We start from the raw sequence: 57,671 nt of genomic DNA, 5'->3' as shown, positions 1-57,671 counted from the left end.
CCCACAGCTGATGGTGAAGCAGGCACTGGAAGGCTTGGGATTCAACGAAGAAGCCCAGAACCTTCGACATGTCAGTTACGGCGTGGTTTCACTTAGTCCTTCGGCAGCAGCGGATCTTGGAATCGACACTTCCGACGGAAAGGCGTCCTATGCCATGTCCGGACGTCAAGGGATCGGGATAAAAATTACCGAGCTTATCCAGCAAGTAGCCAAAGTCATCGAAGATACCCGTTCGGATAAAAACGGATTGTCCAGCCATGCGATAGCAGCAGCCTCCATCCGTTACTATCTGCTTCGCTTTGCACTGCAAACCGAGGTTGTGTTCGATCTGAAACAGGCCACGGAAATTTCGGGAAATACGGGAGTCTACCTGCTCTATTCCTACGCGCGTGCACTTAGTGTTCTCAATAAAGCGCAGGATGCCGGTGTCTTGCCCTCTATGCCTGCTCACTTCCCTGACATGGAAAAAGCAGAGCATGCGCTGCTGAGGCATATCAGCACCTGGCATGATACCCTTTATGCTGCCGGACGAGAGCTATCCCCAAGCGCCATCTGTAACTTCGCGTATGAGCTGTGCTCCTTGTTCAACAATTTTTATTCGGCATGTCCGATTCTGAAAGCCGAGGCAGACGTACAGCGTTTCCGGATATGGCTCACTTCGCTGTTTAAGGATACCCTTGGCGAAGCTTTGGAAGTGTTGGGATTGCCAACGCCGAGCCGGATGTAAAGGAAACTCTGTGGGAGGTTCCTGAATGCAGCTGTAGTTTCTTTAAAAAAGCCGCCCATTCTTATTCAACAAGAATAAGAATGGGCGGCTTTTTTCCTTTATTGCAGCCCTCTGACGGTCAGTCTGACCTGAACTCCATCCGTTGCTGGCTCTTCCTGAAGAGTCCAGTTGACAGCCAGTGCCTCCTTCAAGCGAGCCAACTGCTCCTTCTTGAGCTTTAACCCCTCAATGATTCCCTCACCCACACGGAAGTCGGATTCCGAGCTGAGGTGAAAGGTTTCCTCCAGCCATATTTTCAGACCGTTTCGGGTATTAAACGTAATTTTGTAGCCCTCGATAACGGCTTTTTCCAAATCTTCCCCATGCTCTCCCGCATAGGCGAACAGTTCCCCGTAATGAAAATGACCATTCTGAGCAATCTGAAATCTCTCATTCTCTCCCGAGCGTACTGCCTCCAGCAACTCGGAGGAGGTGAGTCCCGATTTTCTGGCGTGCTCCAATAAGATGGCGGTATTCTGTGATATTTTAGTAAGCTGCATGCTTGATGCCTCCTCAATATATATACGAAAATATTTTTTCTTCTATTATAAGATGAAATGATTATGAAGTCAGGTCTTCTCAAAACATAAACTAATCGTGTCATGGATATCTTTCATTTGCAAGAAAGGCGGCCCTTGATTGGACGCAAAAACACCGCCATAAATGGCGGTGCCTCTTTTACGTCCCAGAAGGGATTCGAACCCCTGACCGACGGCTTAGAAGGCCGTTGCTCTATCCAGCTGAGCTACTGGGACATATATGTATGAAATGCTTTAAAACAGTAACGAAGTATATTATATCGCATATTCGGCATTTTTTAAAGAACTTTTTTTGAATACCCTCATTACAGAATCAGGAACGCGCTTACTGGGTAATATGTATATCATCAGAATGACTTTAGGAGTGTGATACCATGAGACAGCTTCTGTCCTCTTTATCGTATTTCAGCATCTTTTTTGCGCCGTTTCTTCTCCCCCTCATCGTGTGGATTCTGTCTCCGGACGCCTACGTTGCCAAGCACGCCCGCCGTGCATTATTCTCGCACGTATTCCCGGTTATCGCAGCGATACCCATGATCTATATGGCCGTAACCTCGGGGTCCTTCGGCTCCATTATCGGGTATCTCATCCTGTTCGGGATCATCTACTTCGGAGCATTTGTATATAACATCATCATGGGCATTCAAGTATTGCGGGAAACGGCTTACTAAACACATCAGATGATTGAAGGGCCATGCAGCTATCATGCTGCATGGCCCTTCTTGTCTAGGCTTCCAAAGAACTTTGCCAATCTTTTTCCTAACCCCTAAAAATACTGAGGTCCTTCGCTGAGCCGCTGATTCAACTGCTCGTACAATTGACCGGTCGAGAGGAGCTGCTGTTTAAAGGTATCCCGATCCTCCTCGGCCGTGGAATGAACACTATTCTCGAACGCTTCGTCCGTAGCATCCACAAAAGCATCATGCATGCTGTTATCAAACCAGTCGAGCTCCATGCTGGCGTTGCTCCGGACGATTCTCACCAGTTCGTAGCCTCCCAGCGGAGACGATGGTGTCAGGTAAGCCAGCAATGCGCTTTCTCCCTCCGCTTCAGGATATACCTCCACCTCGGCGCATGGCGCACCGTTAACTTCGGTAATCCGTCGAATTTTTGCGTCTCTAATTGCGTACATCATGCATTCTCCTTCATGGGATGTGCAGGCTTCTGCACAATCCTTTTTTTATTTTCACGTCATATCGGAGAGCAATCGCAGCTCCTCCATCTGCTGACGCGTTGCCGGCGTACCCAACTGATATATCGTCCGGTACACATTATCCAGGGAAGATTGAAACAGGGCATTGGAGCTTTGTTGCGGCGTATCCGGCCAAGGAAACATGTATCCAAGGGCTTCTTCTTCCTTCTCCTGCATCATATCCAGCTCAATCCGGACTTGATCAGCCTCTTCCGGCGTAGCTTCGATCTCCCATTCATAAGGGCTTGCCCCCTGCTGAGTCAACACAGAACGGCTTTGCACGGAGACGTAATAGGTTGACTTATCCATGGACGCTTCTCTCCTTTGCTTTGAAATTCGTCCTCTTTCTTAGTTTTCGTAAAAGGACAGACATTTTATGCCTTCCTTCGGCATATATCTGTATCACTTTGGCGACGTAGGATTAAAAAGTTGGGACAGCGTATGACAAAGACAAAGAGAGGATGAACCGTCATGTGCGGAATAACCGGTTTTATACAATGGAGCGGCGATTTGACGCAGGATTCGCAGCTGCTGGTAAAAATGACAGAAAGTTTGGCTCACCGCGGACCTGACGGATCCGGCACCTGGATTTCCAACCCGTGCGCATTTGGACACCGAAGACTCAGCGTGATCGACCCCGAAAATGGAGCTCAGCCGATGATCATTCATCAGGAAGAGGAAGTCTACGCCATTGTATACAACGGGGAATTATATAATGCTGCTGAGCTTAAAGACGAATTGATACGACGCGGACATCGTTTCAATACCAAGTGTGATACGGAAGTGTTGTTAGTCTCCTATATCGAATGGGGCCCCGAGTGTTTGGAACGCCTCAATGGAATATTTGCCTTTGCCATTTGGGATAGTGCGCAGGAACAAGTGTTTCTGGCACGGGACCGGGTGGGAGTAAAACCCTTGTTCTACAGCTACATCGACGGAACCTTGGTTTTCGGCTCTGAACCCAAAGCACTGCTGCAGCATCCGAAGGTGGAGCCCGTGGTCGGTGCTGAAGGACTTGCCGAAGTGTTCATTATCGGTCCTGCACGGACCCCGGGGCATGGCGTCTATAAAGACATCTCCGAACTCCGCCCTGGCATGGCGATGATATTTAACCGGGAAGGGTTGCGCAAATACACCTATTGGAAGCTGGAAAGCAAACCGCATGAGGATGATGTAGACCAAACGGCAAGCTACTTGCGCGATCTCCTCCGGGATACGGTAGAGCGTCAGCTGGTATCTGACGTGCCGGTCTGCTCCCTTTTATCCGGGGGGCTTGATTCCAGTGCGCTTTCTTCCCTTGCCGTCGATTACTATAAGCGGACGGGCCAAGGACAAGTGCATACCTACTCTGTCGATTATGTGGACAACAACAAGCACTTTCAGTCCCATTCCTTCCAGCCTGGCGCAGATGCGCCATGGATTCAACGGATGCACGATGAGCTTGGGACGAACCATCACTGGATTGAATTCGATACTCCCGAATTGGTTGAGGCGCTGGATACCTCCACGCAAAAGCGCGACCTGCCCGGCATGGCCGACGTTGATGCATCGCTGCTCCTCTTCTGCCGAGAGATCAAAAAAGGCGCCACCGTTGCCATATCGGGCGAAGCTGCCGATGAAATATTTGGCGGATATCCTTGGTTTCACCGGGAAGACATGCTGAACTCCGGCACATTCCCATGGTCGGTCGCTCCGGACATGAGAGCCGGACTTCTGTCTGCCGAAATCCGGGACTGGATCAGACCCCTGGAATACCTGGGAGACCGCTATTCGGATGCGGTAGCTGAAGTCCCTAAGCTGGACGGCGAGACTGGCCAGCAAGCCAAAATGCGGGTTATGTCCTACCTCAACATCACCCGTTTTATGCCAACCCTGCTGGACCGCAAGGACCGGATGAGTATGGGCGTCGGACTGGAGGTCCGTGTGCCTTATACCGATCATCGTCTGATCGATTATGTGTGGAACATCCCATGGAGCATCAAAACAGCAGGCGACCGTGAAAAAGGCATTCTGCGCAAGGCGCTGGAGGGCGTGCTCCCGGATGATGTCCTGTACCGCAAAAAAAGTCCGTATCCCAAAACCCACAATCCGAACTACCTGACCGCCGTCAAAGCGCAGATACTGTCCATACTGGATGATGGCACATCTCCGCTGCTTCCGCTCATTGATACTGCGCGGATACGGGAGCTGGCCTCTTCGCCGGACGCGTCCTCCAATCTCCCTTGGTTCGGTCAATTGATGTCCGGCCCGCAGCTGTTTGCCTACCTGGCCCAGGTTCATTTCTGGCTTAAAGAATATAACGTATCCATACGTTAAACCTTATTCTACTGAAAAAACAAAGAAACCATACCCGCTCACGCCGGTATGGTTTCTTTTTGCAATCATCTCGATTCAGCTCAGCGCCTGCAGATACGCGACCAGCTTGCGAAGGGCTTCTCCGCGGTGACTGATTAACTGCTTCTCCTCCAGGGAAAGCTCTGCCATCGTTTTCTCATGGCTTGGCAAGTAGAACAGCGGGTCGTACCCGAAACCGCCGCTTCCGGATGGATCGGAAGTGATCCACCCTTCGACATGCCCTTCCGCCTCCAGCTTTTCTCCTGAAACCGGATCGTACAGCACCAGCACGCAGACGAATCGGGCCGGGCTTAACAAGGGCTGCTCGGTGTCCTCACCCAGTCTTAATTGCTCCAGCTCGCCGATCAGCTTCTCGTTATTATCCTCATCCGCGCCATGCTCACCTGCATACCTTGCGGAATATACACCCGGAGCGCCGTCCAGCGCATCCACGCATAATCCGGAATCATCTGCAAGCACAGGCAATCCCAGTGCATCACCGACCGCTTTGGCTTTCTTGAATGCATTGGCTGCGAAGGTAACTCCATCTTCAACGACATCAGGCAATTCAGGGTAATCGTACATACTCTTGACTTCCACGCCAAGCGCAGCAAAAGCATGTGCAAATTCCTTCACTTTCCCCTGATTGCGGGTAGCTACAATGAGAGTATCCCCAAGTATCAGCGTCATATCTTAGACTCCAGTTCCCGCATTCACGGAACCGATTTTGGCTGCAATGGGTCCGAGTGCTTCCTGTTGACGCTCGATCAGCTCGCGGATTCCTTTTTCCCCAAGCTCCAGAATCTGATCCAGCTCCTCGCGCGAGAATGGGCTTTCTTCGCCGGTTCCTTGAACCTCAACGAATTTACCCCCTCCGGTCATAACCAGATTCATATCCACCTTCGCTTTGGAATCCTCTTCATAGTTCAGGTCCAGCAGCGCCTGTCCTCCAGCGATACCCACACTAATCGATGCCAAGTAATCCGTGATCGGAAATACTGCGAGTTTATGTTGTTCTGCAATTTTATTTACCGCTATGGCCAGGGCTACAAATGCTCCTGTTATGGAGGTGGTCCGCGTTCCGCCATCCGCCTGGATCACATCGCAGTCCAGCGTAATTGTCCGCTCGCCAAGAGCATGCAGATTCACAACAGACCTGAGCGCTCTGCCGATCAGCCGCTGAATTTCCATCGTCCGGCCAGTGAGTTTACCGCGATTGGCTTCCCGTTGATTCCGAGATTGTGTTGCGCGCGGCAGCATTGAATATTCAGCCGTCACCCAGCCCTTTCCTTGTCCTTTCAGAAACGGGGGAACTTTCTCATCCACGGTTGCCGTAATCAGCACCTTGGTGTCTCCCATTTCGATGTACACGGAGCCTTCCGCATATTTATTCACATGGGTCGATAAATTCATCGGTCGAAGCTCATCGCTCTTACGTCCGTTAGATCTCATGTTTTCTGCCTCCTACTTCTTATCGCAATCCTGATTAGCATTCCCTATTCTACCAAAGTGCAGGCACAAAAGCACCTTTTTGGGGTGCATCTTGTCAAACAAAGCGATAAAATCGTCAGATCGAAATTTCGTTAATAAATTCCGGACGGCTTACTGGCTCACTGTAGTTGCGGCTGTCCGTTCCAACCACCTCAGCCAGATCGTTCATCCGGATTTTCACCTTCGCATTTTCCGAATTTTCGGAAACCGTAAGCACGACAGCCTGCAGCAGCTCGGTCGGAACCTGCTCTCCCTGTTCAAACATGCTGTCCTGGAGCGATACGGTTACGGCGCCGTCCTCCCCTGTTTCAATGGATGCAACGGTTGTGTCATCCGGAATGACTTCAACGAGTCCATCACCATACTGCGGTCCACGAATCAGCTCATTCAAGGCGGCCTGGACCGCATCTTGTCCGGTCGGAACAAGTCTTGTTACCGGTACATAGTACTGGATCCCGTCTGGCGTTAATGAGGAGAAATAAACGGTAACCGGTGAGGAAGCGGAGTATAACGCATCATCTGCCTTCTGCAAATTAATGCCCATCGCACGAGACAGCGGACGATCCAGCGGCGTGTGATTCACCGGCATCTCCGTCAGCTTGACTCCATCCACCCATACCTGCATCTGCTCAATGCCTTCATGTCCTGTCAGCGTCCACGTCAACGCCTCCAAAATTCTTCGTTCATCTGCCGCTTTATATTCCGTAAACGATTTATTGAATTCAACAACAGCCAGTTTGTTCTCCTGATCTACCGTCACATTATTGATTTGGGTACCGGCAGGCAGCACGGCCTGGAAGCCCTGTGGAACAAAGCCCGCGTAGCGCCCTCCATTCACAAGCACTTCAAGGGATTCGGCCACCTCATTGGCACCCTCGACCTTCGGAATCCCCAAGGTTACTGGTGCCAGCATTCCTCTCGTATCGGATAAATAAACCGTGGTTTGTGTGCCAATGTCGCCCTGCGCCGCTGTAGATCCGGCCGTGTTCAGCATCTGCTTCTCCACTTGTGCAGGCGGTGGGTCAATCGCTTCCGATTGTTTCCCGGAAAACACACCACAGCCGGACAATACGATCGGAACAGCAAGCAGCCCGGCGGCGGAAAGCCTGCGAAGATTGCGTTTGTTACTTTTCATGTATTGTTCCTCCCTAACATTTTTTTGTACAGGTTGTACTCCTATGTATACGAGCCCTTTCCAAAAAAATAACTCTCAGTTTTGCCCTTTCTGGACAAAGGGGTGCCGGAAAAAGTACAATCGTCGTAAGCATCTTCATCAACCCACAAAAATGAGGTGAGTTCCATCATGGCAGAAAACGATACAAATATCCCTTACAGTCTGAACAGCAAAAAGGTAGCAGAAGCAACACGGAGCCTGCTGCATGAGCGTGGAATCAAATTGGAGGAAATCGCAGAGCTGGTAATGATCCTTCAAAAGAAATACTATCCGAATTTGACGATGGAAGAATGCATCGAAAATGTGGATGCCGTGCTCAGCAAACGCGAGGTGCAAAATGCGGTATTGACCGGAATCCAACTGGATATTTTGGCGGAGGAGGGCAACCTCATCTCTCCGCTTCAGGAAATGCTGGCCAATGATGAAGGGCTATATGGCGTGGATGAGGTTCTGGCATTTTCCATCGTTAACGTGTACGGTAGCATCGGCTTCACCAATTACGGATATATCGACAAACTCAAGCCCGGCATTCTGGAGCAATTGAATGATAAATCAAGCGGCAGGGTCCATACCTTCCTGGACGATATCGTCGGTGCGGTTGCCGCAGCCGCCAGCAGCCGGATCGCCCATCGCAAGCAAGCGGACCGGGAGATCGAGTTGTACGGCACGACCGAAGAACTCCCCAAAGAATAAACCATTTCAAAAAGGAGATTCGCAGCTATCGCGAATCTCCTTTTTTATCGCCTATCAATTGGACTCCTCCACCTTGACCTAATCGAAGGAGCCCGGTAATTTCAAAGAATCATAGACGATAGCGCGCTTACCGAAATCTAAGCTTCTCCAGGCTTGGAGATGAGTTCCTTCTATAATAAAGAGGCTCATCTTCGGCTATGAAAAATCGGGCTGTCCAATTGCATAAAACGGTAAATCTATCTAGTCATTTTTGCAAACCTCAATCATATCCTATGATGAAGAACAATCCAATAGAGCACTTATGGATACCCCGCCAATCTCTATGACGGGGTTCTTTTTTTGTCAGAAAAATAGTAGACTACCTGTTCATACTGACCTTTACGGAAGCAATGTCCCAGATGTCGGATGCATAGCGGTGAATGGTATTGTCGCTGGAGAAATGACCCGAATGGGCAATATTGATAATTGACTTCTCGGTCCAGGCCCTGGCATTCAGATAGACGTCATCGATATCCGCCTGGGTCGCAACATAGCTGGAAAAGTCCTCCAATACAAAAAATTCATCATTGTGATCCAGCAGGGACTGCAGGATCTGACCGAATTCCAGCTCGTGACAGCAGAACGGGCCTGAGGATATTAATTGATCCAGCACACGGGCGATTCTCGAATCCTGCGCATACCTCTCTCTGGCTACATACGCCCCGGTCCGGTAATATTCCAGCACATCCGCAAGTTCCAGACCAAACAGGAACATATTATCTCTGCCCAGCAGCTCAAACATCTCCACATTCGCTCCATCCAGCGTACCGATGGTCAATGCGCCATTCATCATAAATTTCATATTACCCGTGCCGGATGCCTCCTTGCCGGCGGTTGATATCTGCTCGCTCACATCGGCAGCGGGAATAATCTTCTCGGCAAGCGAGACCGAATAATTCTCGAGAAACAGCACTTGAAGTTTGTCATTTACCTCCGAATCGTGATTAACGACATCCGCTACGACATTAATTAACTTGATGATGCTTTTGGCTAAATAGTAACCCGGCGCTGCCTTCGCCCCAAAAATGACGGTACGCGGTACACGATCTGCCCCCGGCTGATCCTTAATCTCGTTATAAGCATGGATGACACGCAAAATGTTCAGCAGCTGCCGCTTGTAGCCATGGAGCCGCTTAACATGGACATCAAATATCGAATCAGGATTAATCTGTATCCCTTGTTTATGGGCAATATAGTCCGCAAGCCGTTCTTTATTGCTCCGTTTGATTCGCTGAATTCCTTGCTGAAAGGCAGAATCCGTCTTTAATGACTGAAGCTGTATCAGTTGAACGGGATCCGTGATCCACGAGGTACCGATGCCTTCGCTGATGAGCTGGCTCAATCCCGGATTGCTGTGCATGAGCCAGCGGCGGTGGGTAATCCCGTTGGTCTTGTTGCTGAACCGCTCCGGATACAGCTCATATTGCGGTTTCATCACCTGCGTCTTAAGCAGTTCTGTATGCAGAGCTGCTACGCCGTTCACATGATAGCTTCCCACGATGGCCAGATTGGCCATTCGTATTTGATCGCTCTCCACAATCGCGAGCTGTGATATACGCTCTTGGTCGCCTGGATAACGATCCAGCAGCATGCTGCAGAAACGTTTGTTGATCTCTTCAATGATCATGTAAACGCGAGGTAGCAGCTCCCTGACCATACCAGCCGGCCATTTTTCCAATGCTTCGCTCAGCAGGGTATGATTGGTATAGGACACGGTCCGGCTCGTAATGTCCCAAGCCTCATCCCAACCCAAACCCTTGTCGTCAACAAGAATCCGCATCAGCTCGGGTATGACCAGTGTAGGGTGTGTATCATTAATATGAATTGCGACATATTCCGGCAGCTCACGATACATCAGCCCCAGCTTGTCAAACGTTCTGAGGATGCTCTGAACCCCCGCGGAACAGAGAAAGTACTGCTGCTTCAGCCGCAGAAGCTTGCCTTCGTAAGCCGAATCATCCGGGTACAAAAATTCCGATATGGATTCAACCGACCTGTTATATTCTAAAAATTTATAATAGCTGTTATGTTGATTGGCCGTACGGATTCTGGACAAATCCGTTGCCGATTCGGCGCTCCACAGGCGCAATGTATTCACCTGCCCCTCGCCATAACCGATCACAGGCACATCATAAGGGACGGCCAGAACACGTTCGTAGTCCACCGTGTGAAACACCGTTCGTTCTTCCTGCATACCGATTTCCACATGACCCCAGAAGCGTACTTCCACCGCTTTGTCCGCCCGCCGCTCTTCCCAGACGTTACCCCGCTGGAGCCAATTGTCAGGCAGCTCAACCTGATAACCATCAATAATCTTCTGTTCAAACAATCCATACTTATAACGAATCCCGCATCCATGGCCTGCATAACTCAGTGATGCCAGCGAATCCAGAAAGCATGCTGCAAGACGCCCAAGCCCCCCGTTGCCGAGACCTGCATCCGGCTCCTGCTCCTCAATCTCTTCCAAATTCCAGCCCAGCTCCAGCAGACCGCTCCGGACCATGTCCAGCACGCCGAGATTCAGCAGATTGTTTCCCATCAGCCGCCCGATCAAAAATTCCAGCGAGAAGTAATATACTTGTTTCTGCGCTGTATCCCGGTAGGTCCGATTGGCTGCCGCCCATTGCCGTCCGACATACTCCCGGATCATGCCCCCGAGTATTTTATAAACATCCTCAGGCGCTGCTTCCTCAAGCCCCTTCCCCAAACGACTCACCAATTGCTCCGTAAAGACCTGCTTGAATGTTTCCTTGTTGTTAAACAAAAGAAAGTTCCTCCTGACGGACTCGTTTTATTTTTGATATCAGATGGAGATGTCCTTGGCAATTACAAAGGGCTTGCGAAAATCGCCCTGAAGTTTATGATCCCGCGAGATGATCACGTCTTTATCGAGTATGACGTTCTCAAGCCTTACGTTTTCACCAATAACGCACTTTTGCATAATAATCGAATTGTGAATGCTCGCACCTCTTTTTACCTGTACCCCTCGAAACAGAATGCTGTTCTTGACTTCCCCATCGATCTGACAACCGTTGGCTACCAACGCATTGCTTACATCGGCGGAGTTCAAATATTTTGCCGGAACCTCGTACTTGATTTTGGTGTGAACAGACTGCTTGCGAAACAAGCTGTTGTATGCCGTGGGGTTGAGAAGATTCATGCTGGTGCGGTAATAGCTTTCAAGCGAGTTGATCACCGCATGATATCCGCGATATTCGTACCCTGCAATATTCAGCTTATGACGGTTGCGCATGATCGCATCCCGAAAGAAATTGCTGCCGCCATGGGCTATGCAATGATCCGCCATCTCAAGAAACAACGATTTCTCCATCACAAACAATTCCATGTAGACCCCATCGTGCTTGTGTTCGTAATGAATGTCCGTTACGATGCCATCCTCGTTGACATCCAGGTGTGTGCAGGAACGATGCTCATCTCTCGGCTTATCCACTCTTGTGTATACCAGTGTTACATCAGCGCCCTGCTCCAGATGGTATTCATACACCTCGTTCAAATCGACCGTACTGATATGCTGACTGCCGGAATGCACGATATATTTTGCAGCCCCCCGCTCAAAGAAATCCAGATTGTTATAAATATGTCGCAGCTCGCCGGCGGACACATCCGTCTCATCATTCCAATCCGGTGGAAGGATGAATAAGCCGCCCCGCTTACGATGCATATCCCACGGACGACCTTCACCGAGATGATCCATCAAGGATCGGTATTTCCGGCGAACGAAGAGCGCGATATCCTGGATGCCGGCATGCATCATGTTCGACATCACAAAGTCAATCAAGCGATACCTGCTCGCAAAAGGCACAGCCGCACCGCAGCGGTAATACGTCAATTCATTCAGCACATCCCGTTCATGCTCCAAATTAATAATCCCCATGAGTTCTCTCATCTGCGATCCCGTCCTAACCTTGATTAATGTGGGACGAAGACGATTGAAGCAGCTTCAGCACGTCTTCATCATTACCGCTTACAAGCACGATCTGGGATGGATCTTCCGGAGGCGGACCGATGGTTGTATGGTCTTCAATGACCATATCCTCGGTCACGATGGCACGGTGTATGCGAACATGGCTGCCAATACGCACCTTGGGCATGATAACCGAATCGGTGATGACACTGCCTTCCCCTATCTCAACGCCATAAAAGAGGACCGAGTGCTCCACCTCGCCGCATACGGTGCAGCCTTCATTAATCATGCTGTTCCGCACGACTGCGGTTGGCGAAATATACTCTGCCGGCTGATTCGGATTCCGGGTGTAAATCCGCCATAACGGATCGTTTAAGTCCAGCTTGGGCTTCTCGCTGAGCAGATCCATATTGGCTTCCCATAAGCTTTGGATCGTGCCGACATCCTTCCAATACCCGTCGAATGGATAGGCGTACAGCGTTTTCCCGTCATCCAGCATATTCGGCAGAATGTCTTTGCCAAAATCATGGCTCGTTCCCGGAAGCTCCGCATTCTGCAGTAAGTAGGATCGCAGCAGCTTCCAGCGGAACAGGTATACGCCCATGGAAGCTGTAGTGCTCTTGGGCTGTGCCGGCTTCTCCTCGAATTCATAAATCCGGTAATTCTCATCCGTATTCACCATGCCAAATCGCTTCGCTTCGTCCAGACTAACTTCAATGACCGAGATGGTGCAATCCGCATCCTTCTCCTTGTGGTAAGCCAGCATGCGGTCGTAATCCATCTTGTAGATGTGGTCTCCTGATAAAATAAGGACGTGCTCGGGATCATACTGATCAATAAACTTGAGGTTACGGAAGATTGCATCTGCCGTCCCGCGGTACCAGGTAGTCCCGTCTTCGCGTTCATGGGGCGGCAGCACGAATACGCCCCCATTCAGCCGGTCCATATCCCAGTCGCTGCCTACACCAATGTAGGAATGCAGCACCAGCGGCTCATACTGCGTGAGCACACCGACGGTGTCAATTCCAGAATGGGAGCAGTTGCTGAGGGGAAAATCAATAATCCGGTATGTACCCCCAAAATAAACAGCCGGCTTCGCCAGTGTCTTTGTCAGACCCTTCAGCCGTTTGCCTTGACCTCCTGCGAGCAGCATGGCAACCACATCTTTTTTCTTCATGGCAGATTCTCCTTTTCAGGGGCTTATGAGATACGAATCCTATAACATGAAAATTGCAGATTGAAACCCAAGTGATGGAGTGGATCATGGTGGTCAATGATTAAGACTAAAGATGATACAAGAGGGAATGCTTGCGCTTATACAGCACAGGTAACATTAAATATATGCGGGTTATTAGAAAACTCTGACTCCGGATAACGAAGGATCCCCCTAAGTTGAAGCGCTTTCCTATTCTAAGAATGTACTCTGCTGCAGTCTTACAGGGGATGTACCTACCAAGCATCCAGACGCAGCGGTTCGGACGCTTTTTCCCGGGGTATCCCATAGCGGATGCTCCACAACGTATCCCTTCTGATCTATTAAACAAAAAACCGCCCTTTCTACGCATGATGGAAGCAAACGTACAAGCAGACGGTTTATTCATGTCTTGATTATATCAGGAATGCCGCTATTTCCGCACAGAAAAATAGCACATTCCGTCCTCGTGTTCCACCATCTCGGCTTCCCCGCGATCGGTGAGCTCGGCAAGATGGGCAAGCGCTTCGCACATGGCAAAGCGCAGCTGGTGGATGCCGAGCTTATCGCCGAAGAGGGCGGTGCAGACCTCGAAGGCGGTTAGCCGTCCGGCTGCGCCCAGCATGCCGGCGATTGCCGTCAGGCGCTCCTCGTGATGAACGAGGAGCGCTTCGATCCGTTCACGGACATGCGTGAACGGGTGGCGGTGTCCGGGATACGCAGTCCGGACATGCAGTTCCCGCAGGCGGCGCAGCCCTGCGAGGAAGAGCGCCAGCGGCCCGGCGTCGCTGCCGGGCAGCAGGCTGACGTTGGGCGAGATTTGCGGCAGCACAGCATCGCCGCAGAGCAGAATGCCGCTGTCGGCATGGAAGAACGACAGATGCCCCGGAGCATGGCCGGCGGTTTGGACCGGTATCCATATCCTGTTCCCCATCCGGAAAGGCAGGTCCTCCCCGATGTACGAGACTTGCGGCTGCGGCGTAACTTGGGAGAAGAAGCTGTTCAGATGCTCCGGCAGCTGGTCAAGCCAGGATTCCGGCATGCCATGCAGCCCAAAGAACGACGGAAGCGCGCTGTCCATAGTAGAATCCGGGCCCCACATCAGCATCGCTTCCCGATGGGCACGCTCGGACATCCAGACCTTCGCACCGGTGCGCTCCTGAAACCATCCGGCCAGGCCATAGTGATCCGGATGATGGTGAGTCAGCACAACCGAGACGATGTCGCTGATTCCGATATCGAGCAGCTCCAGCGCAGCCTGCCATTCCTGCTCCGAGGAGTCCGTACGCGGGCCTGGGTCAAGGATGGTGACACCATCATCTCCCCGCAGCACATAACTGTTCACCCAGCGCAAAGGATTAGACAGCGTAATCTTCACCTGACTGAGCTGACGCTCTTCTATATGATTAATCCCGGGGATTTGTCCCTTCTCTTCCTGATTCATCGTAGATGCAACCTCCATCTGCATTGTGGCTTCAAAACCTGACCCTTTCATCATAAGCTTGTAATCGGGATATGTATACAAAAGGCTGAGCTCGTTTGGAGCGGTGTTCAAAGAAGAAGGCACCCCCGTATGGCCCATACCATCTTGGAGATGCCTTTTCTTTAGCGCCCTTCCAAGTCCCTCACAGGGACTTGCACCGCCGCCGACTTCCTTCCACACACCCTTTTTCCCCAGGCTCATCCTTCAACTCCACTCCAACTCAATGAACGCTCGACTTATACTGGGAAGGGGTAACGCCGGTCCACTTCTTAAAGGTGGAGCTGAAGTGCCGCTCCTCCTGATAGCCGACCAGGCGAGCGACGGCGTAGATTTTCAAATTCTGCTGAAGCAGCTCCTTGGCTTTCTCAATCCGGTATTGATGCAGGTAATCCAGAAAATTGACGCCGAGCTCCTGCTTGAACAGGGAGCTTAAATAAGTATTGGAGATATAAGCCTCGCGGGCGACCGCCTCCAGTGTAAGGTTGGTATTGTATTTCTCCTTGATCAGCTCCAGTACGGACTGCACCGTACGGTGCAGGGTACGGTTGGAGGAGCAGGCTTCCACAAGATGCTGCATGATTTTTTTCACGATGGTAGCCAGCTCTTCCAATGTCTCTACTTGCGGCAGCTGTTCCATCGAATTCACCAGTTGGTTCTTCCACTCAAACGCCCCGATCCGGTGCTCCTTGGCGATTCTTTGCAGACTGATCATAAACGTTGTCGCCCGCAGGTTCACCTCCTGCTTGCTGTAATGGGATTGTGTCTTAAACATCTCCAGCCATGCGTCCAGTTGATCAAGTGCCTGCTCGAAACTTCCATGCCGCAAGCAATCCAGCATCTCCATTTCACATAAGTCAAATCTCTCATTATCCAGAATGGATGTGGACTCCGTACTATTATCATATCCGCTATCTTCGCCCCGCAGCTTCTCGGAATAGAAGAACACGCCGCCTCTGCCTTGATAGAAACGGGACTCCATCGCCTGAACCGACTCCTGATAGGAATCGTGGGCCTGATTGATCGATGCCTTCCATGAACCTAATGCAATACTGACGGTCATCTTTAAATATTTCTCCAAATTTCCCTGCAGCACCCGGATTTGGGGCTCTAATCTTTCTTGGGACGGAGCCGTGATCAACGATGTGTTGGCCGAGCCTCTTCTGCCCCTCTCCGCCATGCTGGCGACCCACAACAGATCGTTGCCTTCCTGGAACACTTCGATCCGCCCGCCATATACATTGTCCAGTGTTTCCTTCACAATGTTAACTGCCGCGTAGCGAAGAAGAACGACATCCCGTTCATCCAATGGAATTTGAGACGTATCCACGCGAATTAGTCCTACCTGAACACCTGCATTCTGGATATCCATCTGCAGCTCCAGCATGAGTCGGCCCCTGTCCTCCAGCGGAACAGCGGGATACCGTGTCCATTGGGACAGGACCTGACTCTTCATTAATGGAATGTTGCGGTTCCAGGATTGGTCCCTTTCCTTAAGCCTGGATTCGCGCGCTTCCTGGAACTCTGCCGCCTTCTTAGCCTCCAGCACTGTCCTAAGAATCTCTTCCGGGCGGCAAGGCTTCAGTATAAAATCGGAAGCGCCAAGTCGAATGGCTTGTTTGGCATAACTGAATTCATTATATCCGCTAAGAATGATCGGCCTGAACTTAAACCCGCGAGACTGCGCCTGCTCGATCAGTTCCAGTCCATCCATATGGGGCATCCGAATATCCGTCAGCAAAATGTCCGGGCTGCAGCTTTCCATGATTGACAACGCCTCGCTGCCGTTTCCCGCTTCCCCGCAAATGACAATCCCGTGGGATTCCCAATCAATTAACCGCACCATTCCCTCTCTTACCGATATCTCATCTTCCGCTATGAGCAGTTTCATAAACAGATCAATCCCCTTTCCTCTCCAGATGGATGACGGCACAGGTTCCTTTGCCTTCCCTGCTATCCAGTTCAAGGTAGGCACCGGATTGGAACAATCTCAGCCGATCCTGAATATTCAAAAGCGCGAACCCGGTTCGCAGCTCATCTTCCTTAGCCTCCAAACTGCGGTTCTCCACCCGCTGCAAGCCGGAAAGCAGCTTATGCAGCTGCGACTCTGTCATCCCGATCCCGTTATCCAGCACCTCCAGCACCACCGAATTGTCAAACCCGTACGCCTTCAGGGTAATAAAACCGTTCCCGTTCAGCGGCTCAATCCCGTGTATGATCGCATTTTCGGCCAGAGGCTGCAGAATAAGCTTGGGTATCATAAAGGAGGAAACCTCCTCGGCAATCTCAATCGAAAAATCAAACCGGTCCATAAAGCGGCGCTTCTGTAAAAATAAATAATTCCGCACCAGCTCCATTTCCTGTTCAATTGTGAAGAAATCCTTGCCGTCGTTCAGACTGAGCCGGAATACCTGGGATAAGGAGTACACCATGTCCGCTATATCCTTCTCGCCCTTTCTCTCGGCCGTCCAGCTGATCGTATTCAGTGTGTTGTATAGAAAATGGGGGGATATTTGCGCTTGCAGCGTTTTCAGTTCCGCTTCCTTCTGCTTCAACTGCGTAGCATACACATCATCGATTAATACCTTGATCCGCTGAACCATCGCATTGTATCCGGTCCCGAGCTCCCCGATCTCATCCTGTCCGGTAAAATGCACCCGCTGCGTAAAATCCCCCGTCTGGAGCTTGCGCATGGAGCGCGAAAGCTTCATCAGCGGCTTCGTAATCATATTGGACAACAACCACGTGATGACAAGACTAATCAAGAAACAAAGAACCGCCACGGCGACCGTCAGCTGTCCGATCCGTCCCAGCTCACTCACCAGCTTCTCCCTTGTATTGACCACAACGACATGCCAGCCCGTACTCGGAGAAATCGTCTGTGTAATCATCCAATCCGGCGATTCCTTCCACAGCCCCAGTCTCTCTTCCGTTGAGAACCTTGTTTGAGCCGCTTTCGTCCCGTTATAGGGTAGCTCTGTGTCATATTTTCCGATCCAGCGCTGATCCGTAGCTGTAATGATGAGCCCGTCTTCGCTAATGACAAACATCTCGGTTGCAAGCGTGGGCTGGCCCAGATACAATCGGCCGATACGGGCTGCGTCCACGCCAATCATAATCAGCCCTGCCGGTTTCAAGTTATAGATGTTGCCGATGACGCGCGACAGAACGATTTTGTGATAATGATCCCCGACAAAAATATCGTCCGACGGCTTCACCAACCCATAGACGGGACTGCCCTTAGCCTTGAGCGCAGCTTCATAATAGGGACCCTCCATAAAATGGGACAATGTCATCGCACTCGTAATTCCCGCCTGATTGGTTGCAAACGGTTCCAAATGTTCGTAGCCGGGTTTCAGCGTGTATAATATCATCGATTGGATGGAATCGCTGGCAACCATCATATTGGAGATGGTTTTGAAAGCTTTTTGCCGTTCCGCAGGTTGATAATCGGATTCCAGCAGTCTCTGTATCTCATCATCCAAAAAGAGGTTGTTGGAGAAAAACAGCATTTCTTTTGCGACACTGTCGATCTGATCGGCTGTTTTTTGAGTGAGCTGATTCTGGGTCTGCTTCATCTTGTCCATCACTTCATTGGACGATATTTCATAAGCGATCCATCCCATAGCAACGATAGTTGCCATCAGAAGCGGAACGAACCAGAACAGCAGCTTAAACCGGATCGGCATGCCGGCATACCACCGCTTGTATCGTGGGGTGTCCTTCATGAATGCAATCACCTGTTTTCAGAAGAATATGTGAAGGATTGAAATTACTGTTATTATAGCGGATTCCTTCTGCAAAAAGTTGCGCTCCATCCCAACACCTGAAAAATGCATACATCCATCTGAAATTTTCGGCATGTTGCACACTTCCTCTGCCCGGTATGATGAATCTTGCAAGCTGAAAAATATCAATAAAGGTGGGTTAACCAAATGAAACCTATGAGATTATGGCTGCTGACCGTTATCATGGCTGTCCTTCTGGCAGGCTGCGGCGGCTCCGGCGGAACCACTGCAACCGACCCGGGATCGAATCCGAAACCGGATGAAGCCGGTACAGATCAAGGCACGAAGACCGAGGAAGCAGTAACATTGAAGATGTTCACAGCTTATGCTGACCGCGCGAACGGCCCGGGAAAAATAGAACAGGAAATCATTGACGCCTACATGCAGGAAAACCCGAATGTCAAAATCGAGGTTGAAGCTTTGCAGGATGAGCCGTACAAAGCCAAAATCAAAGTGTATGCCTCCACGAACCAGCTGCCGGACATTATTCAGGCATGGGGACAACCATCCTTCCTCTCCCCGCTGCTCGACAACGACATGCTGCTCGAATTGAATCCGGCTGACTTTGATGGGAGTCATTTTGTTACCGGTTCGGTTGACGGCTTCAGCAAAGATGGAAAAATGTACGGGATTCCCCGGAATACGGACTATGCCGTTCTCTATTACAACAAGAAGATTTTTGACGATAACGGCTTGAAGGTGCCCACCACGGTGTCGGAGCTGCTGGATGTCGTGAAACAGCTGCGGGCCAAGGACATTAACCCTGTAGCGATTAACGGGATGGAAGGCTGGACGCTGCCGATTATGTTCGATTACTATGCACAGCGTGCAAGCGGCGATTTTACACTCATGGATAAAGCCTTTAACGGCGAAATTTCTTTTACGGATCCCGGCCTTATTCAGGGGGCAACAGATATGCTGGCTTTTGCTGAAGCCAAAGGCTTTGCAGATGGCTGGCTGACAGCTGATTACGGCACGGCCAGAAATCTGTTTGGACAAGGACAGGCGGCGATGTTTTTCATGGGGAACTGGGAAGCGAGCTTGGCTACCGATGAGAACTTCTCCGAGGAGTTCCGTCAAAATGTCGGCGCCATCTCCTTCCCTGCATCCGACAAGGGCGCGCAATCGGACATTGCAGCATGGTATGGCGGCGGTTACGCCATCTCCAAGAACACCAAGCATGCGGATGCTGCTATCGCATTCATGAAATACTTCTTCACACCGGATAACTGGCCAAAAAAAGTATGGCAATCGGGCGCAGGCACGCCAGCGCAAAAGTTCGATCAATACTTAACAGGTGAAGAGACCGAGCTGCAGAAGCAGCTGATCGATATTTTCACCAATATGACATCGTCAGCGGGCACGCCGCTGCAGGACATTTCCAGCGATGAATTCAAGCAAAAATCGATGGAAATCCATCAGCAGCTGCTGTCTGGCAAAATCACGCCAGAGCAATTCGCCAAGGATCTGGATGCCGCAGCTGCTAAAGCAAACGGCAAATAATAATAATGAAAAAACAGGAGCGTTCCAGCAAGGTCTATCAGACCGGTGGGTGGGGCGCTCTTTTTTTCGTCTTGAACAAATTTTTATATGAGACGGAGGATTTTTTTACCTTTGTATGGAATAAATATACTTAGATCTGTTTACATTTGTAAACATAATTAATAAAGGAGGGTGAAATAAGCATGGATCAGGAGTTCCGCAAGAAGATGTTTCGGGGAGCCAAGATTGAAGACACCATCCTAGAGCTGGAGAAGCTGAGCCTGTTATGCGAGAGCTACATGGACAAGAGTGAATCCATTGACCGTCAACGGTTCTATGAAGGAATGGCTATCGCCTATACCACCGTCGCTCTAAAGCTGAAAGGAGAGTTTGATTATATTGATCGGGACGTGATCGGTCATCTCTACGAAGCAGCTGCACATAACAAACCCCAGGAACCATCAGCACCTGTTCATACCGGGTCTTGCTCATTCTGCAATCGGAGCAAGGATGAAGTCGGACCATTGGCTCTCGGACCTGGAGTGTCCATCTGTGGGGAATGCCTGGAATTTGGCAAAGAAGTCATGGGAGCGCCACAACCCTGATTCTAAAATTCACCTTGTAACTAGGAGGATCAAGCTTTTTGTCCAGTCGGTTGAATGGGCCACGATTCATCCTTGCCAGCATTCGATGTAGATACTTTAAAAAGAATCCTCCTTTTGCGTCCTATCAGATCGATGAAAAGGGGGATTCTTGCTCTGCCGTTTAGCGCATGAACATCCCCTATTTACAGGTTTATCATCCGGTAGATGATAACCACCCTTTCGTCTTGGTCGCATAGGCCGCGAATGAAGGTTTCGATTCTTCAGATGAAGAACGCTGTTTTTACGAATTCCCGTTCTTGATTTGTTTCGCCGGGGATCTTGACTCTCTCGCCGTCATTTCAGGAATCGGAGGCTAATCTGCGTTGTAATGGTCTGATAAAACAACCTCTGAAAAATGAATACACTCATCGTAAATTTCCGGCATGTTCACTGCCCTCCGCGCTCGGATACGATAGCAGTATCGGATATTGGGGGCTGCGGAAAGCATTCGGCCCCCCAAGTTTATGAAGAACGGAGATGTTGAACACCATGCACAAAGTACTCAGTGACAAAAAAGCGATCTTTCTGCTCATCGCTCCGGGCTTGATCTTGTTTATATTCATGATCTGCATCCCGATTTTCATGAGCGCTTATTACGGCTCCACCGATTGGAGCGGCATCGGTCAATACCAATATGTGGGCCTGAGTAATTATAAGGAGATCCTGTTCGAGGATCCTGTATTTTGGAATTCGCTCTGGAATGCACTGCTGCTCACGGCTGCCACGCTTGTGATTCAGCATCCGATTGCCATCCTGCTCGCCATCTTCCTTACGCATTGCGGTAAATACGAGAAGATATTCCGGACCATTTTTTTCATCCCCGCCGTCATCTCGATTGTCGTCACCGCCAAGCTGTGGAGTGGCATTTTCCATCCTAACTACGGATTGCTCAACAAATTCCTTGAGGGCATCGGGCTCGGCGTATTGAAGCATGACTGGCTCGGCGATCCGAACACCGCCATCTGGTGCATTATTGTGGTTGTCATGTGGCAAGGGTTTGGATATGCGCTGCTGCTGTACTACTCCGGCCTGCAAGGTATTCCCAAGGATTTGGGGGAAGCCGCCAAAATCGATGGTGCAACCCATACACAGCTGTACAGCCGGATTATGATTCCGCTGCTGGCTCCCATGATGCGGGTAGCCATCATCATTGCGGTCACCACCTGCCTTAAACAGATGGAAACCGTATTTCTGATGACGAACGGCGGACCAGCCAACAGCACGCAGTTCTTGGGCAACTATATTTACAAAGTCGCTTTCTCCTCATCCCTTTATGGATACGGGAATGCCATTTCGGTGCTGTTCATCGTGTTCTGCCTGATTCTTACGGTTGTGCTGAATAAAGCTTTGAAAAAAGATGTCGGGGAATTTTAAAAGGAGGGGTTACCGTTGTTTTCAACCATACAGCCATCAGCTCAAAAACCGCAGACTAAACCTGCTTCAAGCCGGATTGTCCGGCGCAGCCCCTGGCCTAGACTAGCACTGTTTGCATTTATGATCGTTGTTGCCTTGATCCAGCTCTTCCCATTAATCTGGCTGGTCGATTACTCGCTGCTGAAGAGCGGGGATTTCTTCGGAAAAAACTTTCTGGTATGGCCCGATCCGCCCCAATGGGCAAACTATAAAAATGCGTTCACCTATGGCCGTGTGCCATTATTCTTCTTTAACAGCCTGCTGGTTACCGTTATCACGGTTGCGGCTTCGGCCGTGCTGGCACTCATGATGGGTTATGCCTTTACCCGGATGAAATGGAAGCTGAGCGGCTTCTTTCTCGGCTTCGTCATGCTTGGTATGATCATTCCGATTCACGCCACGCTGCTGCCGAATTTCATCCTGTTTCACAAGCTGGATATGCTGAACAATCTGTTTACCTTGATTCTTCCTTACACGGCAATTGTCATTCCGATCAGCATGTTCATCATGACCGGGTTTCTGGAGACCATTCCCCGCGCCATTGAAGAATCGGCTGTGATGGATGGCGCCGGTATATTCGGCGTTATCTTTAAGATCATCTTCCCGATCACGAAACCGGCAATCGCCACGATCTGTGTGCTGAATTTTATCAGTACGTGGAATGAGTTCATTATGGCCAACACCTTCCTCACCAGCGAGGACATCAAAACGATCCCCTTCTCCATCATGAAGTTTGCAGGAGAGTACTCCTCCAATTACGGTGCGCAATTTGCCGTTATGACCATCATCGCTCTGCCAACCATTCTGATCTATCTCCTCTTCACCGAGCAGATGACCAAGGGCATTACGGCGGGAGCAGTGAAGGGATAGGTCCTGTCTGGATGAAGCAGCAACCTAGAACCCTCGGAAGGCTGCAAGTCCTCTCACATTAGAACCCCCCCTGAAATCATGAGAGAGACAAACCTGAGGTTTGCTCCTTCTGTTTCAGGGGCGTTCTGTTTCATATATAAGTGGGTCTCATTGCGGAATTCATTCCTCAATCCCGTACCCGGGCAGCTGCCTCGCACGCACGCTGGATGGCTGCCGCGGCCGGGAGATTGACCTTAACTCCGTCTTCGCGCATCCATTCGACCTCGCCGGAAGCCGCGCCACGTCCAATGATCAGGCGCTGCGGAGCGCCTGCGAGATCGGCATCCTTGAACTTCACCCCGGCACGCTCATCACGGTCATCCAACAGCGGCTCCAGACCCGCCTTGATCAGCTCCTTGTATATATGCTCAGCCAGCTTCATCTGGGCCTCATCCTTAACCGCAACAGGAATAACGTGAACTTGGAACGGAGCTACGGACATCGGCCAGACCAAACGCTCCCCCGAAATCCGCTGCTCGGCGATGGCAGCCATGACGCGGGAAACGCCGATACCATAGCAGCCCATAATAAGCGGTTTCTCCCGTCCATCGGAATCGAGGTACATGCCATTCATAACTTCGCTGTATTTCGTCCCCAGCTTAAAGACATGACCCAGTTCGATCCCGCGATGAAACTGAAGCGGAGCGCCACAGCGCGGACAAGCCTCACCTTCCTTCACATTCCGGAAGTCGCCGATGTATTCCAGTGAGAAATCATGTCCGGGGCGAACCCCCTTCAAATGAACATCAACCTGATTGGCTCCTGTTATGCCAGCTGTCATAGAGGCGACTTCGTAATCGACGAGTACTTTCAGTGACAGGCCTACCGGTCCCGCAAACCCTACCGGAGCTCCCGTCGCCTGCACCACTTCTTCGGCGCTCGCCAATTCTGCATGCTCCGCCTTCAAGTAGGACTTCACCTTGGTTTCATTCGCTTCACGGTCACCCCGGATCAGCACGGCATACAGCTGGCCGTCCACTTGATAGATCAGTGTCTTGATCAATTGCTCCGGGCCCACTTGAAGAAAGTCCGTCAGTTCCTGGATGCTCTTCACATTCGGTGTGACTACCCGCTCGATGGCAGAATCGCCGTCGACCTTCACCGAATCCACGCTGCCCTGCCTCGCTGGAACGACCGATTCGGCACGTTCCAGATTCGCCGCATAACGGCAGTCTCTGCAGGATACAACGGTATCCTCGCCAATATCTGCAAGCGCCATAAACTCATGGGTCTCTCCTTGTCCGCCGATGGCACCGGCATCCGCTTCCACCGCCCGGAACGTCAGACCGCAGCGCTCAAAGATTCGTTCATACGCTTCATACATGCTCCGGTAGGACACATCCAGGCCCTCCCAGTCCCGGTCGAAGGAATACGCATCTTTCATCAGGAACTCTCTCCCACGCAGGAGGCCAAAACGCGGACGCCGCTCGTCCCGGTACTTGCTCTGAATCTGGTACAGATTGACCGGCAGCTTCCGATAAGAGGAAATTTCTTGACGCACAATCGACGTGATCACTTCTTCGTGGGTCGGTCCGAGCACAAACTCCCGGTCATGACGGTCATGCAGCCTGATAAGCTCCGAACCGTAAACGTCGTACCTGCCGGATTCCTTCCACAGCTCAGCAGGTTGTACTGCCGGCATCAGCATCTCCTGTGCTCCTGCCGCATCCATTTCCTGGCGAATAATCCCCTCGATCTTTCGCAGGACCCGCCATCCGAGCGGCAGATACGAGTAGATCCCTGCCGCCGTCTGACGGATATAGCCGCCACGGAGCATCCATTGATGGCTCAGCGCCTCCGCCTCGGACGGCATATCCCTCATCGTTGTCATCAATAATTGGCTTTGCCGCATGTTCCTCATACTCCTTTTTCATCCATGAAATTACCTGCCGAACGCAAAAAAGCACATCCGCCTCCTAGGGACGAATGTGCTCGTGGTACCACCCTGATTCGATCTTGTCCGACGTATAAACCAATCTTCCAAGAAACTCAATGCGGCGGTAACGGGCCCGGGCCGGCACCGCTTGTTCACGGCGCAACTACAAGGTAGGAAGAACGCAGTCGGACGGTTGGAAGCCTTTCAGCCAAGGGCTTCTTCTCTGTCACGCCGAGGGTTGCAATTCTCATGTCCTTGATGATCGTTATTCACGGGAAATTCATTTTCCAATACATTACAGCCGGGAAACCGCAATGTCAAGCACAAATAGGCCGGGCCCCTTTATTTAATGGGCTATATGGTCCAGCACTTGCTGCAGTATGCCGATGACATGCTCATCTTCATACGTGTAATAGTATGTATTGCCATCCCTGCGGTACTTCACCAGTCTCAAGCTGCGCAAATAGCCGAGCTGATGGGATACCGCCGACTGGCTCATGCCAAGCACCTCGGCGATATGGCCGACAGGACACTCCTCTTGCGACAGCAAGTGGAGAATCCGGATTCGCGTCGGATCCGATATGGCCTTCAGAAGACGTGACGCTTCCATGGCCTGGTCTTCATGCAGCAGCTCATGGTGCTCTTTTTCCATAAACTTATCCCCTCTTCTCCGTGATACCTTAACAATTTCGCGGGCATCCCGCGACACTCCTGCCTAAAGCGCGGAGCCCCGGTGTCTTTGCCAAGGCAAACCTGCGTTATTAAGCCCCTTTGCTATAGAGCCAATCATACTTGCCACACAGCCGGTAGCCCAGATGATATTCCTTACCTTAAGCTCCGTTACATCCACGAATCGAAAGCCTGCAGCGACGACTCTCTTTTTCAACACCACTTTACCGTACTTGACCGCTTGTTTCAATTCACAACCAAATATCGGGTCTCCCTGGCACCTCAGCCTGCGACTGACCCATGAGGACCCCCCGGCTGTTAAAACGTAATGTCCAAGCCACCTCTCAATAAATTGGATAAATCCAGTTGACAATACACGCATTCGGTCATACTATAGGCATAAAGTTGCTTCGAGGAAACAATATATGCTCGGCCCAATTTATTAGGGAGAGGTTAAACTTTATGGATGAGACAAAACATCTTCAGCATTTGCAGCAGGCAACGCTCGGAGAGCGCTTCCTGATTGAAAAGGTGGATATCCGTGGAGAGCATAAACGGCGGCTTCTGGACCTCGGATTTGTTCCGGGTTCCGTGATTGAGGTTCTGAAAGCCAGTCCGCTCGGTGATCCCACCTCTTATAGAGTAGCAGGTACCGTCATTGCATTAAGAAAAGAAGAAAGTCAGTTAATCTGGGGTAAGGTGATGTCATCATGAGAACTTATACCGTTGCGCTGGCGGGAAACCCGAACACGGGAAAAAGCACGCTGTTTAATGCCCTGACCGGCCTAAAGCAGCACACCGGCAACTGGTCCGGCAAAACGGTCAGCCTGGCGAGCGGCAATTATGAATACAAGGACACCCGCTTCCGGTTTATCGATCTGCCGGGAACGTACTCCTTGTTCTCCAACTCTGCGGACGAAGAAGTGGCGCGTGATTATATTATATTCGAGAAACCCGACGTTACGCTGCTGGTCCTGGATTCAACCGCTCTGGAAAGAAGTCTTAATTTGGCGCTTCAAGTGCTGGAAATGACCGATCGGGTCATCGTATGCCTTAACCTGATGGATGAAGCGAAGAAAAAAGGCATCAAAATTGACGCCCGCAAGCTCACGGATCAGCTCGGCGTTCCTGTCATTCCGATATCGGCCCGAAACAATGACGGACTGGACACCTTGTCCGAGCAGCTGCTTCTCATGTGTACAGGACAGACTCGGACGACACCCTACCGGATGAAATACAACGAACAATTGGAGTCTCAGATTTCCAGGCTCGAGTCTGAATTAAGGGACATCTTTGGGGATGAATATCCCTCCAGATGGCTTGCGATTCGCTTTCTTGACGGAGATCAGAAGCTGATTGCAACACTCAAGCACAGATTATCGGTTTCGGATAAAGGAGGGATGACACATGGAGCAGCTCAAGCGCTTGGAAGCTCTAACAGCGGCCATTCCTGCTGAGCAGGTAGAGGATGTACGAGAAGACATCGTAGGCGAGTTGTTCAAAAAATCGCGCGAGCTGTGCAGTGACGCCGTGACCGTGACCAACCGGGAGCTTCTGTACCGTTCCGAGCGGCTGGACCGCATCTTTACCTCCAAGCTGTGGGGATTCCCCATTATGCTGGCCATGCTTGGCATTATTTTTTACTTAACGATAGCCGGGGCTAACGTGCCATCTTCCATGCTGGCGAGTTTCTTCGGCTGGATTGAAAGATACCTGACCTTGGCCTTTCAAGCGCTTCATGCTCCGGATTGGCTCCATGGGATCCTGATCCTTGGATTGTTCCGGGGTACCGCCTGGGTCATCAGCGTGATGCTGCCTCCGATGGCCATCTTCTTCCCGGCTTTCGCTCTGCTCGAGAATTATGGCTATTTGCCACGGGTTGCGTTTAACCTGGACCGTCTGTTCAAAAAAACGGGAGCACACGGCAAGCAGTCCCTTACCATGGCGATGGGATTCGGCTGTAATGCTGCAGCCATCATGTCCACCCGGATCATTGAATCGCCGCGGGAGCGGATGCTCGCCATCCTGACAAATAACTTCGTGCCCTGCAATGGACGCTGGCCGACGCTGATCCTGCTGGCCTCCCTGTTCATGGCTGCAGGCTTTTCAGGTGGAGCCCAGACGCTCGTGACCGCTTCCGTTGTCATGGGCATGGTGCTGATCGGTGTCGTTGTCACACTCTCGGTATCATGGGGGTTATCCAAAACCGCTTTGAAAGGCGTTCCTTCCCATTACACGCTGGAACTGCCTCCATACCGGAAACCTAAAATTCTGAATACCATTCTGCGGTCTACCCTGGATAAAACCATCTATGTCCTGCGCAGAGCCATTATCGTAGCGGCACCCGCAGGTGTGCTGACCTGGATTCTCGCCAATATTCATATTGGCGATTCCAGCATTTTGCTTCATTTTGTTCATTTTCTTGATCCGTTTGCCCAAGCACTCGGACTCGACGGCTTCATTCTTATGGCCTTTATTATCGGACTTCCTGCGAATGAGATCGTGCTGCCGATCCTGCTCATGGGGTATTTGGCTACAGGTTCTCTCACTGAGGTTACCGATATGTTTGCCCTTAAGCAGATCTTTCTGGATCAAGGCTGGACCTGGCTGACCGCTCTTAACATGATGCTGTTCTCACTGCTTCACTATCCGTGCGGAACCACGCTCGTCAACATCTGGAAGGAAACCAAAAGCGCCAAGTGGACGTTCCTGTCCTTCGCCATCCCGACCGCAATCGCGATCGGTGTCACGTTCATTGTTGCGCAGGTGGTCCGGGCGCTGGGCTGGGTTTAAGTATAACAATAGCATGTACAATAATAACAACGAGCCGCATCAAGAAAATTCTTGGAGCGGCTCGTTGTTATTTTCTCTATCTGCATGTTATGAAACCCTATCCTATCCCAACTTTAACCTTTAACCGAACCTGCGGCGATGCCTTCCACGATTCGATCACTGAGGAAGAGGAACATCAGCAGGATTGGCAAGATACTGATCATCAAGGTTGCGCCAATGGCGCCCCAATCGGTGGTGTACTGTCCGATAAAGTTCTGAACGCCCACCGTCAGCGTCTTAAACATGTCCGAGCTAATGAAGGTGTTTACAAATATGAATTCATTCCAGTTGTATATCATATTGATGATGGCTGTCGTTGCCAGAACCGAGCCCGTCATCGGAAGAACAATCCGGAAAAAGACCCGATGAACCGAGCAGCCGTCCATCACCGCCGCCTCTTCCACTTCCTTCGGCAGCGTATAATAGAACCCCAGCAGAATCATAATCGTAATCGGCATGTTGAAAGCCACGTAGGACAATATCAAAGATATCGGATGGTCCGTCAATCCCACTTTGTTAAAAATGCTGAACAGCGGGATCAAGGTGGAATGCACCGGTATCATCATCGCAACCATAAACAATCCGAGGACAAAGGAACTGCCCTTCCACTTCATTCTTGTAATGGCAAACGTAACGAGGCTTCCCAGGATGACCGTGAGCGCCGTCGCTGCAACGGTAATCCAAACGCTGTTCAGGAAATATACGCTTATATTTCCTGCGCTCCATACCTTCTCGTAATTCTCCCAACGCGGATTCATCGGGAGGGACAGAGGAGGCAGATCGAATACTTCCTGGTTGTTTTTTAATGAGAACAGCAGCAGCCATACGAGCGGAAACAGCTGAAATACGGCTACACCGATCAGCACGACATACAGCAGCATGTAGCCAAGCTTGCGTCCCGCTCCATTTCCGGATCGGGCACGCCCTTCCTGGAGCTGTCCTGTGGCTCCGGATATCATGAAGCATCCCTCCTTATGAATATTGGATCGTTTCTTTTGATGCCGTTAATTTACGAATGACCCACGTTACGATCAGGCAGATGACAAGCAGGAAGAACCCGATGGCGCTGCCGTAACCGAAATCATAAGCGCGGAAAGCCGTGTGATACATATAGGACGCCATCACTTCACTCGAGCCGTTAGGCCCCCCGTCTGTCATGACAAAGATCAGATCAAAGTACTTCAGGGAACCTACCACCGCAAGCACGATCGTAACCTTGATCACTTCCATGATGAGCGGAAGTTTGATTCTGAACGCGATCTGCATGGAGGTTGCTCCATCGATTTTTGCTGCCTCCACAAGCGAAGCCGGAATATTCTTTAATGCCGCATAATAGATCAGAATATAGAAACCCGCATACTGCCACAGAATCGGAATAAACAATGCAAACAATACGAGTGACGGCTCGGCAAGCCATGCCGGCGGATTCGATATCCCGATGGATTCCAGGAAGCTGTTCACAATCCCGTTGGTCGGATGATAGATGCGAAGCCACAGCTGGGCAATTGCAACCGATGACAACAGCATCGGGATCAGATAGATTTTACGGAACAGGTTGGCGCCTTTGATCTTCGAGGCCAGCACCATCGCTACAGCCAGATAGATAATAAGGCTGGCAGCCGAGAATACGGCTAACAGCAAGGAGTGCCATGCGCTGTCCCAAAATTTCCCGTCCGTAAGCAGAGCCTGGTAGTTATCGAGTCCGATAAAGGTCATCGCGCCGATTCCGTTCCATTCGTTCAGTCCGTAATAAGCGGTCAGGATGATGGGAATGTAGACAACGGCCATAATGACAAGCAGAGCAGGCAGTACATACAGCGCGATGATTTTTTTGTTGGACATCACTTTATCCAAAGTGTCCGACTCCTTTCTTCTTATCGTCTTGAGGAAAGATTATCCGGCAATAGCTGCCGGATAATCAGGTCCTGTTTCTTGGTTGTCTGAGTCTTATTTGCCTTTGGTAATCACTGCATCATGCTCTTCGGAAAATTTCTCCGGCGTTACGGCTTTACCGAAGAGTGCCTGGATCATGTTCAGATGCGTTTCGGCGGCATTGGCCTCCATTTGAACGTCTGCGAACAGCGTGATGCTGCTGGCCTGGTTCATTTCATCAAACAGATCAATGTACAGCTGTGGAAGCTCCAGGGTGGATGTATCGACTTTGGTTGCTGGAATGACGCCTGCTCCTGTAACCGATTGTTCGCCCCATTTGGTTACGAAATACTCAACAAACTTCTTGGACTCCTCTTTCACCTTGGAGTTTTCGCCGATGAACAAACCTACGCCCGGTCCACCTACCCAGCTGTTGATATCGCCTTTTCCGCCTTCAACCGTCGGGAACTTGAAGAAGCCGACACTGTCGCGGAACTCTTTCGGGATCTCCTCATTTGTTGTAAAGTTCGGCAGTTCCCAAGTGCCCATCATATACATCGCTGCTTTGTTGTTCAGGAATTCGGATTTGGCTTCCTCGTTGGACAAGCCGTTGAATCCTTTGACAAATGCGTTGCTATCCACCAAAGATTGAACCTCGGCGGCCGCCTTTACAAGCGATTCATCCTTGAAAGAACCGGCACCGCTAATCGCATTGGCAAGCGCTTCTTGCCCGCCGATCCGGTCTGCCAGATACATGTACCACAGGGATCCGGTCCAGCGATCCTTATTCCCGAGTGCAATCGGGGCAATCCCGTTATCCGAGAGCGTTTTAACGATTGTCTTGAATTCCTCGTAGGTTTGTGGAACCTCCAGGTTAAACTGTTCAAAAATCGCTTTATTGTAATATACGGGAGCGATATTGAATTCTAGTGGAAGCGCATACGTTTTGCTGTCAATGGCATAAGCTTCGGTGGTACCGGCTACAAACTTGCCATTCAGCTGACCCTCAAGCAAATCGTCTACAGGAGCAAACAGATTGCCTTCGACATAAGGCTTCAGGAATCCGGCTGCCCAGGTTACTCCAACGTCCGGAAGCTCATTCGAAGCAGACAGCACTTTCAATTTGTTTTTATACTGCTCATTATCCAGTACTTCCTGTTTGATCGTAACGTTAGGGTTTTCCTTCTGATATTCTTCGATAATCTGATTTACAATTTTGTTCTGTCCGGCGGATACGCCAGCTGGCCACAAGTGCATGAAGTTCACCGTAACTTTATCGCCTTCGCTGCCACCGTTGCCGGAATCTCCTGTGCTGCTGTTGTTAGATCCACAACCAGCCGCTACCAGAGCGAGACACAATGTCAGAAGCAGAACCGTCCATTTTTTGTTGAACACGTTTACAACCCCTTTTCTAGTATGCTGTTCGCGTAATGAAACCGCTTTAATCAAATTGTATCAGTGAGGGGATGATTCTATAAGGTCATAACGATTGGGACTAATTCCACTATTATTAGATTTCTTCTCCGCTGTCCGATACGCTCTGGCGATATTGGCTCGGGCTTACTTCTTCAAGGTCGCGGAACACTTTCACAAAATATTTTGACGTCTGGTAACCCACCTTCTCCGCAATCTCTGAGACAGGCAGCGCTGTGCCGGCCAGCAGCTCCTTGGCCCTCTGCACTCTGCGGCGCGTCATATATTCACTGAAGGTGAGCCCTGTCTGCTCTTTGAATAACACGCTGAAATAGCTGGAGTTCAGGTGCAGCACCTCGGCCACTTCCTTCAGCGATACCGAATCCTGAAGATGCAGGTCTACATACTTCAGTGCTTCCTGCACCTGGATGCTGTATCCCTTATCCTGCTGTGCTGCCTCCAGCAGTTTCGGATCCACCAGTTTCTCCATTCGCTCAATCCGTTCTAGTTTATCCCCGCGCTCAAGCGCTGACTCTACTGCGGCTACCAGTTTTCGTTTATCCAGCGGCTTCAGAAGATAATCCACCACGCCGTACTGCAGTGCTTTACGGGCATAATCAAATTCCGAATAGCCGGATATCACGATGATGACCGGGGGATGCTCTAATTCATGCAATCTTTCAATAAGCTCAAGTCCTCCAATCTCAGGCATGCGGATATCGGTCACCACCAGGTGAGCCACTTGCTCCTGCAGCCACTGGAGCGCCTCTACACCGCTTGCAGCCGTTGTTATCCGGCAGCGGCCGGATGACCAAGCCTCCAGCGTTTTCCTTACGCCTTCTCTCGTTCTCGGTTCATCATCAACGATCAGTATCGTTTTCATGCTATTCCCCCTCCCCCTTTATGGCCGGAAAATCATTCGGTATTTCAAATGAGATGGTGGTTCCCTGACCAACCACGCTGTCAATGTGCAGACCGGCTTGCTCGGAAGCGTAGTACAGCCGGATTCGCTGCTCTACATTGGCAAGGCCGACCCCGCTGTTTTTAGAGGATGCCGCATAACCTTTTTCCATCGATGAATAAAGAGTGGCTACCGTTTCCTCGTCCATGCCGGGACCGTCATCGGTAATTGAGATGACCGTGTATCCCGGATGATCAGCAGCTTGTGCACGGACGATTACGGTGCCTGGACCCAGCCTCTGCTCCACCCCGTGCAGAATCGCATTCTCCACGATTGGCTGAATCAGCAGCTTTGGAATCGGCACATGACGGCTCGCTTCATCTGCCTCAATTCTCCAGGACAGCCTGTCCAGCATCCGCATTTTCATAATCATCAAATAACGCTCCGCATGGTCAAGCTCATCCCGGATCGACACCCATTCATCCTCGTCTTTTCTGTTGATAACATAACGGAACAATCCAGACATCGCGACCACGATTTGAGCCAGTTCCTCTTCCCCCTGATCATCCAAGGCCCAGTAAAACGCTTCCAAAGTATTGAAAAGAAAGTGCGGATTGATCTGCGCTTGCAGAGCCTTAAGCTCCGTTCGGCTCTGAATAATCTCCTTCTCGTATACAACCTCGATTAATTCGTTCAGCGAGTCAACCATCTGGTTGTACGAATTGTTAAGCTCATTGATCTCCATTGTCTTCGAGGTGACCGGAATCGGTTTAAGGGTTCCCAGCCTTACGCCGCGCATGGCTTTGATCAGATTCAGAATCGGCCGGATGATCATGGTGGTCAGGATAAAGCTTAAGAATAGAAACAGCAGCGCACCGACGCCCCCGGATACGATAATCGCGGTCCGCAGTACCGCTATGCCTTCGGTAGTATAATCCACAGGCGTCAGGATGACCAGGTTCCACCCTGTCGCCTCCGACTGCTTCTGTACGGCGATGAAGTCCTCATTGCCAATGGCAACCGTCTCCCCTTCACGATGCAGAACATCCTTCGCGTCCACCGCTGTCGCAAAATCCGATGATATTTCATTTCCCGCCTGATCAAACAGCCCCATCGTTTCACGCGAATCGCCAGCCGTGCCGCCAGTGGAATCAGCAAGCGCAAAATAATCCTTCTCCAGCTTCACAAGCAGGTATCCGCCATGGGCAAAGGAATGGTCAATCAGCCGGATTCTCCGAACAGCCACCACCACCTCCGGGTCCTTCGGATCCTGTCCGAACCAAACCAGCCTCCCCTTTCCCGCATCGGCCGCCAAGATCCAATCGACCCCGACCCGGCTCGTCAGACTGCCTTCATCCAGCGGAAACAGCCGCCGGTAGTCCGTCGTATATAATTCAAGTGAACGAATGCCTGTAGCGTAAGATTCATATTTGCGGACCTCCTGCTGGAGCGATTGCCGTTCTCCGAAGCTGATCGGCTTGCCAGCAGTTTCCTGTGCCAGATAGCGCTGAACCGTTGCGTTGGTAGAAATTTGCGCCGTGAGTGTATCCACCTGCTTGAGCAGCGCATCCAGCTTGCCTGTTGCCTGCACAGCCGTCTGCTGAATATGCTTCTCGGCGCTGTTGCGCAGCAGTACGGATACCTGGTCGTATACAAAAACCCCGACTAATGCCAGCACAATGATCATCACCAGCATAAATCCAAGGAAGATTTGATTCCGCAGTGTATTCAGCCTGCCAAACCTGTTCAAGTTCTCGCACTCCCTTTCGACTAGGAACTGTTATTCACTATACACAATCTTGCCGAAGTTAGGGAGTCCTCGTCAACCCAAAGCGGGTTGCATCTATATGTACTTTTTCACTAAAAAAAGAGGCAGCGCGCAGTTTAGGTTTCCCTCGCACTTCCTCTTATGATACAGCTTCATATGATGGGCTATACCGGATATAATTCCTGATGCTGTTCAAGCTCTCTTCTGCATTCGTTACATAAACCTCTTACGGCACCGGCATCATCCGCGCAGAAGGTCAGTTGGCGCTTGTGTCGGCATCGACTGCAGGGCTGAGCGTTATTTTCGCTGCTGATTTTCACGTTTGCTTTTGATTTTAACTGGATGACATTGCTTCCCCTAACGCTGCTCGACTTACGCTTCATTCCTGTAACGACGAAGACAACAAGGATGACAACGACGATGGTTCCCAATATCCATCCCACGTTTATTCCACCTCCAACATGTGCAGGCTATTTGTACTAAATAGCTAGTCTACCCGATTCATTTTCACATGACATCCGATATGTAGTTACGCACCAAACCCATTGCCATTTATTAAGAAGCAGCTCCCATCCATTTTAACACAAAAAAGCCTTCTCAATCCCGGTAAGAATCGGGAAGGAAGGCTTTCGCTGTGCTTTCGTTACGTGCAACCGGCATGGTGTCAGATCTTCAACTCACCGAGTTTTATCAACTCAACGACAGCTTGCGAACGGCCCTTAACATTTAGCTTCTGCATGACATTGGAGATGTGGTTACGCACCGTCTTCTCGCTAATAAACAACTGCCCGGCGATATCGCGAGTCGTTTTGTCTTGCACTAGCAATTCAAATACTTCGCGTTCACGGTGGGTTAACAAGAACTTGCTATTATGGTCGGTCCCCTTCAATGGTGTCACCCCTCCTTGCCCGGGTATGTGTGGTCTAACAAGGGTAAGGGATACAGTCAACTCATCTTATGTTGGAGAAGGGGGGAAGGTGCGGAAGGGGCCATCAATTTGGGCGCTGGGTTCATGTTGATGATTTTTATCCTTGATTCCTCCCAAAGGTTCCTTTATGATGTGGGGGAGTAAAAATTATTTTCTTTATTTTTTCATTTTTTTAAAAATAATTTTCAAATCAGATCCCATCCGTTATGCCCACAAATAAGCTCACCGGGAACCTTGAAGGAGGCTTTTGATGACACCAATCTTGCATATTATCTCTGTCGAAAAGGAAAGCCTGCCCCGTCAGGAACGACGGCTCGCAGAGTTTATTTTGACAGCTCCATCCGAGATTGTGCATATGGGCATTAAAGATCTTGCAGATCAGTGCGAGGTCAGCGCTGCCACAGTCACCCGCTTTTGCAAGAACTTTCAGTGCAAGGGATATCCTGATTTCAAGCTCAAGCTTGCCGCAGAGATCGCCCATGCCGAGTTGGCTTCACGCACAGGAAGCACCCGTTATCAGGACATCGTTGCAGGCAATCCGCTTGCCGGAATCGTAGAGGCGATTGAATCCAATCACCTGACGTCGATTCGGGATACGACAGAGCTTCTGGATTTGGGGCAGCTGGAGCGCGCAGTGGATGCCCTATGCCGGGCAAAACGCATTGACCTGTATGGTGTGGCAACGTCCTCTATTGTGGCACAGGACTTTTACCAGAAGCTGATCCGGATCGGGAAAAACTGCACCGCTTTTGCAGACTCCCACATGCAGATCACCTCAGCCTCCACGCTGACTTCAAGTGATGTTGCCGTGGCCGTTTCATACTCCGGCGAAACGCCGGAAACCATCGATGCGTTGGCGTGTGCCAAAGACACAGGCGCATTTACGATCAGCGTTACTTCCTACCGAAGCAGTGCCATCTCATCCATGGCGGACATTACACTGTATTCGTCCTCGCTGGAGGAAGGAATGCGCCGAGGTGACATGGCCTCTCGCATTGCCCAGCTTCACATTATAGACATTCTGTTCATGGGTATGGCCAGTCGGGACTTCTCCACGTATGTTCCCCGTCTGGAGCAGTCATATCTTAATGTTCAAAACTATCGCAAAAGCCGAGGAGGACAATAACTAATGAATATTTACACATTCCGCGATGAAGAACAATTCGTGCAAACGGGCGCAAACCTGATCACCAGTTTACTGCACACCAATCCGCGCGCTACACTGGGACTGGCTACAGGCAGCACACCCGTTGGGCTCTATGCCAAGTTGATTGAGATGCACCGTCAAGGGCTTGTCAGCTTCGCGCAGACCACAACATATAATCTGGACGAATATGTGGGCCTGCCTGAGAATCATCCGGAGAGCTACCGCACCTTCATGAATGAAAAATTCTTCAACCATGTAGATATCCAGATCGAACGGACTCATGTGCCGAATGGCAATGCGGCCAATCCGGAAGAGGAATGCCTGAATTACGATAAAATGCTTGAAGAATTCGGACCTGTTGATCTCCAACTCCTCGGCATTGGACATAACGGACATATCGGTTTTAACGAGCCGGGTGAAAGCCTCAGCGGCGGGACTCATCTGGTAGAGCTTCAAGAGAAAACTCGAAACGCCAATGCTAGATTCTTCCCAACGCTTGCGGATGTTCCGACCCACGCCATCACGATGGGGGTTGCTACCATCCTCAAAGCCCGCCAAATCCTCCTTCTCGTCCGGGGAGAAGATAAAGCCGAGATTGTACATCGTGCGTTGAAAGGGCCTATCACGACCGAGTGTCCGGCATCACTTCTTCAGTGCCATCCGAACGTTGTTGTGCTGTTGGATCAAGGCGCAGGGAGATTGCTGGTATGAGCAGCGAAGCCAAGAATGCTGTCCAATTGTTGTATGGTCAAGTACTGACGCCCAGAGGCATCCGTACAGACGGTGTGCTGGCCATTCAAGGCGAGAACATCGCATACGCTGGTGATGTTTCCGAACTCCCTGCAAGCCTTAAACAGGCAGCCGCAGAGGTTATCCATCAGCCCGATGGCTATATCGTACCTGGCTTTATTGACATCCATGTTCACGGCGGTAACGGTGAGGATTTTATGGACGCAACGAAGGATGTTTTGGATCAAATTACATCCTTCCACAGCTCTCAGGGCACCACGGCGATGCTTGCTACCACGATGACTGCGCCTAAAAAAGCAATCGATCGGGTACTGAAGGAAGTAAGCGACTATCGTAATCAGGGCATGTCTTATACCAGACTGGAAGGCGTCCATCTCGAAGGCCCGTTTATCAGCCCAAAATGGCCAGGTGCGCAAAATCCTGAGCATATCGTCCACGCGAATATCAGGTGGCTGGAAGAATGGGTATCTCAATATCCGGGGCTGGTTCGTCAGGTCACCCTTGCACCCGAGCGTGAAGGGGCACTAGAGGCAATCTCGTGGCTGGATCAACACGGAATCGTGGCTGCCCTGGGTCATACGGATGCAACCTATGAGGAAGTAGAAGCCGCTGTCGAGGCCGGCCTTAGTCATGGCGTGCACACGTTTAATGCGATGACAGGGCTTCACCACCGCAAGCCAGGCGTGGTTGGTGCGATGCTTGGCGATGATCGGTTAAGCTGCGAAATCATTGCAGACGGCATCCACGTCCACCCCGCGGCAATTCGGATACTGGCCCGCATGAAGCAGGATGGGAATCTGATTCTCATCACGGATGCCATGTCGGCTACCGGCATGCCTGACGGCGAATATACGCTGGGTGATTTGCCCGTTGTTGTTGAGAAGGGCATTGCCACGCTCAAGCATAACAGAGACAGTCTCGCGGGCAGCACATTAACGATGATTAAAGGGTTCCAGCTGCTGGTTCGGGAGGTTGGACTCAGCATTGAGCAGGCCTCCACCATCGGAAGTATGAATCCAGCCAGAAAAATTGGCATCGCCGATCGCACGGGATCGCTTGAAGCCGGCAAACTCGCCGACATCCTCGTTCTTTCCAGCGATCTTGAGCTGCAAGGAGTATGGATTCAAGGACAACGCAAACATTAAGGTATAGCATTCATTATAAATAGCAAAGGAGCCGCCTAGGATAGGATGATTTCAATCCTACAGGGCAGCTCCTTTTTGTATAGAAATTTTACCGGCTGTTTCGATTGCCGCCAAACCAACCGTCGTCCGTATCATTTTTAGTCATGTTGCCGCGTGTATCATTCATACCATCACGAGTTCCTACATGAAGCGGGAACACACGGTTAATCCATGACCCAAAATCACGGGAAAGTGTTCCAACCGTATTCTTGGCGTTACTCCCCGTTACAAAACCTTTGGCATGCTGATAAAATCCCTCATCTGTGGAAACATATACTTGACTGATATGTGGAGCGGTTTTACGAATCTTGTTCGTAATTTCATGACGCACATGCTGAGGAACCTCTTCACGAGCGCTCATCATGCCCATGTTGTTTCCGTAAGTTCCATAAGGCACTCCATTGATGCCAGTTCCCATATGAGTATTGTTTACCGTCCCGTCGGTACCGGTAAGACTGTTGGTACGCGTGCCGTACCCCATATAATCATTGGTACGAGTTCCGTTAGTACCCATAAGTCCGTTATTGCGCGTTCCGTTTAACGTATTATAGTTGCTGCCGCCAAAACCGCCATTCGTCGTCGTTCCGTTAACGCCAAAGCCGCGGTTATCGGCGGTTCGGCCAAGACCTGTTGTGTTTTCTACAGCACGAGTGGTATTCTCCACGACACGCTCTGTGCCTCTAGCCATATTGCTCAGAAGCCCCACACTGCCTGTACCCGAAGTGTTGAACGTACGGTTCCTCACATTCGTTTTGTTCATGCCTGTCATTGAACGGCCGTCAGAACGGTTTGCCGTGCTCATACCCGTAACATGTCCATCAATGCTGTTGGTGTTCGCGCCCTCTTTGGGCAGCGAAACATACGCGCTGTGATTGGTTACGAATACATGTGCAGGACCCATGCCACTGATATCCGACACTTTTTGGGACAGCGTTTTGCTGTACTTCAGGTTTGTCAGGTCATGCTGCTGGGTGCTGCGAATGTGCTGGTTGTTGTTACGCACGGAGTTCACACCAACACGACCCTTGTCCACGTTGTTTGTACGTGTCGTGTTGCCGTCTGTGGTGTTGCCGCATCCTGCTACCGCAGCCATACTGAGGAGCAATGCTGTGGAGACGGTCAGGTTGAGGGCTTTGGATTTAATCATGATTCATCCTCCATCTCTATAATAGGTGTATTAACATCGTTTAGGATGACCTTGCGTTGGAATCGGTATGCTGAAAGGTTTTAACATGGAAGATTACTGCTTATCATGCCTAATTTTATGTACAAAAAAACACCGATCAGATCATGATCGATCCATCGGCGTTTGATTGTTCTATTATGAAGAGGACGGCTGTGCCTGTATTCTGGCATAATCCATAATATCGGCCAGCGACCGCTCCAGAGGGTACTGTGAATTCCAGCCCAGCGCTTTAAGAAGCTCGGTACCCTGCTGCCCCCCGGTTCCTTTATTTAATGAATCTAATGAGAGGGGAGCGGATTCGGGACCCCAATCCATCGGCACGGCTGCCTGTGTATGCAGGAGCAGTGCCTCAGCGAGCTCTCCAAGGGTATGTTCCGTACCGGAACTGATCGGATAGGTCATCCCGGGAGTGCCCTCTTGAAGCAATATGCTGTAAGCTGCTACCGCATCCCGAACGTCCAGGAAATCCCTTGATTCGTAGCGAGAGCTTATACGGAACAACGGAAAATTTCGACCTGTTTCATAACCCGCAATATAGCGGGCAAGCAGCGTACAGAAGCCTGTTGATTCGCCGGGGCCAATCAGATTGGACGGCTCAGCCAGAACGATATGCTGGTTGTACAAACCATGCCAGGCAGCTGCGGACCAGCTGGCAAAGGTTTTACTGAGGCTGTAAGGATGAGGAACGGCAGCCGCGCCTTTTGCAGGGTCCACACTTAACCTGGAGCCTACCATAACCAAACGGCTGTCGGGGCAGTGCTGCCGCAGCGCTTCAAGAAGGTATATGGTGGCCATCACGTTGCTCTCCATGTAAGAAGCCGGTTGTTTCCAGGACTCTGAAGCTGAATTTTTTCCGGCTAAATGCAAAATATAATCAGGAAGGCTCTCTTGAATCAGAATATCCACCTGTTCACGGTTCTCGAGATGGCACACGGCCGGAATGACGCCTTGTATGGACTCCAGCGCCTGCTTGTTCCGCCCGGCAGCAATAACGGTACATCCCTGCCGGACGAAATAGTCGCAAGCATGCAAGCCGGTAAAACCTGCTGCCCCTGTTATGAGAATTTTTTGATCCTTTAATGATCCTGCTGCCATGCGTACATCTCCTTTAACATTTGAACATAATCCGGGAATGGATATAACGCATCCAGCCGCGTGCTTCGCAGAGTCCGATCCTGAACCATATCGTCGGTTGGCACTACAACAACATCATGTTTTCCCCATATGTCCTTGAACAGCAGCAGCAGATCGTATTTGCTTACCGGATTCGGATGTCCGAGATGTATCAGACCCCCGACGTCCTTATTCATGAAGAACTCGATCGCTTTAGCAAGCTCAAGCGTGGTTACCCCGTTCCACTGCACGGCGCGATAACCGGAAACTTGACCTCGCTGCTTCATAAACCAGTTGAACAAACCGATTCCACTCTGCCGGATTTCGGGTCCTATAATGGAGGTGCGAATCGTTAGGTGATCCGGGTCCTGCACTTCGCCCAGTGCTTTCGTTAACGCATAGGAAGTCACGCCATCGGGAAGATCGTCTTCCCGATAACCCCCTTTGTCTCCGAGAAACACGCAATCCGTGCTGATATGAATAAGTCGGGCCGATATGGCGTCCGCTAAATACCGCAGACGATGAGGCAAAAATCCGTTGATATGATATGCATTAATTTTGTCATCATCTGCCCGTTGATTCAAGACACCTACAGCGTTGATGATCATATGCGGCCGAACCGCTTTGATTATATGCTCCACGGCACTCATATCGGTTACATCCAGCACAAGGCCTTGTGAATCATGTCTGTCCCGGGTCGTGTAAAAGACATGATGCTTGCCGAACGACTGAAAGTACTGAACAAGCATATGTCCCGCCATACCGTTGCCCCCGAGAATGAGCATCTTCATGGCAAGAATCCTCCGCGTTGAAGGATTTCGCGTATCTCGGTCTTGGTCATTAAATGATGCTCCGAGCTGAAGCTGTTGAAGGATACTTTGGATAAGCCCTGATACCGCTCCTTCAGATCGGGAATTTCGAGTGTCGGCAATATGACCAGGTATTCATCATCATAAACCACCGTAGTCAAGCTTTCAAAATCACTCATAAGAATTTCATGAATCTTCTCACCCGGCCGAATACCCGTTTCAACCAGTGTAACGTCGCTTCTGCCAGAAGCATCTATCAGTACTTCTGCCAAATCCACAATGCGGCAGGTCGGCATCATCATAACAAAAATTTCGCCGCCTACACTTTCAATCGATGCCTTGAACAGCAGGGATATCGCATCCTTCAAGGTCAGGAAAAATCGGGTCATGTTATGGTCCGTGATGCTGATCTGACCCTTCTGCCGGATCTGATTCTTGAATACATGAACGACGCTTCCGTTCGTTCCAAGAACATTTCCACCCCGCACACAGACAAATTTGGTGTGCTTACTCAACAGATTAGCATACACGATCAGTTTCTCGCCAATCGCTTTGGTCATGCCGTAAAAGTTGGATGGATTCGCTGCCTTATCCGTTGAAATATAGATCACTTTTTTCACTTGATTTTCAATAGCAGCCTCAATAACATGCTGTGTGCCGACCACATTGGTTTTCAGAGCTTCATAGGGATGCTCTTCGCACACAGGAACGTGCTTCAGTGCCGCCAGATGGAATACATAATCCACATCCTGACAGGCTGCTGTTAGAGCTTCCTTGTCGCGAATATCTCCGATTCGGAAAGTGAGTCTTGGATCTTCAAACTCACGGTCCATAGCCACCTGCGTAGCCTCGCTTCTGGAATAAACGATGACCTGCTTAGGATTTAGCGGCAGAAGCTGCGTGATCAGTTCATGTCCCCAAGAGCCTGTGCCGCCAGTCACCAAAATCCGTTGATTAGTGAACATTCACTTTCCCTCCAAGCACATATTTTACGACGGTACGCGACACATTGTCCGCTAAATACCCCTCAGGGCACACCCAGTCACGGCCCAGCTGCGTCATCAGTTTGACCGCTCCATGGATACGCTCAGCATTCAAACCGGAGACGATGTTGCTTCCGCAGTCCACAGTTTCCGGCCGCTCCGTCGTCCGGCGAACCGTTACCGTAGGAACGTGCATGATGCAGCACTCCTCCTGTACCGTACCGCTGTCCGTGATCGCGCAGAGTGCCTCTTTCTCGAGTCGTACAAAATCAAAAAAGCCGAATGGCTCATGAAATTCAATAAGCGGATGAAGTTGAACATCCTTGGCTCCTTCAAGACGCGAGGCCGTCCGGGGATGCAAACTGCATATGAGTCGCTTTCCGAACGTTTCAGCGACCGCATTTAACCCATTTAATATTTCCGTTAAATTCTCAGGTCGATCCACATTCTCTGAACGGTGTATCGTAATCAGAAAATATTGCTGGGGGGAGAGCGACAGCTTCTCCATAATCCGGCTCTGATTGACCTGACCTTCGTAATGCTTCATCACTTCATAGATCGGGTTCCCTGTCAGGACAATGCGTTGACTGGGCACTCCCTCTCGAAGCAGATGATTCTTGCTGTAGTTTGTATAGGGCATATTGATGGAGGACACCGCATCTATGACTTTGCGGTTCTTCTCTTCAGGCACATCCAGATCAAAGCAGCGGTTGCCGGCTTCCATATGCACCACCGGGTATCCCAGACGCTCTGCCAGCACAGCACATAACGCACTGTTTGTATCACCCAGCAGCAGAACCGTGTCCGGCTGCTCCTGTTCCAATATTTCCTCCATTCGGCTGAACATAACGGACAACTGGCCTCCCAGCGTGGCCTGGCGGTCCTGAAGCACATAGTCCGGACTGCGGAGCCCCATCTCCGAGAAGAAGACCCCGCTTAAGGTATTGGTGAAATTTTGTCCCGTATGCACAAGCACATGCCGCGTTGCATACTGGTCTAGAAGAGGAATGATCAAGCTTAATCGGATAATTTCGGGCCTCGTACCCAAGATCGTCATGACTTTCATATCGGATTCTCCCTTGCCAACTTAATCACAGATCCGAAGGCGATAACTCCGTAGCACGACCATTCTTCTCGCTTTCGTGAGACAGCAGAACGGAAGCGGACTTTTTGAAGTAAGCCTAGACCGTTCACCGCTCTGCTGTTGACCTCGTCTCATGCCTTTCGTCGCCTTGCGGACGTTCTGCGTAGTCTAAGCCTTGATGCCCGTCGCCTGGTCGCCCTGCCTTCCGGTCTCTTGGTTCGTCTACGAACGAATAACCGACGCGCAACAGCAGCACTTCGTTTCTTCCTGCGGCTATTCTGCTTACGTCGTCTCGCCGGAACAACCCGGCGCTTCACCTGTCTTGCCGTCATTTGAAACCATGCAGGATATTCATTCATCCAGCGTGAAACCATGCCGTTCAATCGCATTCCGTACACCTCTGGACCAAATACAGCCTGGATCTGAAGGCGGTTCTGCATACCCAGAGCCTCGCCCCGATCCTGCTGATCCAGGATGAACCTCACCTTCTCTGCCAGTGAGGCCGGGCTCCCGGGAATCGCGAGCAGATGCGGGCATCCGGCAGCCGTCAGGACCTCCTGAAGTCCTCCTGATGCGTAGGCTACAACCGGCTTCCCGTGCAGCAGCCCCTCCAGAGCCGTTAATCCGAATCCCTCCGGTATCAGACTCGGTACCACCACGACATCAAGGGCACAATATACTTGAGTGATATCGTCTTGAGATCCGGCAAATATGAAACGATGCTGAGCTCCCGCCGAAGCAATGCGATCGCGGCACAATATGTCATAATCCGGATTCAGCGCACTCCCAACGATGAGAAAGGCTGCGTCGGGGTAAGCATCCTTGAGCGAGAGCGCCATGTCTATGAAGTGATGCACCCCTTTGCTCTCGATCAGAAATGAAGAAATCATACCAATTAACGGTTGATTTGCAGTGATGCCGAGACTGCCGCGAAAGGAAGCTCTCGTTGTCGCCCATGCGGCTGGCTGAATATCAGACTCAATCCAGGATGGAGGGAGTACCGTCATTTTGGACTGCCTGACTTCCACCGGGAAACTCTCGGCTACGGATTCGGAAATGCTGACCAGCCAGTTGCTGTACTGATGGATTAACGAAGTGGCCAAATGGGCGTTCCCGTTTTCCGTAATTTTTTCGGTCAATTGCCATACTACGGGAATTCCAAGTCTCTTGCCCGCTGCTGCCGGCATAAAGTGCACACACGTATTTGTCAGAATTACCTGCGGGGCCTCACCTGCAATCCATTTCATCAATCCACGGAAAACCGATGTTGCCATCAGCTTATTGGCTTCGGCCAAAAGATTGGAACCCGGTGTATACACGCTGTGAAACAATGGAATTCTGTGGATTTTGACCGTAATCCCGGATTGTCTCGCCAATATAGTCAGCCGGCCTTCGTTCGGTGCAACCAGAACGCAATCAAAATAAGGAGTCATCTGTCCGCAGAAGAACAGAAGCAGCTTCTCCGCTCCCGTAATGCTGGATGGATTGGATACGTGTGAAAAAATCAACATTTTCGGTTTAAAGGCCATCGGTATTATCCGCATCTACAGTAACCGTGATTGTGGCAGTACCGGATGCGATCCACCTCCTTTTCACCCAGTTGGTACAATATATTAGAAAAACAAAGACACCGTAACGACGCTTGTTCCCCCATCATTGAACTATTTCTGAGCCAGGATCAAGGAAAGATAACCGAGAAGAGCGTATTCAGGCGGTGTGCATAGGTATGCTCCTGATAGGTTCTCTCCAGGGCACGATGTGCGATCTCTTTTCTCAGGTGGTCGTTAGCAAGATAGTACTCTACCTTCTCCAGTAGCTCAGCCTGAGACCGGTAGGTGTCAATCTCCACACCTGGTGTATAGAACCGCGCCAGATCTGACCGCTCATCGCAGAGCTGAAGCGTGCCGCAAGCACTAATCTCAAACGTACGCGGATTCGGGGAAGCCGCCGGTATATGTCCGCTGTTCTGATTGATTTCATCGTCATCCACCGCACGGTGCAAATTGATGACAATCTTGGCGCTGTTATATACGTCCGCAGTCTCCGCCGGACCCATCCACTTGTTGATCTCAATCTGGTTGTTAAATCGGCCGTAACCCGGGAATTTCTCCCACCAGTTACCGTTAATAAAGGTCCGGTGTGCCATCAATTGGTCCATAATGGGCTCAAAAAACTGAATTCGCTTCGGATACGCTGTACCAACAAAACCGATATCCCGCTTAGCTGCTCCCGGCATGGCAATCGGACGATAGTGTACGGGAAACGCGGCAAACGGCAAATAGTGAACCTGGGAGCAGCCTAAGTTCTGATAATGGGCCACGCAGTTCAGTTCCAGTGTAAATACATAATCGTAGTGGTGGATCCAGTCTACGGTCATATCCGTATAATACGGATCGTCCGTCATCCAGACGGCCGTCCGAATATCCATGGCCCGAACCGCATCCATCTGTTCCACAGGCAAATACATGCCGTCAAGCACCAGTACAAGATCCGGCCGCGTACGGCTTGCTTCTGCAGCTACGTCCTGCTTGGCATCCGTCAATGAAACCTGGCGTACCATGCCGTGCAGTGTACCAATAATCGCCTCGTCAATCGGCGAGTAAGGAAATCCTTTTCCCGAGCTGACAAACAACACATGGATATCCCTCACAGGCGGCGTATAGACAACCCGGTTAACGATACCCTGTGATTTCCCTCGAAAATACCCCTCATCATATCCGGCGTGCATACCTGCATTCCTGCCTCGTCCATATGCATCGGATACGGCGGACCGACGGGGTCCGGCAGCTAAACTTTTAGGCATCCGCTTCGCTCCTCCCTGATATTTGCTCGGACAACTTGCTAATTCAAACGTTGGGCCTCGATCAATGTCAGAAGTTCAGGCAGTCGGTGAACATACGTATGTCTCGTCATGGTCGTCTGCAGCGCTCGCTGCGCTATACTTCTACGCTGATCCTCCTGAGAAAGATAATAGGAAATCTTATGTTTCAATTCTTGGACAGAACCAAAGGTCTCGATGTCGATCCCAGGCGTGTAATAATGGCTCAGATCCTCCCGGATATCCGTAATTTGCAGTGTTCCGCAAGCATTGATCTCAAATGTCCGCGGATTGATCGAACGGCCCGGTAAATTCAGGCTGTTGCGGTTGTCATCACCGCTCTGGGTTGGCCTGTGCAGGTTGATTACAATTTTGGCGCCGTTGTAGAATTTCACGGTTTCCGCAGGCGGTATGAAACCGCTGTGTATGAAGGGGGAGAGCTCTTTATAGCGGGCAAGCCGCTCCCAGTAGCCTCCGATGATGCGAACCTGCTTTCCCTTCAAGAACGGTGCCAATTCATCAAACAAGGCCGCACGGTTTCGGAACGCATTCCCGATGAAGCAAATGTCCGAACGATAAGCCGGCCCTGCCATCAACGGGGTAAACAGCTCCGGATGAACCCCCAAAGGAAGATAATAAACCTCCCTCACCCCGACACTTTGATATAATGGAACACAGCTCAGCTCATGCGTGAACACAACATCAAAGTGTTGTGCCAGCCCCGGTGTTTCCTCTGTGAAATACGGATCATCCACAAACCAGATGGCCGTTCGGAAGCCTGCTTCGCGGAGCTGAGTCATCGAATGCTGAAAATCATCCGGAAAAACATGCAGACCGTTCATGACCAGAATGATATCCGGTCTCTGCTGCAAGGCTGCTTCCAGCACCTGTTCCGGACGTACGACGATGCATTCCCTGACGATTTTGCCAAGTCCGCTGGATACTCCTTCATCAATGGATTCAAAGCCTTGGGGGACATACATGACCTTCACATTGAAATATGGCGGGGGCTCGGTTGGAATACGATCGATCAGCGCACGGCACCCACCCAAACGGTAACCTTCACTGTAACCTGCCCGGTAGCCCTCCTTCTGACCTGTACGCTTCGATAAACTCACCATTTCCACCCTGTCTCTTATGGGATTTACAAAGGTTCATATAACTATATGCCAAGAGGACGAATGCATCATGGACGACTGTCCCTGAGACGGGGAATTTGGCGGATGCCCTTACGTCTAGCCTGGTCATGACAGGATTGGCAAAAAATAAAAAAGAGCGGTCTCCCACGGATTCAAGCCTTCCGTGAGAGCCGCCCTGCCTGCCGTCATACCGGCGCAGGTGGGATTTGACCGTCTTCGTATCCTTGTGCAAAACCCGATTTAAACCCTTCATCATAGGCCTGATTGTAGCCCTGATTATACGCTTGGGAAGAGGCCGGAAAGAACACGCGTCCGCTTCTTCTTAAACGGTAGCGCCCCCGGATTCCGCGACGTTTACGTAAGCTGGAGCTGACGCCACGACGCCGTCTCACGCCCTTTACGACCTTCAAACGTCTTACAGCTGAGGATATTTTTCTGCTGCCGATAGGACGTGTACGTCTTCGCGTTCGTAAAACCGTTGATTTCACTTTCATCCTTTAACCTCCTGAGTCCTTTGATTCTTCCTGTGCTGCTGTACTAGAGTTGGCTATGCGTCCAACCGCAAGCCATGGGGATGAAGGAGATCCCCATTGGGTCCGGTTCAAGGGAATTCCTGTCAGCATTTCAGTCATGACCGACTGGTAGCCGGTCAATAATCGAATATTCTCTGCAAGCTTTCGCGCGGTCACATCAGAATGAGCAGAAACCTCTGCAATGTTCTGAAGTATGTCTGCCAGCGCCTCCTGACTTCTGGCAATGGATGAGATCATGGCCACTCTTGCTGTATGTTCCCGGTGGGTACGTGTAATCATCAGTCCGATTCTCCAAAATCAAACTCGTCAAAACCTCCGCTGGCAGCCTGATCCTCGGTACCTAAAGCCACTCGCAGATTTCGGCATAGACCTGATCCGATACGCGTCAGTCCCTCGATCTGCTCCACAATCTGCTCATGAATGACCAGCGAATCCTTCAATCCGCCCATTGAGGGCTCTTGGGACAACACCCATTGACGAACCTTCTCCGCTTCGACGGCCTTGCCCTCCAGGATCAGAGAGGTCTCGCGCTGAATGGCGACGGCCGCTTCCAGCATACGCATCAAAGACTCTTCTTTGCTCAACTGCACTCCCGCCTCTGTCATCCGGTAACGATACCGGGTTATTCTTCATCCTGCTCTCTCAGTTCCTTTAATACAATCTCCAGGCTGTCCGCCGCCGTTTGCTGCAGGTCCGCCATCGCATTCAGATAAGACACGATACTGCGATTAACTTGTACCGTATGCCCTCCAGATGATCTTGATCCTTCAGCAAGCTGAAGTTCATAATCAGGAAGAGAATGTATAATTTGAGCCATGCGAACAGCAGCATGGCGCTGAGCTTCCAATATCCGGGCCAGCTGCTGCTGAGAATGTGAAAGATGCGCAATCATATCATCAATTTTGCTTTCCACGTCGGTACTCCCCTTCACTCTTCTATCTGTTCAGCATATGCGGAGAACGGATTCTCCGTGCAAAACACCCGCTATAACTTTCCTCCTGCAAATACGGTGGATGCCTCAATTCTGGACCTCTGCTCCACCGGTATCCGTTCCAGCCATTTGAGCATGCTATCCTCTGCAGAACCGATATCCTCCATCCACAATCCGATCTCTTCCGGAAGTTTACGCCTGAACAGCAAGCAGCTTAATTTCTGTCCGGAAAGCGGGACTTGCTGTGCCGCCTCTTGTGTCGTCGTTAAGCCCCCGGAACTGGCATAGACCATTCGGATAGCAGGCTCGCGCTCAAGCTCCCTTATCAGTACCCCCAGCCAGTTGTCCAGATTCGGAGCATCATAAGCCAATACGGCGATATATTCACCAAGCGATGTGGAGATGGCCCTGTTTATGACAACAGCAAGATTGTCGCCGCTCTTCCCCTTAATATGCCGTATGGCTCCGCTCCGTCCAAGAATATACCGTCTCGTGGCCGGTGTGGCCCCAGCATCTGCAACAAGCACTTCATACAGGTGGGGGGTCATGGTCTCCACATGCTGAATGACTTGAACGGCTGAATCATGATGCGGATGGGCAGGAATTATAATGCTCGTTCCATCAAATACACTGCCTCGATCCTCCTGTCCAAGCCTCAGTCCCAGTGCATAGCCTGCCTGGTAACCGGCTCGGTAACTCTCCCCGGATCCCCCTTCCCGTTTCTCTGTGGTATTGAGCGTGGCTCTCGCTGCACGTCGTCTTTTCATGGCAATGCATCCTTCATGTGTACAGCCGCCTCCTGCAGCGATTCAAAAGTACCGGCATCACACCACCATTGCTGCATAATGTCATACACCAGTGTCCCAGCAGCTGCGTACAGATTATTGACATCGGTAATCTCCAATTCCCCTCGGTCCGACGGACTGATTCGGCTGATGATTTCAAACACACTATGGTCATACATATATATTCCGGTCACCGCATGACGGCTCCGGGGATTTACGGGTTTCTCCTCAATGAAGAGCAGTTTCCCACTGCCATCCTCCGCAAAAACAGGCACGCCGTACCGATGAGGATTATCCGTAGGGCTGAGCAGCACCATTGCAGTACCAGGCGGCTGCTGTGTATAACACTGGATGAAGGGCTTTAAATCATCCTGAAACAAGTTATCCCCCAGGAGAACAACAAATTTCTCGTCTGGCGGGATGAATCCCTTGGCAAGCTCCAGCGCTTCCGCGATACCCCCCGCTTGTTCCTGCACCCTGTAGGTTAGATTGACACCGAAATTCCGTCCGTTCTCCAAATACTCCGCATACAGACCAACCGATTTGGAGCCGGTAATTAACAAAATGTCATCAATGCCAGCCTGCTGGAGCTTGTGTATTCCATATGCAATCATCGGATACTTTCCTACCGGAAGCAGGTGCTTATTCATATATTTCGTTAGCGGAAGGAGCCGGGTGCCGTTTCCTCCCGCCAATAATACGCCCTTCATGATGCGTCACCTCTCTCCTCGATGAATTGTAATGGGTCCACGTTCCATTTTTCCACAAACCGTTTCCGGTTTCGTTCAATCAGGTCCTGGAACCCGCCCGGAAACCGATTCCGGAAGCTCGCGCTGCCCTCATGATGTACCAGAACGTTGCCTGCGACCAATAGCTTGAACCCGCCAAGACGGGCACGATAACAGTAATCATCATCCTCGTAATGACCGGGCGAGAACATTTCATCCAGCAGTCCAACCCGGTTCATGACCGTGCGCTTAAACAGATAACATAGTCCGACAATGCGGTTCACTTCCTGCCAGCGCCCCGGATTCGTCACATTCCAGCGCTCCGCTTCATGGATGTAACCCGTGATGTCCGTATACCCTGCCTTCACCTGCTGAATTCCGCTTGCGTAATTCGTTACAGGTCCAACGATCCCGATCTCCTCCCGGCTGTACAGCGCCTCCAGCAATAACGTCAGCCAGCGAGGCGAGACAAAGACATCGTTGTTCAGCAGCAGTAATTGGTCACCCGAAGCCATCCGAAGACCGCGGTTGCACGCAACGGGAAATCCGGTGTTATCCGGCAGGGAAATCAGCAGCAGCTTCTCACGAAGACAATATTCGCCGGTGCCGTCCCGGGATCCGTTATCTACCACGATAATCTCGTAGGGTACCTCAGTATAAGCACGAATATGATCCACGCAAGTTCGCAGCAGATGCAGTCCATTAAACGTGGGGATAATAATGCTTGTAAGTCCGCTCATAGGCTGTTCCTCCGTAAGGCTAGTTCCGTTCGTGACACCTGTCCCCATTGAAGACGTGCGCCAAGGTCTTTCATCGTTTCTCCAAGTGCTTCGACATGATCGCCAATGATCAGCCTTGCCACCGGATTGTCCTTGCCCCGGTTCGTTTTTCTTCTCCGGTTCATACTGAGAACATCCACCGTCTGCACCGCTTCAATCCGAAGTCCCTGTCTTATAGCCAGGGACTGGGCCATGGGCGGAACCGCAAGGTTCCCATACCCAATGCGCTCCATGGCATGCCTTGTCATGGCGTGCGGCACAGCCGTTAGAGAATTAGCCTCGAGATCATCGCGCCCCATCATTCGATTGAGAAAGGTTTTACAGCGGGTAACCTCATCTTGTCGTTCAAAAGCCGGCAGAAGCGGCATAATATCGTTTAAAGCTACATCCACTCCCCGATCTGCCGCCACCAGATACGAGCTCAGTTTCTCGGCAGATACCGGCATATCCCCGTCCATGAACAGGATGATGTCGCCAGTGCTCATCTTGGCCCCCATGGCACGGGCCACGTCATGCCCCAGACGATCCGGAATATGCGCAACAATGACCCCTTCAAATGAACGTGCTGCAACGTACGTGTGGTCCTGACTTCCATTCTCGACCACAATGATCTCATGGAATGGAAGTCGCTTCAGCTCCCGCAGCACCATCGGGATCGAGCTTGCCTCATTGCAGGCAGACACGATAACGGAAACGCGCCCGTTCAGAGGCGGCAGCAGTGGCGCGGGGACAGGCTCCCTGGAGCTTCTGGCGTACCCGCGCCGGAAAGCTTCAGCTGCACTCGGCATTACATGGTAGAATTGGTGCCGGGGAATTCCACTGGAATACAACCACTGTCCAAAGGCAGCCGAGGCCGCACTGCTGGAAACAGTCCTGTTCCTTTTGCCAGCCATGCCTCCCGCACTCCATGCCAGCCGTTGCCACCGACTGCTCAGCGAGGATCGGAAGGCTGTGGAGGCTCGGGGGGAGCTCTTTGCTTTTCTTGAACGCCTTTGGCTGTAACGGCCTGATCGGAATGATTTTTTATAAATTACCTTCTGCACGTGCTCACCTCACCAAGCTCCGTCTTCGTCCACCATCGTGATATCCGCCGCGGACGCCCCGCTCCGCAATCACGGCTTCCAGTGCTTCCAGATGATCGCCCAGCACCAGCATTTCGAGCGGATCCCCGCCAGTTGTCCGTCCCGGGTTCAAGCGTCCGACCTCAACGCGATAAACCGCCTCCACCCGCAGCCCCCGGCTCATTGCAGCTGCCTGCGCTTTGGGAGGAATCGACAGTTCCCTTGCACCCATGACATCGAGCGCCCGGCGGCTTAATGCATGCGGCACGGCTGTCATGGACGCTCCCCGCAAATCAGACCTGCCCAGAATCGTATTTAATGTATATTTCGCAAGAATAACCCGGTGAACCGGCGACCGATCGACAGGGCCGGTGTAATCGTTCAGGGCCACATCCACACCAGACAGCACCGCCTGTACGAATGGCCTTAATTCACCAGAAGGAATAACCATATCGCTGTCTGTAAAAAGAAGAATTCGTCCTTTAGCTGCTTGTGCGCCTACACTTCGTCCAACATCGTTACCGAGCGGCTCCGCAAAAGATAATACCTTAGCTCCCATTCGCTCTGCGACCGATGCCGTTTGATCCTTGCATCCATTCGCAACCACAATAACCTCCGTTTCGGGGTGAACCGCCCGGGCCTCTGCTATCACCGCACCGATTTTGCCTGCTTCATTCATAGCCGGAATAATGACGGATACCAACGGATTCGGATGATTATCTCTTGGGATCTGTGGTTCCGAAGGACGGTAGGTTATACGGTTAGCCGGATCTGTCGGCTGCACTCCTCTTCTGGAGGCTCGCCGTGCAACCGATCTTCGTGGTCTTAACCGCTGCACATTACGCATATTCGTACTCCTCCTCCCATGTAACGTCACTTGCTCCTTGGCAATCTATGCTATTGTATGTTTGCTCTCACTCACCGTAACGGCATATGTACGGTTATGCGCCATGCTCATCCCCCATCTGCTACCTGTACACACAAAAAGGGCGGGGAGTTTCCTCCCCGCCCTTTTTTTCACTCCTAATGTCCGCCTACCGCTATCCACGACACCCACCCGGCAGCTAGCTGACTGCCTTCGTTTCTTGTAATGCCAACTACCGCCTGAAGTTCGTTCCGTGACCTAACCCCCGCCTGAAATGCCGGATCGCTGCACGATACCACCATCGCATAGTTTGCGTCGGCATAGGGAGACTGAAGCGATACGGCAACATCGATGTCGTCCACGTCTTCCGGAAACACGAACGGTATATTGCCGAACTGCTGCATTAACGGCCTGTCAGTTGTCCCTTGCACCGGATTAAAGTTCAAATGATCCACATCCACCGAATGGATTGCAATTTTAGAAGAAGTAATCGATTCAGGGGACAGATGAATGCTGTACACGGAATAGTCTTCAATCGCCTCACTCCTTACGCTGCGATGCCGAAGATGAGCGGCGCCGATCGTATCATCGGCCAGGGCATATTCGCTTCCACCATGATCCTCGCTCGTTCTGAACGTGGATGTTTTGAGACGGCCAGGATATCGCCGGTACGATCTCTTCCCTCTTCCCCTGGTGATCCTTCTGGCTTTGTTCACTGTCGGCTCTCTCCTCTGCTTCTAATCGTTACTTCATCCTATTCGGCAAGGGGGGCTCCTGCCACAGTCCCCTCGGTTTCCATCAGATGGTCTGCATCAGATGGACCCAGCGCTCTGCTGTGTGGTTCCATCTGAACCGCTGCCGCACTGTTTCACGGCCAGCCATTCCGATCTGTCTGCGAAGATTTTCGTCCTGAAGCAGATTGTTGATCCGCTCTGCAAGCCCGGTAGGAAAATCATCGCTTTGAACCAAGTAACCCGTCACCCCATTCTCTACAATTTCCGGAATGCCTCCTGCGCTTGATGCGATAACCGGTACGCCTGCCGCCATTGCCTCAACGTTGACCAGTCCAAAGGCCTCTCTGGGCGCAGATGGAACAGCCACGATATCCGCCAGCGTGTACCAGTCGGCTATAGCCGGATAAGGCACAAAGGGGCGGAAGCACACCCACTGCTGATACGGCCTGGCAGCCCTTTTTAATTCCCTTACATAAGCGGTTTCCCGGTCCGAGCCGTAGGCTGCGCTCCCGATAATGAGCAGCAGCACGTCCGGATGCTTGTCAATGATCTGTGGCAGTGTTTCAATTAAGTGGTGGACGCCTTTATCGGGTATGAGCCGTCCGGCAAACAGGAGAATGCGCCGCCCGCTCCATCCGTGCTGAGTAAGCCTTGCTTCCTTCAATGCCTTGGCAGCCGGGCTGAAGGGCGGGGTAAAATGCTCAAGGCTAACCCCGAGGTGATTAATCGTGATTTTATCCGACAGCCACGGATGCCTGGTCGTAATATCCTCCAGTAGAAAACGGCTGTTGACTACAATCCCGTCCATCCAGCGTGCAATGTTCCCAAACCGCTGTTCACTCATGTACGGAGGCGTGACGAAGGTATTGGAATGGAGATTGAGTACCGTCTTCACATCAGGAAGATGCATCTTCAAGCGCTGGGCTAGCAGCGGCCGATTGTGCACTTCGGTAATATCCGGTCTCCATTTTTGAAGCCTGCGCAGCAAGGAAGGATAGTAGTTCGCTCCAGATGGAAGTCGATAACACGGTACACCGTTGATCGCGTCCTTGGACGGAAGCCCTTTTCCCAACACTCCGAATATGCGCACATCCATGGCTTCCTGTGCCAAGGGAATGGTCTGCTCCACCACACGCTCCACGGAGCTGCTCCTCCCCGATGGAATAACAAACGACCCCGGCGTCACAACCGCCACCTTCCGCAAACTCATAACTCCACACCCTTCTCACAACTTAGCTATATGAAAAAACCTCTACTGATTGATTTCAAAGGAGACCCTGGCTCTATAGCCGTCGTGTTTGCATGCTGTCTCCAAAAAGGCGCACTCCCGTCATTTGTATGGCCTAATACCTTAACATATACCGGATAAGGGGCTGTTGGTGACTAATATTAATAATAAAGAATAGGCCAACCACGGGCGACACCCGTCCATCCGGGACAATCTTCCTTATGCATACGATGTGGTACAAAGACTACATGATCTATGGTAACAAGGAGGATGACCATGCATCCGGAATTTGTCGGCATTCTGCTCAACAACAACACGTATCGCAGAATTTCCAGCGGGAGAATCGGCACTGAATCACTGGCTAACTATGAAGAAGCCGCTGCCATGTACGGGCTGGTTCCTTGTTTTTTTACCATTCATCATATTTCACGGGATACCGGAAAGGTGACAGGATACATCCCGATTTCATCCGGATACACCAAAGTGCATATTCCCATTCCCCGTGCGATCCATATGCGAGCCATATACAACAGACGTGAACTCAAGCTGATCGATCACCTGATTCAACAAGGAATCTATGTGTTTAACGGGCGCACCCGCTATGGTAAAGACAAGATTCACCATATGCTGGAGCAGGACCCTGAATTGGCCCACGCCTTACCCCATACGGTAAAAGCTACTCCTCTCTCGATTCGGTCCATGCTGAGTCAGCACGGTGACCTCGTCTTAAAGCCGTGCAGCGGAAGTGTCGGAGTTGGGATTATGCGGTTAAAAAGGAGCCCTGGACGCACCCATCTGACCTATTCCCGTTCCTTGCCTTCTGCAAGAGGCTGGAGAACGGTAGCGTTGGCTGAAGGGAGACTTCATCCTCTGATATACCAGAGGATCAGGCGCGCGCCCTTTCTAGCGCAGCAGCGAATCCCCCTGGCAGAATACAGGGGGCGTCCTTTTGACATCAGGGTCACTGTGCAGCGGGGAGGCAGCGGCGGCTGGGAGATTGCTGGCATGTTCGCCAAAACCTCACCGCCCCAAACCTTTGTCTCCAACATTGCTCAAGGAGGCTCTGCCTATCAGGTGCCTGATATACTGACCCGCTGTATGCCTCATGCACCTGTAGGAGCTACCCTTGAGCGTATCTCCGAATTTTCTCTGCATATCGCCCGCATCCTGTCCTTGTTTATTCCGTATGCAGCCGATTTTGGACTGGACATTGGCATCACGGAAGATGAAAGACTCTATTTCATTGAATGCAACGGCTGCGATCAACGGTATGGCTTCCTGGAGGCAGGTATGGGAGAGGCGTGGAAAAACTCATACCGCAATCCGATGGCTTTTGTCCGCTATCTGTATGACAATGCGGGATGGCCCCCGTATTGAAAAAGGGACTGAATGCGATGCCTGTTATGGTCCATTCGCTTCCTATAGGAGGGGGAAATCCTGCAAATTGGAAGAGAGCATACAGCCATGCTTCACAGGTCGTTCACCTCAATGCAGCGGTAACCTGTGAAGGGAATGAATTTTCATCAGTGGAACAGCATAAAAAACCAGCCGCTGCCCAGAGAAATCGGGCAATGGCTGGTTTTTAGATGTTATTGAAGTGTGGGTTGGATCAGTGAGGAACCTGAGATTTGAAATCTCCTTTACTGGACTGATCCGCATGATAGAATACAACATCCCCGTCTGTCAGGTTGAATCTCTTCCCGTAGGGATCCGTATGTGTATTGCTATACCCTTCGAGCTGCCACTGATTCATGAGTGGGCCATGAATGTATTGCAAATGCGGCTTGGCCGTATTGCCGTTTCGGATCGTCTCCAGGTTGAAATTCACCACAATATACCCTTTTTTCAGGAATATCGCCGATTTCTCATCCAGACGATTCGCCCGTCCGTACGCCGCCAAATCGGTTCCCTTCTTCACGACATATACGTCGGCAGGCAGACTGTATTCACCGTACCAGCGCTGAATGGCAGCGTTGGCACGCTCGGTGTCAACGGAGGCAGGTAAACCTGCCTTGGGCCCGATCAGTGTTCGTATGCCGGAAGGAAGCAGCATCCAATCCAGCCTTCCCACCCAGGTTTTGCTCTTGCTAATTTTCTCCATATACTGCTTCGCATAGGTCGCTGCACTCATCCCCGCCGGGGCACCGCCATGGTTATACAGATAAGCGGCGGTATCCTGCAGTTCGTCTTGCGGAACATGGCGCAGCCTTTCATTCAAAACAACGTACCGCTTCTCCGTATCCTGCGGCGAACCGATGCGAATGAACTTCCGGTTCCCGCTGTGATAATACAAGTCAACCTCCTGGCGTCCGCTGCCATCTTTATTTACATAATAAAAACTCGGTGTGATCGAAATGCCATCTTGGGTGCCAAACATATTGCCCTTGGTCTTCAAATCGAATTATTGGAATAGGTAAGGGTTTGATATTATCTCCACCTTTTCCCCTCCTCCACACCGTGCATGCAATTTTCACCGCACACGGCGTTCCACCTT

The 57,671-nt window shown here is 51.0% G+C and carries 55 protein-coding genes, 1 tRNA gene and 1 pseudogene (1 of these 57 running past the window's edge); 15 read left to right on the top strand and 42 right to left on the bottom strand.

The window, feature by feature from the left end:
• On the top strand, positions 1-727 hold the final stretch of the coding sequence (locus tag M2277_RS26460; RefSeq protein ID WP_280756031.1) for an arginine--tRNA ligase. 1,136 nt of this gene lie to the left of the window's left edge; only the last 727 of its 1,863 coding nucleotides appear in the window; the start codon falls outside the window, past its left edge; the stop codon is at positions 725-727.
• 98 nt (positions 728-825) lie between these two features.
• On the opposite strand, the gene M2277_RS26455 is transcribed toward M2277_RS26460, so the two are convergent.
• Together M2277_RS26455 and M2277_RS26450 are read right to left on the bottom strand one after the other, a co-directional pair.
• Positions 826-1,266 carry a hypothetical protein gene (locus M2277_RS26455; protein ID WP_280756030.1) on the bottom strand — a complete coding sequence of 147 codons (441 nt, stop codon included), beginning with the start codon at positions 1,264-1,266 and terminating at the stop codon, positions 826-828.
• 181 nt (positions 1,267-1,447) lie between these two features.
• Positions 1,448-1,521, bottom strand: a tRNA-Arg gene (locus M2277_RS26450).
• A 158-nt stretch (positions 1,522-1,679) separates the two neighbouring features.
• Here M2277_RS26450 and M2277_RS26445 point away from each other — a divergent pair.
• Positions 1,680-1,976, top strand: coding sequence for a magnetosome magnetite crystal formation protein family (locus tag M2277_RS26445; protein ID WP_036641371.1), 297 nt, complete (start codon positions 1,680-1,682; stop codon positions 1,974-1,976).
• Between the two features lie 95 nt (positions 1,977-2,071).
• On the opposite strand, the gene M2277_RS26440 is transcribed toward M2277_RS26445, so the two are convergent.
• Both M2277_RS26440 and M2277_RS26435 read right to left on the bottom strand, forming a co-directional pair.
• Positions 2,072-2,437, bottom strand: a complete 366-nt coding sequence (locus M2277_RS26440) for a hypothetical protein (protein WP_006208768.1) — start codon at positions 2,435-2,437, stop codon at positions 2,072-2,074.
• 54 nt (positions 2,438-2,491) lie between these two features.
• Entirely contained in the window at positions 2,492-2,806 is a 315-nt protein-coding gene (locus tag M2277_RS26435; protein ID WP_006208767.1) for a hypothetical protein, read from the bottom strand.
• 162 nt (positions 2,807-2,968) lie between these two features.
• On the opposite strand from M2277_RS26435, the gene asnB reads away from it, so the two are divergent.
• The gene (gene asnB / locus M2277_RS26430) at positions 2,969-4,813 is read left to right on the top strand and encodes an asparagine synthase (glutamine-hydrolyzing) (protein ID WP_280756029.1); all 1,845 of its coding nucleotides are present in this window, start codon (positions 2,969-2,971) and stop codon (positions 4,811-4,813) included.
• Between the two features lie 75 nt (positions 4,814-4,888).
• Here the strand turns inward: asnB and M2277_RS26425 are convergent, their stop codons facing one another.
• The 3 genes from M2277_RS26425 to M2277_RS26415 all read right to left on the bottom strand — a co-directional run bounded on the left by M2277_RS26425 (position 4,889) and on the right by M2277_RS26415 (position 7,457).
• Positions 4,889-5,521: an XTP/dITP diphosphatase gene (locus M2277_RS26425; RefSeq protein WP_063478853.1), complete on the bottom strand. Its 633-nt coding sequence runs from the start codon at positions 5,519-5,521 to the stop codon at positions 4,889-4,891.
• Between the two features lie 3 nt (positions 5,522-5,524).
• Positions 5,525-6,283, bottom strand: coding sequence for a ribonuclease PH (gene rph / locus M2277_RS26420; protein ID WP_036641360.1), 759 nt, complete (start codon positions 6,281-6,283; stop codon positions 5,525-5,527).
• Positions 6,284-6,398: 115 nt separating this feature from the next.
• Positions 6,399-7,457 (bottom strand): GerMN domain-containing protein, encoded by a 1,059-nt coding sequence (locus tag M2277_RS26415; RefSeq protein ID WP_006208762.1) that lies wholly within the window; start codon positions 7,455-7,457, stop codon positions 6,399-6,401.
• A 168-nt stretch (positions 7,458-7,625) separates the two neighbouring features.
• Between M2277_RS26415 and M2277_RS26410 the strand changes: the two genes are divergently transcribed.
• Positions 7,626-8,189, top strand: coding sequence for a phosphatidylglycerophosphatase A family protein (locus tag M2277_RS26410; RefSeq protein ID WP_006208761.1), 564 nt, complete (start codon positions 7,626-7,628; stop codon positions 8,187-8,189).
• Positions 8,190-8,547: 358 nt separating this feature from the next.
• On the opposite strand, the gene M2277_RS26405 is transcribed toward M2277_RS26410, so the two are convergent.
• The 6 genes from M2277_RS26405 to M2277_RS26380 form a co-directional block, all read right to left on the bottom strand.
• Positions 8,548-10,992: a glycogen/starch/alpha-glucan phosphorylase gene (locus tag M2277_RS26405; protein WP_280756028.1), complete on the bottom strand. Its 2,445-nt coding sequence runs from the start codon at positions 10,990-10,992 to the stop codon at positions 8,548-8,550.
• Positions 10,993-11,031: 39 nt separating this feature from the next.
• On the bottom strand, positions 11,032-12,135 hold the full coding sequence (gene glgD, locus M2277_RS26400; protein ID WP_006208758.1) for a glucose-1-phosphate adenylyltransferase subunit GlgD: 1,104 nt from the start codon (positions 12,133-12,135) through the stop codon (positions 11,032-11,034).
• 13 nt (positions 12,136-12,148) lie between these two features.
• Positions 12,149-13,330, bottom strand: a complete 1,182-nt coding sequence (locus M2277_RS26395) for a glucose-1-phosphate adenylyltransferase (RefSeq protein WP_006208757.1) — start codon at positions 13,328-13,330, stop codon at positions 12,149-12,151.
• Positions 13,331-13,778: 448 nt separating this feature from the next.
• Positions 13,779-14,789 (bottom strand): MBL fold metallo-hydrolase, encoded by a 1,011-nt coding sequence (locus tag M2277_RS26390; protein ID WP_481857789.1) that lies wholly within the window; start codon positions 14,787-14,789, stop codon positions 13,779-13,781.
• A gap of 259 nt (positions 14,790-15,048) precedes the next feature.
• Complete coding sequence (locus M2277_RS26385) at positions 15,049-16,716, bottom strand: response regulator transcription factor (protein ID WP_280756026.1); 1,668 nt, start codon at positions 16,714-16,716, stop codon at positions 15,049-15,051.
• Between the two features lie 7 nt (positions 16,717-16,723).
• The gene (locus tag M2277_RS26380; protein ID WP_036641349.1) at positions 16,724-18,553 is read right to left on the bottom strand and encodes a cache domain-containing sensor histidine kinase; all 1,830 of its coding nucleotides are present in this window, start codon (positions 18,551-18,553) and stop codon (positions 16,724-16,726) included.
• A gap of 207 nt (positions 18,554-18,760) precedes the next feature.
• Here M2277_RS26380 and M2277_RS26375 point away from each other — a divergent pair, with 207 nt between their 5' ends.
• From M2277_RS26375 to M2277_RS26360, 4 genes are all read left to right on the top strand, one after another.
• Entirely contained in the window at positions 18,761-20,116 is a 1,356-nt protein-coding gene (locus tag M2277_RS26375; protein WP_280756025.1) for an ABC transporter substrate-binding protein, read from the top strand.
• Positions 20,117-20,298: 182 nt separating this feature from the next.
• Positions 20,299-20,700 carry a ClpX C4-type zinc finger protein gene (locus tag M2277_RS26370; RefSeq protein WP_006208746.1) on the top strand — a complete coding sequence of 134 codons (402 nt, stop codon included), beginning with the start codon at positions 20,299-20,301 and terminating at the stop codon, positions 20,698-20,700.
• 528 nt (positions 20,701-21,228) lie between these two features.
• Positions 21,229-22,113: a carbohydrate ABC transporter permease gene (locus tag M2277_RS26365; protein ID WP_063478849.1), complete on the top strand. Its 885-nt coding sequence runs from the start codon at positions 21,229-21,231 to the stop codon at positions 22,111-22,113.
• Positions 22,114-22,128: 15 nt separating this feature from the next.
• Complete coding sequence (locus M2277_RS26360; RefSeq protein ID WP_006208744.1) at positions 22,129-23,022, top strand: carbohydrate ABC transporter permease; 894 nt, start codon at positions 22,129-22,131, stop codon at positions 23,020-23,022.
• Positions 23,023-23,188: 166 nt separating this feature from the next.
• Here the strand turns inward: M2277_RS26360 and M2277_RS26355 are convergent, their stop codons facing one another.
• Together M2277_RS26355 and M2277_RS26350 are read right to left on the bottom strand one after the other, a co-directional pair.
• Complete coding sequence (locus tag M2277_RS26355) at positions 23,189-24,913, bottom strand: proline--tRNA ligase (RefSeq protein WP_280756024.1); 1,725 nt, start codon at positions 24,911-24,913, stop codon at positions 23,189-23,191.
• Positions 24,914-25,283: 370 nt separating this feature from the next.
• Positions 25,284-25,589 (bottom strand): ArsR/SmtB family transcription factor, encoded by a 306-nt coding sequence (locus M2277_RS26350; RefSeq protein WP_006208742.1) that lies wholly within the window; start codon positions 25,587-25,589, stop codon positions 25,284-25,286.
• 479 nt (positions 25,590-26,068) lie between these two features.
• Between M2277_RS26350 and M2277_RS26345 the strand changes: the two genes are divergently transcribed.
• From M2277_RS26345 to M2277_RS26335, 3 genes are read left to right on the top strand one after another with little or no spacing between them, the layout of a single operon-like run.
• Positions 26,069-26,320, top strand: coding sequence for a FeoA family protein (locus tag M2277_RS26345; protein ID WP_006208741.1), 252 nt, complete (start codon positions 26,069-26,071; stop codon positions 26,318-26,320).
• The gene (locus M2277_RS26340; RefSeq protein ID WP_006208740.1) at positions 26,317-27,063 is read left to right on the top strand and encodes a FeoB small GTPase domain-containing protein; all 747 of its coding nucleotides are present in this window, start codon (positions 26,317-26,319) and stop codon (positions 27,061-27,063) included. Before M2277_RS26345 ends, M2277_RS26340 begins: the two co-directional genes overlap by 4 nt.
• Positions 27,014-28,399 (top strand): nucleoside recognition domain-containing protein, encoded by a 1,386-nt coding sequence (locus tag M2277_RS26335; RefSeq protein WP_280756023.1) that lies wholly within the window; start codon positions 27,014-27,016, stop codon positions 28,397-28,399. Before M2277_RS26340 ends, M2277_RS26335 begins: the two co-directional genes overlap by 50 nt.
• Before the next feature lie 113 nt (positions 28,400-28,512).
• Here M2277_RS26335 and M2277_RS26330 read toward each other — a convergent pair whose 3' ends face one another.
• The 7 genes from M2277_RS26330 to M2277_RS26300 all read right to left on the bottom strand — a co-directional run bounded on the left by M2277_RS26330 (position 28,513) and on the right by M2277_RS26300 (position 35,281).
• Positions 28,513-29,397: a carbohydrate ABC transporter permease gene (locus M2277_RS26330; protein WP_006208738.1), complete on the bottom strand. Its 885-nt coding sequence runs from the start codon at positions 29,395-29,397 to the stop codon at positions 28,513-28,515.
• Between the two features lie 13 nt (positions 29,398-29,410).
• Positions 29,411-30,292 (bottom strand): carbohydrate ABC transporter permease, encoded by an 882-nt coding sequence (locus M2277_RS26325; RefSeq protein WP_006208737.1) that lies wholly within the window; start codon positions 30,290-30,292, stop codon positions 29,411-29,413.
• 93 nt (positions 30,293-30,385) lie between these two features.
• A complete protein-coding gene (locus M2277_RS26320; RefSeq protein WP_006208736.1) occupies positions 30,386-31,705 on the bottom strand; it encodes an extracellular solute-binding protein in 1,320 nt (439 codons plus the stop codon).
• A 115-nt stretch (positions 31,706-31,820) separates the two neighbouring features.
• On the bottom strand, positions 31,821-32,606 hold the full coding sequence (locus M2277_RS26315) for a response regulator transcription factor (RefSeq protein WP_006208735.1): 786 nt from the start codon (positions 32,604-32,606) through the stop codon (positions 31,821-31,823).
• A gap of 1 nt (position 32,607) precedes the next feature.
• Positions 32,608-34,374, bottom strand: coding sequence for a sensor histidine kinase (locus M2277_RS26310; protein WP_280756022.1), 1,767 nt, complete (start codon positions 34,372-34,374; stop codon positions 32,608-32,610).
• 182 nt (positions 34,375-34,556) lie between these two features.
• Positions 34,557-34,835, bottom strand: coding sequence for a hypothetical protein (locus M2277_RS26305; RefSeq protein WP_280756021.1), 279 nt, complete (start codon positions 34,833-34,835; stop codon positions 34,557-34,559).
• Between the two features lie 221 nt (positions 34,836-35,056).
• The gene (locus M2277_RS26300) at positions 35,057-35,281 is read right to left on the bottom strand and encodes a helix-turn-helix domain-containing protein (RefSeq protein WP_006208732.1); all 225 of its coding nucleotides are present in this window, start codon (positions 35,279-35,281) and stop codon (positions 35,057-35,059) included.
• Between the two features lie 289 nt (positions 35,282-35,570).
• Here M2277_RS26300 and M2277_RS26295 point away from each other — a divergent pair, with 289 nt between their 5' ends.
• From M2277_RS26295 to nagA, 3 genes are read left to right on the top strand one after another with little or no spacing between them, the layout of a single operon-like run.
• Positions 35,571-36,446, top strand: a complete 876-nt coding sequence (locus M2277_RS26295) for a MurR/RpiR family transcriptional regulator (RefSeq protein ID WP_006208731.1) — start codon at positions 35,571-35,573, stop codon at positions 36,444-36,446.
• Between the two features lie 3 nt (positions 36,447-36,449).
• Positions 36,450-37,178 (top strand): glucosamine-6-phosphate deaminase, encoded by a 729-nt coding sequence (gene nagB / locus M2277_RS26290; RefSeq protein ID WP_006208730.1) that lies wholly within the window; start codon positions 36,450-36,452, stop codon positions 37,176-37,178.
• Positions 37,175-38,362, top strand: coding sequence for an N-acetylglucosamine-6-phosphate deacetylase (gene nagA / locus M2277_RS26285; protein WP_063478843.1), 1,188 nt, complete (start codon positions 37,175-37,177; stop codon positions 38,360-38,362). Before nagB ends, nagA begins: the two co-directional genes overlap by 4 nt.
• Before the next feature lie 88 nt (positions 38,363-38,450).
• On the opposite strand, the gene M2277_RS26280 is transcribed toward nagA, so the two are convergent.
• From M2277_RS26280 to M2277_RS26190, 19 genes are all read right to left on the bottom strand, one after another.
• A complete protein-coding gene (locus tag M2277_RS26280) occupies positions 38,451-39,548 on the bottom strand; it encodes a YhcN/YlaJ family sporulation lipoprotein (RefSeq protein ID WP_280756020.1) in 1,098 nt (365 codons plus the stop codon).
• A gap of 174 nt (positions 39,549-39,722) precedes the next feature.
• Complete coding sequence (locus M2277_RS26275; RefSeq protein WP_280756019.1) at positions 39,723-40,682, bottom strand: SDR family oxidoreductase; 960 nt, start codon at positions 40,680-40,682, stop codon at positions 39,723-39,725.
• Complete coding sequence (locus M2277_RS26270; protein WP_036641336.1) at positions 40,664-41,491, bottom strand: dTDP-4-dehydrorhamnose reductase family protein; 828 nt, start codon at positions 41,489-41,491, stop codon at positions 40,664-40,666. Before M2277_RS26270 ends, M2277_RS26275 begins: the two co-directional genes overlap by 19 nt.
• Complete coding sequence (locus M2277_RS26265) at positions 41,488-42,474, bottom strand: polysaccharide biosynthesis protein (RefSeq protein ID WP_280756018.1); 987 nt, start codon at positions 42,472-42,474, stop codon at positions 41,488-41,490. Before M2277_RS26265 ends, M2277_RS26270 begins: the two co-directional genes overlap by 4 nt.
• Entirely contained in the window at positions 42,464-43,558 is a 1,095-nt protein-coding gene (gene wecB, locus M2277_RS26260; RefSeq protein WP_036641334.1) for a non-hydrolyzing UDP-N-acetylglucosamine 2-epimerase, read from the bottom strand. Before wecB ends, M2277_RS26265 begins: the two co-directional genes overlap by 11 nt.
• A 149-nt stretch (positions 43,559-43,707) precedes the next feature.
• Positions 43,708-45,105 (bottom strand): glycosyltransferase family 4 protein, encoded by a 1,398-nt coding sequence (locus M2277_RS26255; protein WP_280756017.1) that lies wholly within the window; start codon positions 45,103-45,105, stop codon positions 43,708-43,710.
• Positions 45,106-45,254: 149 nt separating this feature from the next.
• Positions 45,255-46,379: a CgeB family protein gene (locus M2277_RS26250; RefSeq protein WP_280756016.1), complete on the bottom strand. Its 1,125-nt coding sequence runs from the start codon at positions 46,377-46,379 to the stop codon at positions 45,255-45,257.
• Between the two features lie 38 nt (positions 46,380-46,417).
• Positions 46,418-47,515: a CgeB family protein gene (locus M2277_RS26245; protein WP_006208722.1), complete on the bottom strand. Its 1,098-nt coding sequence runs from the start codon at positions 47,513-47,515 to the stop codon at positions 46,418-46,420.
• Positions 47,516-47,718: 203 nt separating this feature from the next.
• The gene (locus tag M2277_RS26240; RefSeq protein ID WP_006208721.1) at positions 47,719-48,027 is read right to left on the bottom strand and encodes a hypothetical protein; all 309 of its coding nucleotides are present in this window, start codon (positions 48,025-48,027) and stop codon (positions 47,719-47,721) included.
• Between the two features lie 3 nt (positions 48,028-48,030).
• Positions 48,031-48,345 carry a hypothetical protein gene (locus M2277_RS26235; RefSeq protein WP_006208720.1) on the bottom strand — a complete coding sequence of 105 codons (315 nt, stop codon included), beginning with the start codon at positions 48,343-48,345 and terminating at the stop codon, positions 48,031-48,033.
• Positions 48,345-48,656 carry an alpha-helical endospore appendage domain-containing protein gene (locus tag M2277_RS26230; protein WP_234972816.1) on the bottom strand — a complete coding sequence of 104 codons (312 nt, stop codon included), beginning with the start codon at positions 48,654-48,656 and terminating at the stop codon, positions 48,345-48,347. The genes M2277_RS26235 and M2277_RS26230 overlap by 1 nt, the downstream gene beginning before the upstream one ends.
• Before the next feature lie 32 nt (positions 48,657-48,688).
• The gene (locus tag M2277_RS26225; RefSeq protein WP_036641331.1) at positions 48,689-48,979 is read right to left on the bottom strand and encodes a hypothetical protein; all 291 of its coding nucleotides are present in this window, start codon (positions 48,977-48,979) and stop codon (positions 48,689-48,691) included.
• Positions 48,980-49,050: 71 nt separating this feature from the next.
• Positions 49,051-49,764, bottom strand: coding sequence for a glycosyltransferase (locus M2277_RS26220; RefSeq protein WP_280756015.1), 714 nt, complete (start codon positions 49,762-49,764; stop codon positions 49,051-49,053).
• Entirely contained in the window at positions 49,761-50,492 is a 732-nt protein-coding gene (locus M2277_RS26215; RefSeq protein WP_280756014.1) for a sugar phosphate nucleotidyltransferase, read from the bottom strand. Before M2277_RS26215 ends, M2277_RS26220 begins: the two co-directional genes overlap by 4 nt.
• Positions 50,489-51,250 (bottom strand): glycosyltransferase family 2 protein, encoded by a 762-nt coding sequence (locus M2277_RS26210; RefSeq protein ID WP_063478837.1) that lies wholly within the window; start codon positions 51,248-51,250, stop codon positions 50,489-50,491. The genes M2277_RS26215 and M2277_RS26210 overlap by 4 nt, the downstream gene beginning before the upstream one ends.
• On the bottom strand, positions 51,247-52,182 hold the full coding sequence (locus tag M2277_RS26205) for a glycosyltransferase family 2 protein (RefSeq protein WP_280756013.1): 936 nt from the start codon (positions 52,180-52,182) through the stop codon (positions 51,247-51,249). The genes M2277_RS26210 and M2277_RS26205 overlap by 4 nt, the downstream gene beginning before the upstream one ends.
• Before the next feature lie 154 nt (positions 52,183-52,336).
• A complete protein-coding gene (locus M2277_RS26200; RefSeq protein ID WP_280756012.1) occupies positions 52,337-53,197 on the bottom strand; it encodes a glycosyltransferase family 2 protein in 861 nt (286 codons plus the stop codon).
• A 176-nt stretch (positions 53,198-53,373) separates the two neighbouring features.
• Complete coding sequence (locus M2277_RS26195; RefSeq protein ID WP_280756011.1) at positions 53,374-53,931, bottom strand: WIAG-tail domain; 558 nt, start codon at positions 53,929-53,931, stop codon at positions 53,374-53,376.
• A gap of 82 nt (positions 53,932-54,013) precedes the next feature.
• A complete protein-coding gene (locus tag M2277_RS26190; protein ID WP_280756010.1) occupies positions 54,014-55,159 on the bottom strand; it encodes a glycosyltransferase family 4 protein in 1,146 nt (381 codons plus the stop codon).
• A gap of 294 nt (positions 55,160-55,453) precedes the next feature.
• Between M2277_RS26190 and M2277_RS26185 the strand changes: the two genes are divergently transcribed.
• Complete coding sequence (locus tag M2277_RS26185) at positions 55,454-56,554, top strand: YheC/YheD family endospore coat-associated protein (protein ID WP_036641325.1); 1,101 nt, start codon at positions 55,454-55,456, stop codon at positions 56,552-56,554.
• 232 nt (positions 56,555-56,786) lie between these two features.
• Here the strand turns inward: M2277_RS26185 and M2277_RS26180 are convergent.
• Positions 56,787-57,578 (bottom strand): annotated as a pseudogene (locus tag M2277_RS26180) (DUF5704 domain-containing protein); the annotation flags it as partial.
• Between the last annotated feature and the right edge of the window lie 93 nt (positions 57,579-57,671).

Source organism: Paenibacillus sp. LBL (genome assembly GCF_029893715.1).
Taxonomy (GTDB): domain Bacteria; phylum Bacillota; class Bacilli; order Paenibacillales; family Paenibacillaceae; genus Paenibacillus_AQ; species Paenibacillus_AQ glucanolyticus.
This window is presented reverse-complemented; position numbering and strand designations above follow the sequence as displayed.

Excerpts from the sequence above, each read along its gene's own strand:
- M2277_RS26455 (WP_280756030.1), bottom strand. The coding sequence starts at position 1,266 with ATGCAGCTTACTAAAATATCACAGAATACCGCCATCTTATTGGAGCAC.
- M2277_RS26445 (WP_036641371.1), top strand. The coding sequence starts at position 1,680 with ATGAGACAGCTTCTGTCCTCTTTATCGTATTTCAGCATCTTTTTTGCG.
- M2277_RS26440 (WP_006208768.1), bottom strand. The coding sequence starts at position 2,437 with ATGTACGCAATTAGAGACGCAAAAATTCGACGGATTACCGAAGTTAAC.
- M2277_RS26435 (WP_006208767.1), bottom strand. The coding sequence starts at position 2,806 with ATGGATAAGTCAACCTATTACGTCTCCGTGCAAAGCCGTTCTGTGTTG.
- asnB (WP_280756029.1), top strand. The coding sequence starts at position 2,969 with ATGTGCGGAATAACCGGTTTTATACAATGGAGCGGCGATTTGACGCAG.
- M2277_RS26425 (WP_063478853.1), bottom strand. The coding sequence starts at position 5,521 with ATGACGCTGATACTTGGGGATACTCTCATTGTAGCTACCCGCAATCAG.
- rph (WP_036641360.1), bottom strand. The coding sequence starts at position 6,283 with ATGAGATCTAACGGACGTAAGAGCGATGAGCTTCGACCGATGAATTTA.
- M2277_RS26415 (WP_006208762.1), bottom strand. The coding sequence starts at position 7,457 with ATGAAAAGTAACAAACGCAATCTTCGCAGGCTTTCCGCCGCCGGGCTG.
- M2277_RS26410 (WP_006208761.1), top strand. The coding sequence starts at position 7,626 with ATGGCAGAAAACGATACAAATATCCCTTACAGTCTGAACAGCAAAAAG.
- glgD (WP_006208758.1), bottom strand. The coding sequence starts at position 12,135 with ATGAGAGAACTCATGGGGATTATTAATTTGGAGCATGAACGGGATGTG.
- M2277_RS26395 (WP_006208757.1), bottom strand. The coding sequence starts at position 13,330 with ATGAAGAAAAAAGATGTGGTTGCCATGCTGCTCGCAGGAGGTCAAGGC.
- M2277_RS26390 (WP_481857789.1), bottom strand. The coding sequence starts at position 14,789 with ATGAATCAGGAAGAGAAGGGACAAATCCCCGGGATTAATCATATAGAA.
- M2277_RS26385 (WP_280756026.1), bottom strand. The coding sequence starts at position 16,716 with ATGAAACTGCTCATAGCGGAAGATGAGATATCGGTAAGAGAGGGAATG.
- M2277_RS26380 (WP_036641349.1), bottom strand. The coding sequence starts at position 18,553 with ATGAAGGACACCCCACGATACAAGCGGTGGTATGCCGGCATGCCGATC.
- M2277_RS26375 (WP_280756025.1), top strand. The coding sequence starts at position 18,761 with ATGAAACCTATGAGATTATGGCTGCTGACCGTTATCATGGCTGTCCTT.
- M2277_RS26370 (WP_006208746.1), top strand. The coding sequence starts at position 20,299 with ATGGATCAGGAGTTCCGCAAGAAGATGTTTCGGGGAGCCAAGATTGAA.
- M2277_RS26365 (WP_063478849.1), top strand. The coding sequence starts at position 21,229 with ATGCACAAAGTACTCAGTGACAAAAAAGCGATCTTTCTGCTCATCGCT.
- M2277_RS26355 (WP_280756024.1), bottom strand. The coding sequence starts at position 24,913 with ATGCGGCAAAGCCAATTATTGATGACAACGATGAGGGATATGCCGTCC.
- M2277_RS26350 (WP_006208742.1), bottom strand. The coding sequence starts at position 25,589 with ATGGAAAAAGAGCACCATGAGCTGCTGCATGAAGACCAGGCCATGGAA.
- M2277_RS26345 (WP_006208741.1), top strand. The coding sequence starts at position 26,069 with ATGGATGAGACAAAACATCTTCAGCATTTGCAGCAGGCAACGCTCGGA.
- M2277_RS26340 (WP_006208740.1), top strand. The coding sequence starts at position 26,317 with ATGAGAACTTATACCGTTGCGCTGGCGGGAAACCCGAACACGGGAAAA.
- M2277_RS26335 (WP_280756023.1), top strand. The coding sequence starts at position 27,014 with ATGGAGCAGCTCAAGCGCTTGGAAGCTCTAACAGCGGCCATTCCTGCT.
- M2277_RS26330 (WP_006208738.1), bottom strand. The coding sequence starts at position 29,397 with ATGATATCCGGAGCCACAGGACAGCTCCAGGAAGGGCGTGCCCGATCC.
- M2277_RS26315 (WP_006208735.1), bottom strand. The coding sequence starts at position 32,606 with ATGAAAACGATACTGATCGTTGATGATGAACCGAGAACGAGAGAAGGC.
- M2277_RS26295 (WP_006208731.1), top strand. The coding sequence starts at position 35,571 with ATGACACCAATCTTGCATATTATCTCTGTCGAAAAGGAAAGCCTGCCC.
- nagB (WP_006208730.1), top strand. The coding sequence starts at position 36,450 with ATGAATATTTACACATTCCGCGATGAAGAACAATTCGTGCAAACGGGC.
- nagA (WP_063478843.1), top strand. The coding sequence starts at position 37,175 with ATGAGCAGCGAAGCCAAGAATGCTGTCCAATTGTTGTATGGTCAAGTA.
- M2277_RS26280 (WP_280756020.1), bottom strand. The coding sequence starts at position 39,548 with ATGATTAAATCCAAAGCCCTCAACCTGACCGTCTCCACAGCATTGCTC.
- M2277_RS26275 (WP_280756019.1), bottom strand. The coding sequence starts at position 40,682 with ATGGCAGCAGGATCATTAAAGGATCAAAAAATTCTCATAACAGGGGCA.
- M2277_RS26270 (WP_036641336.1), bottom strand. The coding sequence starts at position 41,491 with ATGAAGATGCTCATTCTCGGGGGCAACGGTATGGCGGGACATATGCTT.
- M2277_RS26265 (WP_280756018.1), bottom strand. The coding sequence starts at position 42,474 with ATGTTCACTAATCAACGGATTTTGGTGACTGGCGGCACAGGCTCTTGG.
- wecB (WP_036641334.1), bottom strand. The coding sequence starts at position 43,558 with ATGAAAGTCATGACGATCTTGGGTACGAGGCCCGAAATTATCCGATTA.
- M2277_RS26255 (WP_280756017.1), bottom strand. The coding sequence starts at position 45,105 with ATGGCCTTTAAACCGAAAATGTTGATTTTTTCACACGTATCCAATCCA.
- M2277_RS26250 (WP_280756016.1), bottom strand. The coding sequence starts at position 46,379 with ATGCCTAAAAGTTTAGCTGCCGGACCCCGTCGGTCCGCCGTATCCGAT.
- M2277_RS26245 (WP_006208722.1), bottom strand. The coding sequence starts at position 47,515 with ATGGTGAGTTTATCGAAGCGTACAGGTCAGAAGGAGGGCTACCGGGCA.
- M2277_RS26240 (WP_006208721.1), bottom strand. The coding sequence starts at position 48,027 with ATGAAAGTGAAATCAACGGTTTTACGAACGCGAAGACGTACACGTCCT.
- M2277_RS26235 (WP_006208720.1), bottom strand. The coding sequence starts at position 48,345 with ATGATTACACGTACCCACCGGGAACATACAGCAAGAGTGGCCATGATC.
- M2277_RS26220 (WP_280756015.1), bottom strand. The coding sequence starts at position 49,764 with ATGAAAAGACGACGTGCAGCGAGAGCCACGCTCAATACCACAGAGAAA.
- M2277_RS26215 (WP_280756014.1), bottom strand. The coding sequence starts at position 50,492 with ATGAAGGGCGTATTATTGGCGGGAGGAAACGGCACCCGGCTCCTTCCG.
- M2277_RS26210 (WP_063478837.1), bottom strand. The coding sequence starts at position 51,250 with ATGAGCGGACTTACAAGCATTATTATCCCCACGTTTAATGGACTGCAT.
- M2277_RS26205 (WP_280756013.1), bottom strand. The coding sequence starts at position 52,182 with ATGGCTGGCAAAAGGAACAGGACTGTTTCCAGCAGTGCGGCCTCGGCT.
- M2277_RS26200 (WP_280756012.1), bottom strand. The coding sequence starts at position 53,197 with ATGCGTAATGTGCAGCGGTTAAGACCACGAAGATCGGTTGCACGGCGA.
- M2277_RS26190 (WP_280756010.1), bottom strand. The coding sequence starts at position 55,159 with ATGAGTTTGCGGAAGGTGGCGGTTGTGACGCCGGGGTCGTTTGTTATT.
- M2277_RS26185 (WP_036641325.1), top strand. The coding sequence starts at position 55,454 with ATGCATCCGGAATTTGTCGGCATTCTGCTCAACAACAACACGTATCGC.